This window comes from Kitasatospora arboriphila (assembly GCF_039528095.1).
Lineage (GTDB): Bacteria > Actinomycetota > Actinomycetes > Streptomycetales > Streptomycetaceae > Kitasatospora > Kitasatospora arboriphila.
This window is the reverse complement of record NZ_BAAALD010000057.1, coordinates 1-51,499: the sequence shown is the minus strand read 5'-3', so window position 1 is coordinate 51,499 and position 51,499 is coordinate 1. Positions and strand designations below refer to the sequence as shown.

General features: G+C 73.2%; 41 protein-coding genes and 1 pseudogene. 19 read left to right on the top strand and 23 right to left on the bottom strand.

What is annotated here, in order from left to right; all coding sequences use genetic code 11:
• The first annotated feature begins 152 nt into the window (after window positions 1-152).
• The 4 genes from ABD353_RS25855 to ABD353_RS25840 all read left to right on the top strand — a co-directional run bounded on the left by ABD353_RS25855 (window position 153) and on the right by ABD353_RS25840 (window position 2,433).
• Window positions 153-569, top strand: a complete 417-nt coding sequence (locus tag ABD353_RS25855) for an avidin/streptavidin family protein (protein ID WP_344626067.1) — start codon at window positions 153-155, stop codon at window positions 567-569.
• A gap of 81 nt (window positions 570-650) precedes the next feature.
• Entirely contained in the window at window positions 651-1,442 is a 792-nt protein-coding gene (locus tag ABD353_RS25850; protein ID WP_344626066.1) for an SGNH/GDSL hydrolase family protein, read from the top strand.
• Between the two features lie 76 nt (window positions 1,443-1,518).
• Window positions 1,519-2,061: a gamma carbonic anhydrase family protein gene (locus ABD353_RS25845; RefSeq protein WP_344626065.1), complete on the top strand. Its 543-nt coding sequence runs from the start codon at window positions 1,519-1,521 to the stop codon at window positions 2,059-2,061.
• Window positions 2,062-2,166: 105 nt separating this feature from the next.
• Window positions 2,167-2,433 carry a GlsB/YeaQ/YmgE family stress response membrane protein gene (locus ABD353_RS25840; RefSeq protein WP_344626064.1) on the top strand — a complete coding sequence of 89 codons (267 nt, stop codon included), beginning with the start codon at window positions 2,167-2,169 and terminating at the stop codon, window positions 2,431-2,433.
• Window positions 2,434-2,527: 94 nt separating this feature from the next.
• On the opposite strand, the gene ABD353_RS25835 is transcribed toward ABD353_RS25840, so the two are convergent.
• Window positions 2,528-3,268 (bottom strand): DUF4230 domain-containing protein, encoded by a 741-nt coding sequence (locus ABD353_RS25835; RefSeq protein WP_344626063.1) that lies wholly within the window; start codon window positions 3,266-3,268, stop codon window positions 2,528-2,530.
• A gap of 82 nt (window positions 3,269-3,350) precedes the next feature.
• Entirely contained in the window at window positions 3,351-3,725 is a 375-nt protein-coding gene (locus tag ABD353_RS25830; protein ID WP_344626062.1) for a cupin domain-containing protein, read from the bottom strand.
• Window positions 3,726-3,868: 143 nt separating this feature from the next.
• Between ABD353_RS25830 and ABD353_RS25825 the strand changes: the two genes are divergently transcribed.
• Window positions 3,869-4,315, top strand: coding sequence for a MarR family winged helix-turn-helix transcriptional regulator (locus tag ABD353_RS25825; RefSeq protein WP_344626061.1), 447 nt, complete (start codon window positions 3,869-3,871; stop codon window positions 4,313-4,315).
• A 33-nt stretch (window positions 4,316-4,348) separates the two neighbouring features.
• On the opposite strand, the gene ABD353_RS25820 is transcribed toward ABD353_RS25825, so the two are convergent.
• Complete coding sequence (locus ABD353_RS25820; protein WP_344626071.1) at window positions 4,349-5,662, bottom strand: glycosyltransferase 87 family protein; 1,314 nt, start codon at window positions 5,660-5,662, stop codon at window positions 4,349-4,351.
• A gap of 214 nt (window positions 5,663-5,876) precedes the next feature.
• Here ABD353_RS25820 and ABD353_RS25815 point away from each other — a divergent pair, with 214 nt between their 5' ends.
• The 3 genes from ABD353_RS25815 to ABD353_RS25805 all read left to right on the top strand — a co-directional run bounded on the left by ABD353_RS25815 (window position 5,877) and on the right by ABD353_RS25805 (window position 9,466).
• On the top strand, window positions 5,877-8,231 hold the full coding sequence (locus tag ABD353_RS25815; protein WP_344626070.1) for a Tex family protein: 2,355 nt from the start codon (window positions 5,877-5,879) through the stop codon (window positions 8,229-8,231).
• Window positions 8,232-8,390: 159 nt separating this feature from the next.
• Entirely contained in the window at window positions 8,391-8,963 is a 573-nt protein-coding gene (locus ABD353_RS25810; RefSeq protein WP_344626060.1) for a thioredoxin family protein, read from the top strand.
• On the top strand, window positions 8,960-9,466 hold the full coding sequence (locus tag ABD353_RS25805; protein ID WP_344626059.1) for a hypothetical protein: 507 nt from the start codon (window positions 8,960-8,962) through the stop codon (window positions 9,464-9,466). The genes ABD353_RS25810 and ABD353_RS25805 overlap by 4 nt, the downstream gene beginning before the upstream one ends.
• Before the next feature lie 64 nt (window positions 9,467-9,530).
• Here ABD353_RS25805 and ABD353_RS25800 read toward each other — a convergent pair whose 3' ends face one another.
• The 5 genes from ABD353_RS25800 to ABD353_RS25780 form a co-directional block, all read right to left on the bottom strand.
• A complete protein-coding gene (locus ABD353_RS25800) occupies window positions 9,531-10,100 on the bottom strand; it encodes an NUDIX hydrolase (RefSeq protein WP_344626058.1) in 570 nt (189 codons plus the stop codon).
• Window positions 10,101-10,282: 182 nt separating this feature from the next.
• Complete coding sequence (locus ABD353_RS25795; protein WP_344626057.1) at window positions 10,283-10,777, bottom strand: peptidylprolyl isomerase; 495 nt, start codon at window positions 10,775-10,777, stop codon at window positions 10,283-10,285.
• Window positions 10,778-10,878: 101 nt separating this feature from the next.
• The gene (locus ABD353_RS25790; protein WP_425555249.1) at window positions 10,879-12,276 is read right to left on the bottom strand and encodes an SDR family oxidoreductase; all 1,398 of its coding nucleotides are present in this window, start codon (window positions 12,274-12,276) and stop codon (window positions 10,879-10,881) included.
• Window positions 12,277-12,468: 192 nt separating this feature from the next.
• Window positions 12,469-13,347: an SCO6745 family protein gene (locus ABD353_RS25785; RefSeq protein WP_344626056.1), complete on the bottom strand. Its 879-nt coding sequence runs from the start codon at window positions 13,345-13,347 to the stop codon at window positions 12,469-12,471.
• A gap of 206 nt (window positions 13,348-13,553) precedes the next feature.
• Entirely contained in the window at window positions 13,554-15,077 is a 1,524-nt protein-coding gene (locus tag ABD353_RS25780) for a carbohydrate binding domain-containing protein (protein WP_344626055.1), read from the bottom strand.
• 286 nt (window positions 15,078-15,363) lie between these two features.
• Here ABD353_RS25780 and ABD353_RS25775 point away from each other — a divergent pair, with 286 nt between their 5' ends.
• Window positions 15,364-16,320, top strand: coding sequence for an aldo/keto reductase (locus tag ABD353_RS25775; RefSeq protein ID WP_344626054.1), 957 nt, complete (start codon window positions 15,364-15,366; stop codon window positions 16,318-16,320).
• A gap of 66 nt (window positions 16,321-16,386) precedes the next feature.
• Here the strand turns inward: ABD353_RS25775 and ABD353_RS25770 are convergent, their stop codons facing one another.
• From ABD353_RS25770 to ABD353_RS25745, 6 genes are all read right to left on the bottom strand, one after another.
• On the bottom strand, window positions 16,387-16,986 hold the full coding sequence (locus ABD353_RS25770) for a GNAT family N-acetyltransferase (protein ID WP_344626053.1): 600 nt from the start codon (window positions 16,984-16,986) through the stop codon (window positions 16,387-16,389).
• Between the two features lie 99 nt (window positions 16,987-17,085).
• Complete coding sequence (locus ABD353_RS25765) at window positions 17,086-17,763, bottom strand: nitroreductase family protein (RefSeq protein WP_344626052.1); 678 nt, start codon at window positions 17,761-17,763, stop codon at window positions 17,086-17,088.
• 63 nt (window positions 17,764-17,826) lie between these two features.
• Complete coding sequence (locus ABD353_RS25760; RefSeq protein ID WP_344626051.1) at window positions 17,827-19,464, bottom strand: ABC-F family ATP-binding cassette domain-containing protein; 1,638 nt, start codon at window positions 19,462-19,464, stop codon at window positions 17,827-17,829.
• A gap of 62 nt (window positions 19,465-19,526) precedes the next feature.
• Window positions 19,527-20,024 carry a DUF4232 domain-containing protein gene (locus tag ABD353_RS25755; RefSeq protein WP_344626050.1) on the bottom strand — a complete coding sequence of 166 codons (498 nt, stop codon included), beginning with the start codon at window positions 20,022-20,024 and terminating at the stop codon, window positions 19,527-19,529.
• Window positions 20,025-20,107: 83 nt separating this feature from the next.
• Complete coding sequence (locus ABD353_RS25750; protein ID WP_344626049.1) at window positions 20,108-21,343, bottom strand: MFS transporter; 1,236 nt, start codon at window positions 21,341-21,343, stop codon at window positions 20,108-20,110.
• The gene (locus tag ABD353_RS25745; RefSeq protein ID WP_344626048.1) at window positions 21,340-22,290 is read right to left on the bottom strand and encodes a MerR family transcriptional regulator; all 951 of its coding nucleotides are present in this window, start codon (window positions 22,288-22,290) and stop codon (window positions 21,340-21,342) included. The genes ABD353_RS25750 and ABD353_RS25745 overlap by 4 nt, the downstream gene beginning before the upstream one ends.
• 347 nt (window positions 22,291-22,637) lie before the next feature.
• Between ABD353_RS25745 and ABD353_RS25740 the strand changes: the two genes are divergently transcribed.
• On the top strand, window positions 22,638-24,260 hold the full coding sequence (locus tag ABD353_RS25740) for an ABC-F family ATP-binding cassette domain-containing protein (RefSeq protein WP_344626047.1): 1,623 nt from the start codon (window positions 22,638-22,640) through the stop codon (window positions 24,258-24,260).
• Window positions 24,261-24,366: 106 nt separating this feature from the next.
• Here the strand turns inward: ABD353_RS25740 and ABD353_RS25735 are convergent, their stop codons facing one another.
• The 3 genes from ABD353_RS25735 to ABD353_RS25725 all read right to left on the bottom strand — a co-directional run bounded on the left by ABD353_RS25735 (window position 24,367) and on the right by ABD353_RS25725 (window position 27,173).
• Complete coding sequence (locus tag ABD353_RS25735) at window positions 24,367-25,044, bottom strand: Pr6Pr family membrane protein (RefSeq protein ID WP_344626046.1); 678 nt, start codon at window positions 25,042-25,044, stop codon at window positions 24,367-24,369.
• Between the two features lie 200 nt (window positions 25,045-25,244).
• Entirely contained in the window at window positions 25,245-26,723 is a 1,479-nt protein-coding gene (locus ABD353_RS25730; RefSeq protein ID WP_344626045.1) for a glycoside hydrolase family 10 protein, read from the bottom strand.
• Between the two features lie 186 nt (window positions 26,724-26,909).
• A complete protein-coding gene (locus ABD353_RS25725) occupies window positions 26,910-27,173 on the bottom strand; it encodes a DUF1876 domain-containing protein (RefSeq protein ID WP_263106073.1) in 264 nt (87 codons plus the stop codon).
• A 174-nt stretch (window positions 27,174-27,347) separates the two neighbouring features.
• On the opposite strand from ABD353_RS25725, the gene ABD353_RS25720 reads away from it, so the two are divergent.
• The 4 genes from ABD353_RS25720 to ABD353_RS25705 are packed head-to-tail and all read left to right on the top strand — an operon-like array spanning window position 27,348 to window position 33,167.
• Window positions 27,348-28,562 (top strand): CaiB/BaiF CoA transferase family protein, encoded by a 1,215-nt coding sequence (locus tag ABD353_RS25720; protein ID WP_344626044.1) that lies wholly within the window; start codon window positions 27,348-27,350, stop codon window positions 28,560-28,562.
• A gap of 10 nt (window positions 28,563-28,572) precedes the next feature.
• Entirely contained in the window at window positions 28,573-29,715 is a 1,143-nt protein-coding gene (locus tag ABD353_RS25715; protein ID WP_344626043.1) for an acyl-CoA dehydrogenase family protein, read from the top strand.
• Between the two features lie 34 nt (window positions 29,716-29,749).
• Window positions 29,750-30,964 carry an acetyl-CoA C-acetyltransferase gene (locus ABD353_RS25710; RefSeq protein ID WP_344626042.1) on the top strand — a complete coding sequence of 405 codons (1,215 nt, stop codon included), beginning with the start codon at window positions 29,750-29,752 and terminating at the stop codon, window positions 30,962-30,964.
• A 37-nt stretch (window positions 30,965-31,001) separates the two neighbouring features.
• Complete coding sequence (locus ABD353_RS25705; RefSeq protein WP_344626041.1) at window positions 31,002-33,167, top strand: 3-hydroxyacyl-CoA dehydrogenase NAD-binding domain-containing protein; 2,166 nt, start codon at window positions 31,002-31,004, stop codon at window positions 33,165-33,167.
• Window positions 33,168-33,307: 140 nt separating this feature from the next.
• Here ABD353_RS25705 and ABD353_RS25700 read toward each other — a convergent pair whose 3' ends face one another.
• Window positions 33,308-37,216 carry a LamG-like jellyroll fold domain-containing protein gene (locus tag ABD353_RS25700; protein ID WP_344626040.1) on the bottom strand — a complete coding sequence of 1,303 codons (3,909 nt, stop codon included), beginning with the start codon at window positions 37,214-37,216 and terminating at the stop codon, window positions 33,308-33,310.
• Window positions 37,217-37,592: 376 nt separating this feature from the next.
• Here ABD353_RS25700 and ABD353_RS25695 point away from each other — a divergent pair, with 376 nt between their 5' ends.
• The 4 genes from ABD353_RS25695 to ABD353_RS25680 all read left to right on the top strand — a co-directional run bounded on the left by ABD353_RS25695 (window position 37,593) and on the right by ABD353_RS25680 (window position 47,065).
• Window positions 37,593-44,702 (top strand): RHS repeat-associated core domain-containing protein, encoded by a 7,110-nt coding sequence (locus ABD353_RS25695; RefSeq protein WP_344626039.1) that lies wholly within the window; start codon window positions 37,593-37,595, stop codon window positions 44,700-44,702.
• Window positions 44,692-45,105, top strand: a complete 414-nt coding sequence (locus ABD353_RS25690; RefSeq protein ID WP_344626038.1) for a hypothetical protein — start codon at window positions 44,692-44,694, stop codon at window positions 45,103-45,105. Before ABD353_RS25695 ends, ABD353_RS25690 begins: the two co-directional genes overlap by 11 nt.
• Before the next feature lie 261 nt (window positions 45,106-45,366).
• A complete protein-coding gene (locus ABD353_RS25685) occupies window positions 45,367-45,900 on the top strand; it encodes a GNAT family N-acetyltransferase (protein ID WP_344626068.1) in 534 nt (177 codons plus the stop codon).
• A 25-nt stretch (window positions 45,901-45,925) separates the two neighbouring features.
• Window positions 45,926-47,065, top strand: a complete 1,140-nt coding sequence (locus ABD353_RS25680; protein WP_344626037.1) for an ADP-ribosylglycohydrolase family protein — start codon at window positions 45,926-45,928, stop codon at window positions 47,063-47,065.
• An 86-nt stretch (window positions 47,066-47,151) separates the two neighbouring features.
• Here the strand turns inward: ABD353_RS25680 and ABD353_RS25675 are convergent, their stop codons facing one another.
• Both ABD353_RS25675 and ABD353_RS25670 read right to left on the bottom strand, forming a co-directional pair.
• Window positions 47,152-47,700, bottom strand: coding sequence for a GNAT family N-acetyltransferase (locus tag ABD353_RS25675; protein WP_344626036.1), 549 nt, complete (start codon window positions 47,698-47,700; stop codon window positions 47,152-47,154).
• 57 nt (window positions 47,701-47,757) lie between these two features.
• Complete coding sequence (locus tag ABD353_RS25670; protein ID WP_344626035.1) at window positions 47,758-48,474, bottom strand: MerR family transcriptional regulator; 717 nt, start codon at window positions 48,472-48,474, stop codon at window positions 47,758-47,760.
• A gap of 181 nt (window positions 48,475-48,655) precedes the next feature.
• On the opposite strand from ABD353_RS25670, the gene ABD353_RS25665 reads away from it, so the two are divergent.
• Window positions 48,656-49,126 (top strand): PPOX class F420-dependent oxidoreductase, encoded by a 471-nt coding sequence (locus ABD353_RS25665; protein ID WP_344626034.1) that lies wholly within the window; start codon window positions 48,656-48,658, stop codon window positions 49,124-49,126.
• 131 nt (window positions 49,127-49,257) lie between these two features.
• Here the strand turns inward: ABD353_RS25665 and ABD353_RS25660 are convergent, their stop codons facing one another.
• The 3 genes and pseudogenes from ABD353_RS25660 to ABD353_RS25650 all read right to left on the bottom strand — a co-directional run.
• Entirely contained in the window at window positions 49,258-50,466 is a 1,209-nt protein-coding gene (locus ABD353_RS25660; protein WP_344626033.1) for an ALF repeat-containing protein, read from the bottom strand.
• Between the two features lie 102 nt (window positions 50,467-50,568).
• The gene (locus ABD353_RS25655) at window positions 50,569-50,958 is read right to left on the bottom strand and encodes a GntR family transcriptional regulator (RefSeq protein ID WP_344626032.1); all 390 of its coding nucleotides are present in this window, start codon (window positions 50,956-50,958) and stop codon (window positions 50,569-50,571) included.
• A pseudogene (locus ABD353_RS25650) lies at window positions 50,943-51,499 on the bottom strand (DUF1648 domain-containing protein); the annotation flags it as partial. The gene ABD353_RS25655 and the pseudogene ABD353_RS25650, both read right to left, overlap by 16 nt.

Here is a 51,499-nt window from a genome sequence, read left to right as displayed (position 1 = left end):
CTCCGATCCTGTCCGGAGACCGCGGCGCCGGCGACCCGCGCACCGGCCCGGTCGCGGTGCGAAGCCCACCCCCCGGCCCGATCCTGGGAGAGCCACGCGGCCGCCCGACCGGGGTGCGGCCGCCGGAACGGGTCCGCCCAGGGAGAGCATCGATGACCATCGCCGGAGACTGGTACAACGAGTTCGGCTCGCACATGCGGCTCACCGACGACACGTCGGGCGGCCTCACCGGGACGTACGTGTCGGGCGCGGGCCACGCGGCCGGCCCGTACGAGCTCACCGGCCGCCACGACGCGCCGGCCGGGCCCGGCCAGGGCACCGCGGTCGGCTGGACGGTCGCCTGGCGCAACGAGCAGGGCGACGCCGGCTCGGTCACCAGCTGGAGCGGGCAGTACCTGGCGGGCGACGAGACCATCCTCGCCACCTGGCTGCTCACCCGCTCGGCCGCCGCCGCGGACGTCTGGGAGTCGACCGTGGTCGGCCAGGACGTCTTCACCCGGCAGGCCCCCGCCCCCGAGGACGTCGAACGCCACCTCCGCGGCCGCCGCCCCGCCTCCCACCCGAGCTGACCGCGCGCCACCAGGGGCGCCCCGGCTCCGGGGCGCCCCTTCGTACCGGCCGGTAGCCGGTGCGCGTACGATCGTCGGGCCATGGAGAACACAGCCACCTTCACCAGCTACGTCGCCGTCGGGGACTCCTTCACCGAGGGCATGTGCGACGACCTGCTGCCCGACGGCCACTACCGCGGCTGGGCCGACCGCGTCGCCGCCGCCCTGGCCGCCGAGCAGGACGGCGGCGGCTTCCGCTACGCCAACCTCGCCGTCCGCGGCAAGCTGATCGGCCAGATCTGCGACGAGCAGGTCGGCCCGGCCGCCGCGATGGGCACCGACCTGGTCACCCTCGCCGGCGGGCTCAACGACGTGCTGCGCCCCGGCTGCGACATCGCCCACGTCAGGGAGCGGTTCGGCGTCGCCGCCCGCACCCTGCTCGCCGGCGGCGCCACCGTGGTCATGTTCACCAGCACCGACCCCAGCCGCCGGATGCCCGGCGGCACCCGCCTGCTGCCGGCCGTCCTGGAGCTCAAGGCCTTCGTCGAGGGCATCGCCCGCGACTCCGGCGGCAGGGCGGTCGTGGTCGACCTCTTCAGCGCCCCCTGCTTCGACGACCCGCGGATGTGGGCCGAGGACCGGCTCCACCTCTCCGCCGAGGGCCACCGCCGGGTCGCCGTCGCCGTCCTCGAGGCACTCGGCCGCCCCGCCGCCCAGGACTGGCGCATCCCGCTGCCCCCCGCCGCCCCGCAGAGCCGCACCGCGAAGCTCGGCGCCGACCTGCGCTGGCTGCGCAGCCACCTCGGCCCGTGGATCGGCCGCCGCCTCACCGGCCGCTCCTCCGGCGACGGCCGCCCGCCCAAGCGCGCCGAGCTGCTCCCGTACGAGGGCTGACCCCGCGGGCCGACCCCGGGAGCCGACCCTGCCGTACCCGCCGTTCCCGCACCGTTCGAGACCAGGAGTACCGACCATGGCCGAGCCGCTGATCGCCGCCGTCGCGGGCAGGGTGCCCGCCGTCGACCCCTCGGCGTTCGTCGCCCCCAACGCGGTCGTCGTCGGCGCGGTCACCGTCGCCGCCCGCGCGGGCATCTGGTACGGCGCGGTGCTGCGCGGCGACGCCGAGACGATCGCCGTCGGCGCCGACACCAACATCCAGGACAACTGCACCCTGCACGCCGACCCCGGCTTCCCGCTGGTGCTCGGCGAGCGGATCTCGGTCGGCCACAACGCGGTGCTGCACGGCTGCACGGTCGAGGACGACGTGCTGGTCGGCATGGGTGCCACGGTGCTCAACGGGGCCCGGATCGGCTCGGGCTCGCTGATCGCCGCCGGTGCGGTGGTCACCCAGGGCACCGAGGTGCCGCCCGGCTCCCTGGTCGCCGGCGTCCCGGCCAAGGTCCGCCGCCCGCTCACCGACGAGGAGCGCGCCGGGATCCGCACCAACGCCGAGGGCTACCTGCTGCTCGCCGAGGCCCACCGCGGCGTCGGCGCCCCGGGGGTCCGGCCGCTCTGAGCCGCCCTCCGACGTGCTGAGCGGCCCGCCAGGACGCAAGCTGGTGATCACCCACAACCAGCGGCGATGCCGGGACGGGCGGAGGCCCGGCGGAGCGGAGGAGCCGTGTTCCAACTGCTGTGGATCCTGCTGATCGGATTCGTCCTCGGCGTCCTGGCCAAGCTGATCCTGCGCGGCCCGCAGGCGATCCCGTGGTGGCTGACCATGCTGCTCGGCGCGGCCGGCGCACTGCTCGGCAACGGCGTCGCCGGCTGGCTCGGCGTCGCGCACACCGGCGGCATCGACTGGACCCGCCACCTGCTGCAGATCGGCTTCGCGGTCGCCCTGGTCGCGGTCGTCGCCCCGATGTGGGAACGCCGGAAGGTCCGCTAGGAGCCGGGGTGGTCGGTCCAAGCGCGCGGGTACCCCCACGCGCCCCTGGACCGACCGCCCCAGCGCTCTGGCCGGCCCGTCCGTCCGGGCCGGGTCAGCCGGTGGTGGTGACGGTGACGGTGGTGAAGCCGAGCGAGCGGAGCAGTCCCTGGAGCATGGCGGTGGTGTTGGTCTCGGCGGTGGCGGTCAGCGCGGTGTCGCGGGCGGCGGTCTGGATCTTCTCGGTCGCCAGGACCTCCAGCCGCTGCTGGTCGCCGGGGTTCCCGGAGAAGAAGTCGCCGATCCGGTCGAACAGCCCGCGCTGCTGCGAGAACACGTAGGAGCGGCGGACGTCCAGGGCGGCGTCGGCCAGCTCGGCGTGCGGCAGGGCGATGGCGGCCGTCCGGCGGTCCGCGGAGACGGTCACCGCGCCCTGCGGCAGCGCCCCGAGGTCGACGTAGGCGCCGACGCTGCCGGTGGCGACGTACAGGGTGCGCTTGCCGAGCAGCTGCGAGGGCAGGAACTTGGCGTCCTGGTCGAGGTCGACGATGACCTGGAAGTTGCCGGTGGCCGCGGTGTAGCGGCTCATGTTCTGGATGGACTTGAGGACGGCGGGTCCGCTGCGGTCGACCTCCCGTTCGGCGAACGGGTTCGGCAGGCCGGGCAGCAGGTCGAGCCCGGCCGCCGCCAGCAGCAGGACGAGGACGGCGGCCAGCGCGACCGGCAGCCCGAAGTACCAGGGCAGCCTGCCGCGTCCGCCGCCGCCCCGGGCGGGCCGCCCGCCCGGGGGTCTGCCGCCCGCCTCGGACTCGTCGTCGTGCTCGGGCGTGCGCTCTGGTGCGGACCGGCGGGCCATTGCGGAACCTCCCTGGGGCGTCGGCGGCGGGCTCGGGTGTCCGGCCCGGCCCGCGGATCCTTCCCCCGATCCGGAGTTCGATTCAGACGGCCCAGGGCGGGTTGACGACCGAGCCGTCGGGGAGGATCGCCCGCAGCCCGGCCGTGGTGGTGACCCAGGCGGCGGCGGGCCCCGGCCCGGGGTTGTCCACCTTCAGCCGGCTGCCGGCCGGGACGACGACGGTGTCGCCCGGCGCGAGGACGGTGGCCTCGCCGTCGAGGGTCACGGTCGGCGCGCCGTCGAGCAGGTGCAGCACCTCCTCGCCGCTGACGGTGTGCTCCACGCCGGTGGTGCCGGCGGGGACGTCGAGCCGCCAGCTGCGGAGCAGGTCGGCGCCGGTGGCGGCGGAGGCGTACGAGGTGAAACGGGCACCATGCAGGTCGAACACGGTGGCGTGGTCGGGTCGGACGACTGGCACAGCTGTCTCCTTGGCATGCGGAAGGTCAGTTCGCTTGACTATATGATCAATCAGCTTGACGATTTCGTCAAGCGACTGGACTTCTTTGGGAGGTCGATGTGCCCTCGGTACCGACGAACCGTCAAGCACCTAGACTGACCGCCATGGACGAGCCCGCCGCCCGCGCCCTGCCGCCCCTGGTCCTCGGCCTGGCCGCCGACCTGGTCCGCAGCATCGACGACGGCGTCCGGGCCCGCGGCTTCGACGACCTGCGGCCCGCGCACGGCTTCGCCTTCGTCCGGCTCGCCCCCGACGGCGCCACCGTCGGCGAACTCGCCGAGCACCTCGGCGTGACCAAGCAGGCGGCCAGCCAGATGGTCGAGGAACTCGTCCGCAAGGGGTACGTCGAACGGCACCCGCACCCCGCCGACGCCCGTGCCCGGCTGGTCGTCCTCACCGAGCGCGGCTGGGCCTGCACCCGCGCCGCCGACGAGGCCGCCGCCGACGCCGTCCGCCCCTGGCGGGAGGCGCTCGGCGAGCAGCGCCTGCACCGGCTCACCGCCGACCTCGCCGCCCTCGGCCCCAGCGGCCGCATCCGGCCGGTGTGGTGACGGCGGCCGTCCGCGGCGGCGCGCCCCCGGCCGTCAGGCCACGCGGATCGGGCCCCGGCTGACGCGGGGGGCCTCCTGGAGGGCGGCCACCGGGGAGACCGAGGCGCGCCACAGCCGGGCCGCCGACCAGAGCGAGGCGACCAGCAGCAGTCCGTTCCGGGCGACGATCACCAGGGTCGGCTGCCAGCCGCCCTTGATCATCGCGTCGAAGAAGAGCGGGTAGTCGACGGTGGTGACCCCGACGGCGAGCAGGATAACCACCGCCACCGGGCGCTGCGAGGACCCCCGCACCGTCAGGCAGACCGCGGCCAGCCCGATCAGCCAGATCAGGTACTGCGGGCTGATCACCCGGCTGGTCACGGTGAACAGCAGCACCGCGGTCAGCGCCGCGTCGTACGGCAACGCCGGGTTCCACCGCCTGGCCCGGAAGCGCCACAGCAGCAGCCAGCCGAAGGCCAGCGCCGTCAGCACCAGCGACACCCGGGCCACCAGGTCGACGTGCGGGCCGAGGAACTCCAGCGAGCCGTAGTGCATCTCCACCTCGCCCGGCCAGCCCAGCTCCCGGGCCACGTGCAGCACGCTGCCGCCGAGCGACTCGATCTCCACGCCCCGGCCGCGCTGCGCGGTCAGGAAGTCCATCGCGCCGTCGAACAGGGTGGCCATCACCAGCAGCAGCGCCGCCGCCGACAGGCACATCCCCGTCCACGCCTGCCGGGTCCCCTTGCCGCGCGGCGCGCCCAGCACCACCAGGGCCGGCCACACCTTCACCATCGCGCCGATCCCGGCCAGCGCCCCGCCCGCCCGCGGCCGGCTCGGCATCAGCAGCAGGGCGGCCATCGCCAGTGCCGTCACCGGCAGGTCGTAGCGGCCGTACGGCAGGCCGAGCAGCAGCGGCAGGGAGAGCGCCCACATCCAGGCGCCCGCCGTCGACCGCCCCCGGTGCACCCCGCCGTTGCGGCGCAGCGAGACCCGGACCAGCGCGGCCTGGGTGACCGCGTCGGTGAGCAGCATCAGCAGCGCGAAGGCCTGCAGGTAGGTGAGGAAGGGCAGCAGCCCGGGGGCCAGCATGGCGAGCGCCGCGCCGGGCGGGTACTGCCAGGTCACGTCGCCGACCGGGAAGTGGCCGTCGCTGAGGACCAGGAACCAGTGGTAGTAGGTGCGGTGCACCTCGATCGCCTGCTCGGCCTTGCCGGAGCGGAGCATGCCGATCATGACGAGGCGGGAGGCGATCCAGTACCCGGCCAGGGCGAGCGCCTCGCGGGGCCAGGTCGTGGGCCGCGTCCAGCGGAACGGCCCGCCCAGGGGCATTCCCCACTGGGTGACCGGGGTCGGGGCCTGAGCCACCATCGCCTCCACGGAGAAAGCTTCGAGTGCCTGTGATCTATCTCATACCAGACAAATCGAGTCGGGTAATCACGGTGAAACCGTGTGTCACCGACCGTCAGCACAACGCGCCACGCCGCCCCCAGGACACGGCCCGACCCGATCCGGCAGGCCGTACCTGCCAGAATGCAGGGCGTACCAGGAGGAACCCCGGGAGAAGGTGGCAGGCCCCGTGACCATGCCGGTCGAACGCAAGATCGCCGAAGAGCTGGGCGTCCGCGAAGGGCAGGTGAAGGCGGCCGTCGACCTGCTCGACGGCGGCGCGACCGTTCCCTTCGTCGCCCGCTACCGCAAGGAGGCCACCGGCGCACTCGACGACGCCCAGCTGCGCACCCTCGAGGAACGGCTGCGCTACCTGCGCGAACTGGAGGAGCGGCGCACCGCCGTCCTGGAGTCCGTCGAGGCCCAGGGCAAGCTGGACGACGCGCTGCGCGCCCAGATCCTCGCCGCCGACTCCAAGGCCCGCCTGGAGGACATCTACCTGCCCTTCAAGCCCAAGCGGCGCACCAAGGCCCAGATCGCCCGCGAGGCCGGCCTGGAGCCGCTCGCCGACACCCTGCTCGCCGACCCCTCGCAGGACCCGGCCGCGCTCGCCGCCGGGTACCTGGGCGAGGCCGTCGCCGACACCGCGGCCGCCCTGGACGGCGCCCGCGCGATCCTGGTCGAGCGCTTCGGCGAGGACGCCGACCTGGTCGGCTCGCTCCGCGAGCGGATGTGGACCAGGGGCCGCCTGGTCGCCGCCGTCCGCGAGGGCAAGGAGCAGGACGGCGCCAAGTTCGCCGACTACTTCGACTTCGCCGAGCCGTTCACCAAGCTGCCCTCGCACCGCATCCTCGCCATGCTGCGCGGCGAGAAGGAGGAGGTCCTCGACCTCGACCTCTCCCCCTACGACGGCGAGGACGGCGACCTGCCCGGCGAGAACGACTACGAGCAGCGGATCGCCGCCCGCTTCGCCATCGCCGACCGCGGCCGCCCCGCCGACAAGTGGCTCACCGACACCGTCCGCTGGGCCTGGCGCACCCGCATCCTCGTCCGGCTCGGCATCGACCTGCGCACCCGGCTGCGCCAGGAGGCCGAGGACGAGGCCGTCCGGGTCTTCGCCGCCAACCTGCGCGACCTGCTGCTCGCCGCCCCCGCCGGCACCCGCGCCACCATGGGCCTCGACCCGGGCTTCCGCACCGGCGTCAAGGTCGCCGTCGTCGACGCCACCGGCAAGGTCGTCGCCCACGACACGATCTACCCGCACCAGCCCGCCAACAAGTGGGACGCCGCGCTCGCCACCCTCGCCGCCCTCGCGAAGAAGCACGCCGTCGACCTGGTCGCGATCGGCAACGGCACGGCCTCGCGGGAGACCGACAAGCTCGCCGAGGACCTGATCAAGCGCCACCCCGACCTCGGCCTCACCAAGGTCATGGTCTCCGAGGCCGGCGCCTCCGTGTACTCCGCCTCGGCCTTCGCCTCGCAGGAACTGCCCGGCCTGGACGTCTCCATCCGCGGCGCCGTCTCCATCGCCCGCCGACTCCAGGACCCGCTCGCCGAGCTCGTCAAGATCGACCCCAAGTCGATCGGCGTCGGCCAGTACCAGCACGACCTCAGCGAGGTGAAGCTCTCCCGCTCGCTGGACGCCGTCGTCGAGGACTGCGTCAACGCCGTCGGCGTCGACGTCAACACCGCCTCCGCGCCGCTGCTCACCCGGGTCTCCGGCGTCACCGGCACCCTCGCCGACAACATCGTCGCCCACCGCGACGCCAACGGCCCCTTCCGCACCCGGCGCGCCCTCAAGGACGTCGCCCGGCTCGGCCCCAAGGCCTTCGAACAGTGCGCCGGCTTCCTGCGGATCCCCGGCGGAGACGACCCGCTGGACGCCTCCGCCGTGCACCCCGAGGCCTACCCCGTCGTCCGCCGCATCCTCGCCGCCACCGGCGGCGACCTGCCCGCACTGATCGGCAACGGCTCCGTGCTGCGCTCGCTGCGCCCGGCGGACTTCGCCGACGACACCTTCGGCGTCCCGACCGTCACCGACATCCTCGGCGAGCTCGACAAGCCCGGCCGCGACCCCCGCCCCGCCTTCAAGACCGCCACCTTCAAGGAGGGCGTCGACAAGATCGGGGACCTCGAGGTCGGCATGGTGCTGGAGGGCGTCGTCACCAACGTCGCCGCCTTCGGCGCCTTCGTGGACGTCGGCGTCCACCAGGACGGCCTGGTGCACGTCTCCGCGCTGTCCAAGACCTTCGTCAAGGACCCGCGGGACGTCGTCAAGCCCGGCGACATCGTCCGCGTCAAGGTCACCTCGGTCGACGTGCCGCGCAAGCGCATCGGCCTGACGCTGCGCCTCGACGACGACACCGCACCCCGCTCCGGCGGCGGCGGCGACCGCGCGGAGCGCGGCGACCGCGGCGACCAGCGCGGTGGCGGCGACCGCGGGGGCTCCCGCCCGCCCCGCCAGGACCGCCGCGGCGGCAGCCGCGAGCAGCCGCCGGTGGTCAACTCCGCGATGGCCGACGCCCTCCGCCGGGCGGGCCTGACCCGGTAGGGCGCGTCCTCGAAGGGCAGCCGGGTGGTTGATCCAGGGGCGCGGACGCCTGTGGGGGTGCGGGGGCAACCCCGCACCCCCGGCGGGCACCCGTGTCGGGGCGCGTGCGGCCGCCCGCTATCCTCCCCAGGTCATCCATGATCGCCGGGGAGGAAACCCATGGGCCGCCGCCGCGCCCTGCTCACCGCTCTTGCCGTCGCAGCCGCCGTCACCACGGGCTGCGCATCGAAGGCCGAACCGTCCGCCGCGCCCGTCGCGGTGGCTCCGGCCGCCGCCACGCCGGGCTCCGCCGCCCCCGCCACCCCGTCCCCCGCCGCTGCCCCGGCCGACACCGAGATCCCCGACGGCTACGACGGGACCCGCGACGCCGCCGCCGACATCAAGGCCGCGCTCGCCCTCTCCGCGACCGACCACCGCCAGGTGCTGCTCGACTTCGGAGCGGACTGGTGCCCGGACTGCCACGTCCTCGACAAGCTGTTCCGCGCCGGCCAGGTCGCACCGCTGCTCCACGGCGACTACCGGGTGGTCGCCGTCGACGTCGGCCAGTTCGACCACAACCTCGACCTCGCCGCCCGCTACGTCGACCTGCAGCGGAGCGGCATCCCCGCCCTGGTCGTGCTCGCCCCCGACGGCACCGTCCGCACCGCCACCAACGACGGCTCCTTCTCCAACGCCCGCTCGATGGACGCCGCCGGGGTCGCCGCCTTCCTCAAGCGCTGGTCCGCGAAGTGACGCTCCGCGTCCGGTCCGCCGCCGTCCTCGGCGCGGCGCTCCTGCTGCCGCTCGGCTGCGCCGGGCCGGGCCGGACGGAGGCCGCGCCGTCGGGCCGCTACACCGGCGGCGGCGTCACGGTCGAACTCCGGCTGGACGCCGCCGGCGCGTCGCCCCGGCTCCTGCGGGCCACCTTCACCCCGCAAGAGCCGGGCTTCCACCTCTACAGCGTCGACCTGCCCGACGGGGGAGTCTCCGGGCTCGGCATCCCCACCAGGCTCGGGCTCAACGGCTCGCTCGCCGCGGCCGGCGCGCCGACGGCCGACCGGCCGCTGCTGACCGTCAGCCCGTCCGGCCTCGGCGTCGCCCTGCCGGTCTACCCGGACGGGCCGGTGACCCTCACCGTGCCGGTCCGCGGCACCGGCACGGGCCCGGCCGGAGCCGTGATCAGCTACGGCGCCTGCAGCGCGCAGCGCTGCCTCGTTCCCGTCGTGCGGCAGGTCGTCCCGCTCGACCCGTCCTGAGGCCGGGGCGGCCCGAGGCACCGGGGCGGCCCCGGGCCGGGGTGCGGCCGGGAGCGGGGCGCGGTCAGCCGCGGGCCGCGCGGGACTCCACCGCGAGGGCCACCAGTTCGCCCCACCAGGCCTCCCGGCCGCGCACCAGCAGGCGCTGGGCCTCCTCGGCGGGCATCGCCCGTACCTCGACGACCTGTTCGCCGTCGTCGGGGTTGGTCGGCAGGGAGTCCACCACCACCTCGGCCCAGCCCCACAGCCAGGCCTTCTCGGGGTGGGGCTGCCACGGCCGGTACGGCTCCGGGGCGTCGGTGACGGCGTGGTGGTGGCCGATCCAGACCGGCGGGGAGAGCAGCCGCGCCCCCGCCTCCTCGCGCAACTCCCGCTCCAGGCAGGATTCCACCGTCTCGGCCGCCTCACGGGTGCCGCCCGGCAGGAACCAGTGCCCGCGGGCGTCCCTGCAGAGCACCACCCCGCCTTCGGTGAAGCCCACCAGATGGATGTTGGTGATCAGTTCGTCCGGCGGGAGCTCCGTCGAGAACTGCGCGTCGATACCGCCCCACGCCCACCGCTGCGGGGCGTGCAGGTGCGGGAACCGGGCCGCCAGGGCCGCGAGTTCCCCTGCTCTGTCCGTGGTGTCCGTCATTGATCGATCCTAGTCCGCCGACCGCCCCGCCGATGCGCGTTCGGGCACGCGTCTACCGGAAGGGTGAGCCGTCGTTCAAGGACCGTGCGCGGGCGCACGGGCCCGGACGTGCGAAGGCCCGCCGGACGCCCGCGCCGAGGCGGCGGGGGCGAACGGCGGGCCGGAGCGGGGCCCGGTGGGCCTTACTCGACGATGCCGGACTTGGCGATGGTGATCTTGGCCGAGGTGCGGCCGCTGTCCGAGCCCTTGGACTCGATGAGCTTGACGATGTCCAGGCCCTCGACGACCTCGCCGAAGACGACGTGCTTGCCGTCCAGCCAGCTGGTGACGACGGTGGTGATGAAGAACTGCGAGCCGTTGGTGTTGCGGCCGGCGTTCGCCATCGAGAGCAGGCCCGGGCGGTCGTGCTTCAGCTTGAAGTTCTCGTCCTCGAACTTCGCGCCGTAGATGCTCTTGCCACCGGTGCCGTTGTGGTTGGTGAAGTCACCACCCTGCAGCATGAAGTTCGGGATGACGCGGTGGAAGCCGGAGCCCTCGTAACCGAAGCCGTTCTGGCCGGTGGCGAGCTCGCGGAAGTTCTGAGCGGTCTTGGGGACGACATCGTCGTACAGCTTGAAGACGATGCGACCGGCCGGCTCATCGTTGATCGTGATGTCGAAGAAAACGTTCGAAGCCATGGGGGAATCATGGCACGGACCGGGGCCGGAGGCCGACAGCACCCGGTGTCGGCGCCCGCATCCGCCGGTCGGCGCCCCGTTCCGGCCCCTGCCCGGGCGTGTCACCAGGCGGCCTCCCGGTAGTCCTTGAGGAACACGCCCGACACCGGTGCGCCGGACTCGCCGCGGACGATCGGGTCGTAGATCCGGGCGGCGCCGTCGACGATGTCCAGCGGGGTGCGGAAGCCCGCGGCCGCCTTGCGGGCCTTGACCGGTGCGGGCGTCTCGTCGGTGATCCAGCCGGTGTCGACGGCGCACAGGTGGACGCCCTGCTTGGCGAGTTCCGCCGCACTGGTGCGGGTCAGCATGTTGAGCGCGGCCTTGGCCATGTTGGTGTGCGGATGGTCGGGCGTCTTGTTGCGGACGGCGAACCGGCCCTCCACGGCGGTGACGTTGACGATGTAGCGGTTGCGGTGCGGCGAGGCGAGCAGCAGCGGCAGCAGCCGGTCGCAGAGCAGCGCCGGGGCGACCGCGTTGACCAGCTGGACCTCCAGCAGCTCCGCCGGGTCCAGCGAACCGAGCTTCGCCGACCAGGAGTTGTGATCCGAGGTGTCCGGCAGCAGCCCGGCCTCGTCGGCCCGCTGCGCCGGGATCGCCGGGAGCGGGCCCGGGCGGGCGGGTCCGCCGGCGGACTCCAGCTCGGCGGTGGGCCAGGCCGGGGCGAGCGCGGGCATCGGGCTGAAGCCCGGGGCGTGCAGCACGCGGGCCCCCTCCGGCAGCGCGGCCTGCTCGCCGGCGGTGAGCAGCGCGTACGCCTCCGGGGGCCGCCGTATGGTCTGCGCGGCGTTGTTGACCAGGATGTCCAGCGGCCGGCCCTCGGCGTGGAGCTGCTCGCAGAGGCCGAGGACCTGGCGCGGGTCGCGCAGGTCGATGCCGACCACCCGCAGCCGGTCGAACCAGTCGGCGCTGTCGGCGGCGGCGCGGAAGCGGCGCAGGGTGTCGCCGGGGAAGCGGCTGGTGACGGTGAGGTCGGCGCCGTCGCGGAGCATCATCAGGGCGAGCTGGAAGCCGATCTTCACCCGGCCGCCGGTGAGCAGGACGCGGCGCCCGCGCAGGTCGGTGCCCAGGGCGCGGCGGGCGGTGTTGTCGGCGGCGCAGCCCGGGCAGAGCCGGTGGTAGAACGCATCCATTTGTCGATACGAAGACTTGCAGACGTAGCAGTGGTGGGAGCGGGCCAGGTCGCCGATCGGCCCGGTGCGCTCCGGCAGGGCCAGCGGGGCGTCCTCGCGGCGGTCGGGGGCGCCGGTGGCGGTGCGGGCGACCAGCGCGCTGTCGGAGAGCCGGGCGGCGTCCAGGGCGTGCTGGCGGCGCCGGCGGCGGCCCTCGCGGATCATCTCGCTGGCGGTCTTCTCGGCCCGGACCCGGACGGGGTGGTCCGCGGGCAGCCGGCGCAGCCGCGTCACGGTGTGTTCCCAGGCCGCGAGATCATCCTCGGAAAGCTCGGTGGTCAGCGTTGGCACGGCCCCTCCGTTCGGGCTAGGTCGGCGGCCCGGCGGCGGTCGCGGGGCTCGCGGGAACACCGCCCGGGCCGCCGGCACTCCGGCCGCCCCGGCGGTGCTCGGAGCCTAGCGAGCACCTCTGTCAGCCCGGAATCGAATAACCGGCGGCGGAGGCCCGCGCACGGGCGGCCCGGCCCGGCGCCCCGCGCTCCGTCACCAGGTGGGCGCGGGAACGGTCATGATGCCGAGCGTGCCGCCGGCCGGGAAGAGCCCGGCCCGGACGACGGTGAGGAACAACGGGCCGAGCAGGCCGAGCAGCCGCTCGGTGCGCTCGGCACCGAGGGCCTCCCACGGGGCGGCGGCGAGTTCGTCCGTGAGCCGTTCCACCTCGTTGCGGCCGGCCAGCCCCGCCTCCGTGGCACGGCCCCCGGCGTCCACCCAGCCGCGGGTGGCCAGCCGTTCGGCGGCGGCCGCCCACTCCTCGCCCGTCCAGCCGCGGCCGGCGAAGTCCGGTACGGCGACCGCCCCGGTGGCGGCGAGCGAGACCAGGGACTCGCACGGGTCCAGGCCCGCCGCCTGCAGGGCCGTGAGGTGGCCGTCGCCGCGGTGCTCGCGGAGCACGGTGGCGGCGTGCCAGATCGCCAGGTGCGGCTCCTCGGGCCAGCGGAGCGCGGCGTTGGCGGCGGCCAGCGGGCGGCCCGCCGTGACGGCGGACTCGGCGGCGGCGCGGGCGAGTTCGGCGGCCTCGCCGAGGTCGGGCAGGCCCGCTCCGTGGAGCAGGCCGCGGTAGAAGGCGTCCACCCCGCGCAGCCGGGCGGCGAGCACCTCCTCGGGCGTGGCCACCGACCAGGCTGCGGGCACGTGCTCGGCCACCGCGGCGGGGCTGAAGCTGTAGCAGACCGCGGTGGCGAGTTCGGCACTGGCGGCGCCGAACGGGGCCGCCCGCCAGGCGAAGTAGCTGGGCCAGCGGGTGGCGGTGTCGTACCCGAGCGCCGCGGCCTCGGCGAACGCCTCGGGGGCGTAGTAGAGGACGGCGTGCAGCGGTTCGAGGTGGTGCCAGGCACGGCGCGGAAGGGCGCGGTCGAGCGGCATGCGCGAGGGTCTCCCTGGGTCGTGGTGCGGCCGGTGATCGAAAAGCGCAGCCCATGATGCACCAGGGATGTGAGGTGGCGTCAGGTGTCGGACGGCCGTGGAACGCGGGGGGGGCGGGGGGGGGGGGGGGGGGTGGGGGGGGGGGGGGGGGCGTGGAGGCTCCGCCGGGGCCGCCGGGCCCGGGAGGGGGGTGGGGAGGGCCGGACTCAGCCCCGGTACTGCGCGAAGATCTTGGAGAACTCGTAGGGGCTCTGGCTGATGTTGGTGCACTTGTAGAGCGCGCCGGTGCACGCGTTGGCGTCCCGGCCCGTCTCCCAGAAGGACAGCATGCCGAGGTGGTGCTGCTGGGCGAAGGCCACCAACTGCCGTGCGTCGTCCTGGTTGTAGATGCCGTGGTCGTCGTTCTCGCCGAGCATCGGGGTGACGCCGGTCATCGCCCACAGCTGGGCGTCCGTCTTGGCCGGGTACAGGCCGGCGAGCTGGTCGCGGGTGGACTGGGCGGCCTGCACGGCGTCGGTGCCGTAGTCGGTGGCGGGCCGGTTGTAGTCCATCGCCATGACGTTCACCAGGTCGACGGCCACCCCGGCGTCGCGGGCCGCGCGGACCACGGAGACGCCCTCGGCGGTGAGGCCCTCGGGCAGCACCGGCAGGGTGAAGGAGACCTTCAGGCCCGGGTGCGCCTGCTGCAGCTTGGCGAGGGCGGCGCCGCGGCGGGCGTTGGCGGCGGTGTCGGGCACGGCCGCGCCCTCGATGTCGAAGTCGACGTAGGTGAGGCCGTAGGCCTTGACCACGGCGTCGTACTCGGCGAAGAGCGAGTCCACCGTCGAGCAGGCCTGGGCGAGTTCGGTGCCGGAGGCGCCGCCGAAGGAGACCTTGACGTCGCCGCCGGCCGCGCGGATCGCGTCGATCTGGTCCTTGCCCCAGCCGGTGCGCGGGTCGTAGGCGTTGAACCAGCTGGCCTTGCAGCCGACCGAGGTCACGAAGGCCAGGGTGAAGGACTTCAGGTTGCCGGCGCTCGCCATCGCGGTCAGCGACGGGGTCGGCCAGGCGCCCATGTCGACGTACGGGGCGACCGGGACGGCCACCGCGGGGCCGGTCGGCGTCGAGGTCGGGGTGGACGTCGGCGTCGGGGTGGGCGTCGGGGTGGGCGTGGCGGTGGGCGTCGGCGTGGTGGTGCCGGTCGGCGTCGGCGTCGGGGTGCCGCCGGGGCCGGAGAGGACGACGTCGTCGGCGAGGTAGGCGCCCTGGCCGTACCAGCCGTGCAGGTAGACCGTGACGCTGGTGGTGGCGGCGCCGGTGGTGAACGAGGTGCTCAGCTGCTGCCAGTTGCTGCCGCCGGGCGTCCAGGTGGCCGGGTCGGTGACGCCGTTGCCGGTGGCGCCGAGGTAGACGTACTGGCCCTGCACCCAGGCGGAGAGGCTGTAGGTGGTGTTCGGCTGCACGGAGACCGTCTGGGTGCACTGGGCGGTGTCGCTGTTGGAGGCCGCCCCGCGCAGCGCGTAGGTGCCGCTGTGCGCACCGGTGTTGACCACCGAGCCGGTACCGGCGGAGCAGGTCCAGGGGCTCGCCGAACCGCTCTCCAGGCCGGGGTTGGCGAGCAGGTTGGCGGCGGCCGCGTCGGCGCCGGAGGCGAGGACGGTCAGGCCGCCGGCGGCGAGGGCGGCCGCGCAGGCGGCGGCGGCGATGCGGCTCGTGCGGCGGGCGGCGTGGCGGTGGAGCGCGCGTGGCATGGGGGAGGGCCTTTCGGGACGTGGCCCGCCGCCCGCGCGGATCGTGGGGGAGCGCGGGGCGGGGGCCGGGGGTCGAGGGGCGGCGCCGCTCACAAAATGGACTAGACCATCTGGGCGCGTCAACCCTCCCGGCGGCGCCCGGACAAGGTTTACGGCACGCTTAAGGTCCGCCGGAGCCGTCGTGGCTGACGGCCCGTCGGGTGTCGGCTTGACCTCGAGTGCACTCCAACCGGCAGGCTTGCACCGCGACCGGATCACCACCGAACCACCACCGCAGGAGGAACAGATGCGTACCACCGTGCTCGGCACCGGCGGCCCCGAGGTCGGCGTGGTCGGCCTGGGCTGCATGGGCATGACCTGGGCCTACGACCCCAGCGGCCGTGACGACGAGACCTCCGTCGAGGTCGTCCGCGGCGCGCTGGACCTCGGGGTCACCCTGATCGACACCGCCGACATCTACGGCCCGTACGACAACGAGGAACTGGTCGGCCGCGCACTCGCCGGCCCGTACCGGGAGCGCGCCGTGCTGGCCACCAAGGTCGGCCTGGTGCCCGGCACCGGCGGCGCGCGGGTCGGCAACGACGGACGCCCCGAGCACGTGCGGAAGGCGATCGACGACAGCCTCCGCCGGCTCGGCACCCACCACGTCGACCTCTACCAGCTGCACCGCGTCGACCCGCAGGTGCCGATCGAGGAGACCTGGGGCGCGCTCGCCGAGGCCGTCGCGGCCGGTAAGGTGCGGCAGATCGGCCTGTCCGAGGTCACCGTCGAACAGATCCGGCGGGCCCAGGCCGTCCACCCGGTGGCGTCCGTGCAGTCCGAGCTCTCGCTCTGGACGCGCGACGCCCTCGCCGAGGTGCTGCCCTACACCGAGGCCAACGGCATCTCCTTCCTGCCGTTCTCGCCGCTCGGCCGCGGCTTCCTCGCCGGCCGGTTCTCCTCCGCGGGCGACCTGCCGGCGGACGACTGGCGGGCCACCCTGCCGCGGTTCCAGGCCGAGGCGCTGGAGGCCAACCTGGCGCTGGTCGCGAAGGTCAAGGAGATCGCCGGGCGGACGGGCGCCACGACCGCCCAGGTGGCGCTCGCCTGGGTGCTCGCCCAGGGCCGGCTGGTCATCCCGATCCCCGGCACCAAGACGCCGAAGTACCTGGCGGACAACGCCGCTTCGGCCGAGGTCCGGCTCACCGTCGAGGACCTCGCCGAACTCGACGCCCTGCCCGCCCCGGTCGGCGACCGCTACTGAGGATCGGGCCTGAGGCACCTCAGGGGCGCCGGGAGGCGCCCCCACGCGCCCCTTGCGGTGTGCCCTTCAGGCGGTGTGCTCCATCACCCAGATCAGCTTGCGGCCGGTCTCGGAGGGGGCGGTGACCAGGGCCTCGTCCACGCGGTCGAGCCGGAAGCCGAGCTTGCGCGGGACGGCCGCGCTGGCGGTGTTCGCCTCGTCGCAGTGGATCTCCACCCGCTCGACGCCCGGCAGCGCCAGTGCGGCCTCGGCGAGCGCCCGTGCGCCCTCCGTGGCCAGGCCGCGGCCGGTGTGCCCGACGCCCACCCAGTAGCCGATCTCCAGGGCGCCCGGCCCGATCCGCCCGTGCAGGCCGAACGCGCCGATCACCTCGCCCGGATCGGCGTCCGGCGCGAGCACGTACATGAAGTCGGTGCCCGCGTCCCAGACCTCCTCGCCGGCGCGGGACATCTCGATGCTGTGCTCCATGCTGGGCGCCGCCTTCGCCCACGGCATCCACGGGCGCAGGTGTTCCAGGTTGGCGCGGACGGCCTCGTTGAGCGCGGCCGCGTCCGCGACCCGGCGGCGGCGGAGCGACGCGCCGAGCGGCAGCGGCAGGAGCTCCGGCGGGCGGGCGGCGGACACCGGACGCGGGCCGGTGTCAGGAACGTCGGCAGTGTGGTTCATGACAAGGATTATCGGCGCAGGCCAGCGGCGCCTTCAACGGCTTTCCCGGCGCGCCGGACCCGGCGGGCGCCGGTTTCCGGCCGACGCCCGCCACTGGCGTCACATCCGCACCAAGACCTCCTCCAGCCCCTTGCGTCGCAGGTCCGGGACCCGCGCGCCCTCCGCCGGGTAGCCGACCGGGATCACGTACGCCGCCCGCTCCTCGGCGGGCCGCTCGCACACCTCGTTCAGGAAGCGCATCGGGCTCGGCGTGTGCGTCAGCGTCGCCAGCCCGGCCTGGTGCAGTGCCGCGAGCAGCAGCCCGACCGCGATCCCCACCGACTCCTTGGTGTAGTACGGCCGCGGCGTGTCCGGGCCCTTGTGGACCTCGAAGACCACGATCACCGCCGGCGCGTCCTCCAGGAACGGCTTGCGCCAGTCGGTGCCCAGCGGGGCCAGCGCCGCCAGCCATTCCGGCGAGGCCCGGCGGGCGTAGAACTCGCGCTCCTCCGCCTCCGCGGCCTCCCGCAGCCGCCGCTTGCGCGCCGGATCGGTGACCACCACGAAGCGCCACGGCTGGACGTGCGCCCCGCTCGGCGCCGTCGACGCGGTGCGCACCGCCCACTCCACCACCCCGTCCGGCAGCGGACGGGCGGCGAAGTCCCGGACGGTGCGCCGCTGCGCCATCACGTCGTGGAACGACCTGCAGCGGTCCGCGGCCTCGTGGGCCGGTACCGCCATCGGGACCAGCGGCACGGTCGGGTGGACCGCGCCCGGTGCTGATGATTCGTCAACCATGCCTGCCAGCAGAGCACACGGCCGCCCGGTGGTACAGACCTCCTGCCGGCGCGGCCCGTGCCGTCAGAGCTCGCGGACCCGGCCGCCCTCGACCACCAGCCGCCGGTTCACCGTGACCGCCTCCAGCATCCGGCGGTCGTGCGTCACCAGCAGCAGCGTCCCGGTGTACGAGGCCAGTGCCGATTCCAACTGCTCGATCGCCGGCAGGTCCAGGTGGTTGGTCGGCTCGTCCAGCACCAGCAGGTTCACCCCGCGGGCCTGCAGCAGCGCCAGCGCCGCCCTGGTCCGCTCGCCCGGCGACAGGGTGCCCGCCGGACGCAGCACGTGCACCGCCTTCAGCCCGAACTTGGCCAGCAGCGTGCGCACCTCCTCGTCGGTGAGCTCCGGCACCGCCGCCGCGAACGCGTCCGACAGCGGCTCGTCCCCGAGGAACAGCCCACGGGCCTGGTCGACCTCGCCGACCACCACGCCCGAACCCAGCGCGGCACTGCCGCCGTCCAGGTCGAGCCGGCCCAGCAGGGCGGCCAGCAGCGTGGACTTGCCCGCGCCGTTCGCCCCGGTGATCGCCACCCGGTCCGCCCAGTCGATCTGCAGGTCCACCGGCCCGAAGGAGAAGTCGCCGCGCCGCGCGGTCGCACCGCGCAGGGTGGCCACCACGGCGCCGGAGCGCGGCGCGGTGGCGATCTCCATCCGCAGCTCCCACTCCTTGCGCGGCTCCTCGACCACGTCCAGCCGCTCGATCATGCGCTGCGTCTGCCGGGCCTTCGAGGCCTGCTTCTCCGTCGACTCCGCGCGGGTCGCCCGCGCCTTCTTGTCGTTGTCGCCGCCCTTGCGGCGGGCGTTGCGGACACCGTGCTCCATCCAGTTGCGCTGCATCTGCGCGCGGGCCTCCAGCGAGGCCTTGGTGTCCGCGTAGTCCTCGTACTGCTCGCGGGCGTGCCGGCGGGCCACCGCCCGCTCCTCCAGGTACGCCTCGTAGCCGCCGCCGTACAGGTTGACCTGCTGCTGGTGCAGGTCCAGCTCCAGCACCCGGGTCACCGTCCGGGCCAGGAACTCGCGGTCGTGGCTGATCAGCACCGTGCCCGCGCGCAGCCCCTTCACGAAGGACTCCAGCCGCTCCAGGCCGTCCAGGTCGAGGTCGTTGGTCGGCTCGTCCAGCAGGAAGACGTCGTAGCGCGACAGCAGCAGCGAGGCCAGGCCGGCCCGGGCCGCCTGGCCGCCGGAGAGCGCCGTCATCGGCAGGTCCAGCGAGACCTTCAGGCCGAGCTGGTCGGCGACCTCCTCGGCGCGCTCCTCCAGGTCCGCGCCGCCGAGGTCCAGCCAGCGGTCCAGGGCCACCGCGTACTCGTCGTCCGCGCCGGGACGGCTCTCCACCAGGCCCTCGGTGGCCTCGTCCAGGGCGGCCTGCGCGGCCGCCACACCCGTCCGCCGGGCCAGGAAGTCCCGGACCGACTCGCCGGGGCGGCGCTCCGGCTCCTGCGGCAGGTGCCCGACGTTCGCGGTCGGCGGGCTCAGCCGCAGCGCACCGCCCTCCGGGGTGTCCAGGCCGGCCAGCAGGCGCAGCAGCGTCGACTTGCCCGCCCCGTTCACCCCGACCAGGCCGATCACGTCGCCGGGCGCGACGACCAGGTCGAGCCCGGCGAAGAGGGTGCGCTCGCCGTGGCCGGCAGCGAGGTCCTTGACTACGAGAGTGGCGCTCATGATGCGCCGATTCTAGGCCGCCCGGGCCGTGGCCCCGGCCCGGGCGGCGGTGACCGCCGCGGTCAGGAGCTCTGCACCGGGCTGATCTCGAAGAGCCCGCACACCCGCAGGTGGTACGGGACCAGCATCTGCTGGGTGCTGGCCGGCGGGTACACCCCGAGGTAGGTCGAGGTCGTCCGGCAGCTCGGGACGACACCCGGGTCGTTGGTGCGGATCGTCGCCACCGCGGTGCGGGCCGGCGCGAGCACCACCGTGCTCACCGGGACACCGTTGTGGGTGGCCGGCGCACCGATCATGGCGTGGCCGGTCGTGAGCACGCTGACACCGGGGTAACCGCGCAGCGCACAGGAGTGGGTGGAGGTGTTGGTGAACTCCACCGGGTAGAGGAAGGACCCCGCGGCGCCCTGCGGGCTGCCGACGGCCAGGTACAGGTCGCCGGCCTGACAGGTCGGGGTCGCGGGTGCGGCCTGGACGCTCTGCGCGGCGGCGACCGCCCCGCCCGCGGCGAGCAGGGCGGCGGCGGAACCGAGGGCCAGGGTGCGCTTGCCGAATCGAATCATGACGTCCCCCGTCCGGGACCGGGCAGGCACTGTCTGCAGACCTGCCCACACCCCAGGAGACGCAGAACCGTACGGAAACGGTTCTACCGGCAGGGGTGTGTCCGGACCCGCCGGCCGGCCACAGCAGCCGTCGCGGCCACCACGGGGACGAGCACGAGTGCCGTCCGGCTTCCTTCCGCATCGGCGAGGTGCGCGAACACGGCTGCCCCTGCGGCACCGCCGGCCAGGTCGACGGTACTGAGCCAGGACATGGTCTCGGTGACCTGCCCGGCCGGGGCCAGATCACCTCCGGTGGTGCGCAGAAGGGCGAAGAGCGACCCGATGACCAGGCCGGCGACCGGGCACACCAGGAGGACCGCCGTCGGGGAGAGCCCTGCGGCCACGGCCAGAGCGGCGCATCCGAGGGCGAACACGCCGAGCAGGACGGGCAGCGCCAGGCCGGGCGACAGCCGGTTCGTCGCCGTACCCAGGGCGAAGCTCCCCACGACGCTGCCGACCGCAAGGCCGCCCAGGTACAGGCCGGCCAGCCCGGCCGCGTTCTCCTGGCGGGCGTGGATCGGCAGCACCACGTCCAGGGCCGTCACCGCCGTCACGAACAGGGCTTCGGCGGCCAGCAGGCGGCGCAACGCCGGCGACGCCCAGAGGCCCCGCAGGTGCCCGGCCGCGGCCGGAGGCACGACCACGGCAGAGGAGTTGACCACCACCAGGATGACGCCGGTGACCGTCAACGTCGTGATGGCCGCGTACGGCAGGAGGGGCGACAGCGACAGGCCGAGCCAGCCGGCGAGCACCGGGCCGATGATCAGCGCGGCACCCGTCATGGAGGCGTCGAGCGCCATCGCCGTCCTCAGGGTCGTGCCGGTGGTGACGCTGTGCCAGACGGAACGCATCATGACCGCGACGGGTGGGGCACTCGCGCCGACGGCTGCGGCCAGTGAACAGACCAGCACGGTGCCGGCGGCGTTCCGCACCGCCAGGATCACGGCGATGGTGGCGGCGAGATGGGCCGCAAGGCAGCCGAGGAGGACCGGGCGGATCGGAAGGCGGTCGACGAGGCGTCCGCGCAACGGTGCGCTCAGCCCCTGACCGAGGGCGGAGCAGCTCACCGCCAGTCCGGCGGTCCCGTACGAACGGGGGCCGCTGACCAGGAGCAGCAGGCTCAGGCCCGTCATGCTTGCGGCGAGCTTCGACGTCATGCCGATGACGGCCATGCGCCAGAAGCCGGGTACGTCGAGCAGGCTCCGGTAGTCGGCAAGGAACCGATACGGGGTCGGGTGCTCCGGTCGTGCGGCGTCGGGCGTGGCAGGTGATCGGCTCATCGCTGCGGTACCCGGGTGCGGAACGCCGCAGTGGACCAGGTGAGCACGGGCGCCAGGCTCCCGGGTGCCGGCCAGCCGTTGACGACGGCCAGCAACGACAGGTAGTGGTCCCGGCGCGGGTCGTTCATCTGCTCCAGCCGGGCGGCGAGGCGCCGGTAGAGGGTGCGGGGATCGTGCGAGGCCGAGCAGCCGAGGATGCGCGCGTAGTGGGCCGCGAGTGCGGCCACGATCGGCTCCGCAGCAGGCGAGTCCGGCTCGACCCCGGCCTCGAGAGCCGGTGCCACCTGAACCCGGACGGCATCGGCGAGGATCCGGGGCAGTCCTGCGGCGTCGTCCGGGGCCCGGTCGGCCGCCAGGTCCTGGGCCATGCCGTGCAGCGTGGTGCGGAAATCGTGGTCCTGGAGCAGTTCGGCCAGCTCCACCCACGCCTCGATCTGCTCGGGCTCGGGGTCGCCGGGCAGTTCGGGTGTCAATGAGCGCGCGACCGCCGCGAACGCGGGGTGATCACGCAAGCCGTCGAACACGGAACCGAGGAAGTCGTCGATCAGACCATGCCGTTCGGCTTCCGACAGGCGTGCCAGCTTGTGCATGAGGTCCGTCTCCCGGGGCGTCGAGCCGCGCCTGGCCACCGCGGTCAGCACGGCGCGGCGCTGCCGCAGGACGCGGATCTGCACGTCCAGTGCCTCGGCGTGCGTCGCCGCGACGTCCTTCAGCGAGACCTCCCGGTCCATGACCTTGCGAATGGTTGCCAGGTCGATTCCCAACTCGCGCAGAGTGCGTACGAGTTCGAGGCGTGCGACGGCATCGGCACCGTACTGGCGGTACCCGGCCGGAGTGCGGTCGGTCGGTGGCACGATCCCGGTGTCCGCGTAGAACCGGATGGCTTTCACCGTCAGACCCGTCCTCCGAGCCAGATCACCGATCGAATAGAGCGTCTCGCCGTTCATGCCCCTACCTTCACGTCTCCCCCTACCGGAGACTCAAGCCCCACGGTCACCGGGCCGGCCACCGGTTAAATCCGTTGCTCCGCGGGGGAGCGGTCCGTACGGTGGTGGGTGTTCGCACGACAGCCCCGCATGTCTGGAGAAGGCCCTTGCTCTTCTGAGGTCACGAGACACCGCTCGACAGCTCCCGCCCGACCGATCGTCGGCGGTGGAGCGCGTGAGCGTGCGACCTCGGACGAGAGCCGGCCCCTGCGTGGTGCCCGTGCCGCTCCCCTGTGCCGTCCTGCCGCTCCCGCGGTGTCTCCCGTGTTGCTCCCTCTCTCATCCGTAGCAACCGCAGGAGGCCATCCATGGCTCAACCCACCACGTCCGTCCTCTGCTCGGACCTGTCCTTCGAGTGGCCCGACGGTGCCCCCGTCCTGGAGGGCTTCCACCTCGCCGTCGGCCCGGGCCGCACCGGTCTGATCGGCCTCAACGGCGCCGGCAAGTCCACTCTTCTCCGGCTGATCGCCGGGGAGTTGACGCCGACCTCGGGCACCGTCCGGGTCGGCGGCGAGCTCGGCTACCTGCCGCAGGGCCTCACCCTGCGGCAGGACGAGCGGGTCGACGAGGCGCTCGGCATCCGGGCGGCCCGCGAGGCCCTGCACGCCATCGAGTCCGGCGACACCGACGAGCGGCACTTCACCGCGGTCGGCGACGACTGGGACGTCGAGGAGCGCGCCCGGGAGACCCTGGGCCGGCTGGGCCTCGGCCGGCTCGACCTGGACCGCACCACCGGTGAACTCTCCGGCGGCGAGGGCGTGCTGCTGCACCTCGCGGCGCTGCTGCTGCGCCGCCCGGACGTCCTGCTGCTGGACGAGCCCACCAACAACCTCGACCGGTCCGCCCGTGCGCGGCTGTACGAGGCGGTGGCCGCCTGGCGCGGGGTCATGGTGATCGTCAGCCACGACCGCGAACTGCTGCAGCACGTCGACCAGATCGCCGACCTCAGGGACGGCTCGGTGACCTGGTACGGCGGCAACTTCGCGGACTACGAGCGGACGCTGGCCGCCGAGCAGGAGACCGCGGAGCGGCTGGTGCGCAATGCCGCGGCCGACGTGCAGCGGCAGAAGCGCGACCTGATCGAGGCCCGTGCCCGGCTGGAGCGCAGTGCCGCGTACGGGAAGGCGAAGTCCATCCAGCGCAACGACCCGAAGATCCTCGCGGGGGCGTTCAAGCGCCGGGCGGAGGAGACCTCCGGGCGGCTGCGCGGCATGCACGCCGAGCGGCTGGCCGATGCGAAGGAGCGGCTGACCGCGGCGGAGGAGGCCGTCCGCGACGACGCGGAGATCCGGATCGACCTGCCGCACACGGCCGTCCCGGCGGGCCGGACGGTGCTCCTGCTCGACCGGGTGCGTCCGGCGCACGGGCCGGTCGGTGCCGCACCGATCGACCTGGAGCTGCGCGGCCCGGAGCGGGTGGCCCTGGTCGGGCGGAACGGCTCCGGCAAGACCACCCTGCTGCGCACCGTCGCGGGCGAACTCGCCCCGGCGGCGGGCGAGGTGGGCACGCCGGTGCCGATGCGGTACCTCCCGCAGCGGCTCGACCTGCTGGACGACGAGCTGAGCGTGGTCGGCAACGTGCGGCAGTTCGCCCCTTCGGCGGGGAACAACGCGATCCGGGCGCGGCTGGCCCGGTTCCTGTTCCGCGGCGAGCGGGCCGACCGGCCGGCCGGCACGCTGTCCGGCGGGGAGCGGTTCCGGGCGACGCTGGCCGCGCTGCTGCTCTCCGAGCCGCCGCCGCAGCTGCTGCTGCTGGACGAGCCGACCAACAACCTGGACCTGGCGAGCGTCCGCCAGCTCACCCAGGCGCTGTCCGGCTACCGGGGTGCGCTGGTGGTGGTCAGCCACGACGTGCCGTTCCTGCGGTCGATCGGCATCACCCGCTGGCTGGAGCTGGACGGCGGCAGCCTGCGCACGGTCGATCCGCTGTAGGCCGTCCCGGGCCGGAAAAGGCGCCGGGGAGGGCCGACCCCCTGCGGTCGTCCCTCCCCGGCGGGCTCTCGGTGGCCGGCGGCGCTGCCGGGCCGGCCCTCGGCGGTCAGCCCTCGGCGGGCGCCCCGGCCGCCTCGGCCGTCGGGGCGGGGGCGCGGCCGCCGACGAGCTTGGTGCCGAGCCGGTCGAGGCCGACCACGACGACCGCGAGGACGACGAACTCGACGGTCAGCTGGCCGATCTGGCCGGCCACCCAGCCGTAGCCGTCGGTGGTGGGGTCGAGGAAGAAGTAGGGGTACTTCAGCGGGAAGGACGGGAAGAGGATCGCCCGGGCCTCGGTGACCAGCGCGTAGCCGAGCGGGAAGGCCAGCCAGAGCGGGATGTCCTTCCAGCGGGAGGCGTTGCGGGGCTTCAGCAGCAGCCAGTCGGCGACGACCATCAGCGGCGTCGTGTAGTGCAGGAAGAAGCTGGACCAGTGCTGCAGCCGGTCGGGGCCGGAGACCAGGCCGGGCAGCGGGCTCTCGCCGTGCTGGAGCAGGATGTGCGAGACCAGGCCGGTGATCACGATGTACAGCGTGGCGGCGCCGCGCAGCCGGGGCGCGGGCGCGTCGACGGTGTTGCGCTTGACCATCCAGTACACGGCGGAGATGAAGTAGCCGAGCACGATGACGTTGCTCTCGAGGGTGAAGTACACCAGCGAGCTGTTGCTGAGGACCAGCCCCAGGCCGGCCGAGAGCACGATGGCCAGCCGCCACCAGAGGGCGGGCTTGGTCCGGACTGTCATGGGTTCACCAGTTCTCGTCGGAGTGCGGACGCGGCCCGACGCCGGACGGATGGGTCGGAGGCGGGCCGGTCGCCGCACTCTACCCGCCGGTAGGGAAGCTGTGGAAGCTGCCTGCCGGCGTCCCCGCACGGCGGTTGTCCTGCGGAGATGCGGAGCGGGCCGGCGCCCGAGGGGGAGCCGGCCCGCCGTTCGTGCGGGGATCAGGCGGTGGTGCAGACCGTCCCGTTCAGGGTGAACGAGGCGGGCACCGGGTTGCTCGTGCCCCAACTGCCGTTGAAGCCGAACCCGTAGGACGCGCCGGGGGCGAGGCTGGTCGCCCAGGACGGGTTGGCCGCGGTCACGGCCGATCCGGACTGGGTGAACACCGCGCTCCAGCCCTGGGTGACCTGCTGGCCGGCACCGAACTGCCAGCCGACCTGCCACGGGCCGATCGCCGAGGTGCCCTTGTTGGTCACGGTGACGTCGGCGGTGAAGCCGCCCGTCCACTGGTTGGCGATCCGGTACGCGACGGTGCAGCCGCCCGGCAGCGGCGAGGAGCTCGGCGAGGAGCTGGGCGGGGCGGACGGCGAGGGCGAGGCCGACGAGGACGGGGAGCCGGAGCCGGAACCGGACGGCGACGGGCTGGCCGTGGAGCCGCCGAAGGCCGCGGCCACCGCCGCCCAGGCGGGCTTGGCCTGCAGGTTCTCGTCGTACAGGGTGGCCGCGCCGTAGCCGGAGAAGACGCCCGGCACCCAGGAGTCGGCGTCGTCCAGGCCCCAGACGGTCACGCCGACGCAGCGGGCGACGGCCCGGCAGGCGGTGATCACCTTGCGGTAGTCCTCGGCCTGCGAGGCGAGGGTGGTGGCGTTGGACGGCGTCTGCATCCGGACGTCCAGCTCGGTGATCGCGACGTCCACGCCCAGGTCGGCGAAGCGCTGCAGGTTGGCCTTGAGGTCGGACGGCACCTGGCCGAGGACCAGGTGCGCCTGGAAGCCGATGCCGTCGATCGGAACGCCCTGCTGCTTCAGCGACTTGACGAGGTCGTAGAGCGCGGTGCTCTTCGCGTTGACGCCCTCGATGCTGTAGTCGTTGATGTACAGCTTGGCGGCCGGGTCGGCCTGGTGGGCCCAGGTCAGCGAGTCGGCGATCCAGCCGTCGCCGAGGTTGTCCTGCCAGATGCTGCTGCGGCGGGTGCCGTTGTCGTTGAAGGCCTCGTTGACGACGTCCCAGGCGTAGACCTTCCCGGCGTAGCGGCCGGCCTCGGTGGCGATGTGCTGCTGCAGCAGGGTGCGCAACTGGGCGGCACCGAAGCCGCCGTTGGTGATCCAGCCGGGTACCTGGCTGTGCCAGGCGAGGGTGTGGCCGCGGACGACCTGGCCGTTCGCCCGGGCGAAGGCGACCAGCCGGTCGGCGGCGGCCCAGTTGAGGTTGCCCTGGCTCGGTTCGACGGCGTCCCACTTCATCGCGTTCTCGGCCGTGACGGAGTTGAACTGCCCCGACACGAGCGAGCTGTAGGCGGTGGAGCCGGTGAGGCGGTTGTCCGCGACGGCGACGCCGATCTGGCGGCCGTCCGCCGATGCGAGGGTCCGCAACGGGGTGTCGGCGCCGTGGGCGCTGAGCGTGGACAACGGGAGGAGCACGGCGGCCAGCAGGGCGGCGAGGATCGCGACCAGGCTGCTGCGGCGCGGAGTGGAGGCCACGGGGGCGTCCCTTCTGCGTGAAGTGTGTACCCGGGGTACTGCGACACGCAGAGTGCCCGGAGGGGTCGGTGGTGCCTCCGAGGGTTGGTGCCGACGCTACGGGTGGGGCGCGGGCACGTCAACGGGTCCGGCGCGGTTGCGCCGGACCCGTGGGGTGGCCGCCGGCCTCCGGAGCCGGCGAGCGGGTCAGAAGGTCAGCCGGGTGGACTCGTGGGTGCGGGTCTCGATGCCGGCGGCGGCCTTGTCGATGAGCTGGTGCGCGAGGTTGGAGCAGGCGCGCGCCGCGGCGAGCTCCTCGCCGATCGTGGAGTCGGGGGAGTCGTCGGGGTTGCGGCGGGCGATGCCGATGCCGCGCACGCCGGGCGCGCTGAACCCGCTGAGCGAGGCGGTGCAGCTCGTCCGGCTCTCGTCCTCCTCGAAGTTCAGGTCGACGATCCAGTGGTTGTGCATGCGGATCACCTTCTCGGACGGCGGTCGTCAGCCCCAGAATCCGCCTGCCGGGCGAGCCGTGCAAGCGTGGCGCGGGCGCAGCGGGCCGGGTGGGGGCGGACCCTTGTTACCGGCGGGTCACATGTCTATCATCGCGACTGTGACAGCTGAACTGTCAAACAAGGGAGAACGGCCGTGACCGAACCCGTCGGCCCCGCCGCCCACGGCCCGCTGGCCGGCGTCCGCGTGGTCGAACTCGCCGGCCTCGGGCCCGGCCCGTTCGCCGCCATGCTGCTCGCCGACCTCGGCGCCGACGTGGTGCGCGTCGACCGCCCCGGCCCGCCTCCGCTCGGCCCCGCGCCCGCCCTCGACCTCACCAACCGCAACAAGCGCTCCGTCCTGGTCGACCTCAAGGCACCGGACGGCCCCGCCGCCGTGCTCGACCTCGTCGCCCGCGCCGACCTGCTGATCGAGGGCTACCGCCCCGGCGTCGCCGAACGCCTCGGCGTCGGCCCCGCCCGCTGCCTCGCCCGCAACCCCGCCCTCGTCTACGGCCGGATGACCGGCTGGGGCCAGGACGGCCCGCTCGCCGACCGGGCCGGCCACGACATCGGCTACATCGCCACCGCCGGCGTGCTCGGCCTGGTCGCCGGCGAACCCGGCGGGCCGCCCGGCGTCCCCGCCAACCTGCTCGGCGACTACGCCGGCGGCTCGCTCTACCTGGCCGTCGGCCTGCTCGCCGCCCTGCACCACGCCCGCACCACCGGCACCGGCCAGGTCGTCGACGCCGCCATCGTCGACGGCTCCGCCCACCTCACCAGCATGCTCTGGGGCCTCAAGGCGGCCGGTCACTGGCACGACACCCGCGGCGCCAACCTGCTCGACGGCGGCGCCCCCTACTACGCGCTCTACCGCACCGCCGACGGCGGGCACATGGCCGTCGGCGCGCTGGAGCCGCAGTTCTACGCCGAGTTCGCCCGGCTGCTCGGCCTCGGCGCGGACGCCCCCGGGCAGCACGACCTCGCCCGCTGGCCCGAACTGCGCACCCTGATCGCGGACCGCTTCGCCACCCGCACCCGGGCCGACTGGACGGCCGTCTTCGAGGGCACCGACGCCTGCACCGCCCCCGTCCTCACCCTCGACGAGGCCGCCGACCACCCCCAGCTCAAGGCCCGCGGCACCTACGCCGAGCAGGACGGCGTCGTCCAGCCGGCCCCGGCCCCCCGGTTCTCCGCCACCCCCGGCGCGCTGCGCCGCCCGCCCGCCCTGCCGGGCGCGCACACCGCGGAGGTCGCCCGCGACTGGGACGTCCCCGCCCTCGCCGGCCGCCCGGACGGGCAGCCGCAGGAACGACCGCAGCAGCGGCCCCCGCAGCCGCCGCAGTCCCGCACCGACCGTCCACACCACTGAGGAGCAGCAGGTGCAGCGCGAGATCTACACCGAGGAGCACGAGGCCTTCCGGGAGACCGTCCGGGCGTTCCTCGCCAAGGAGGTGCTGCCGCACCAGGAGCGCTGGGAGCAGGCCGGCATCGTCGACCGGGAGGCCTGGCTCGCCGCCGGCCGGCACGGGCTGCTCGGCCTCGCCGTCCCCGAGGAGTACGGCGGCGGCGGCACCCCCGACTTCCGCTTCCCGGCCGTCCTCGCCGAGGAGTTCACCCGGGCCGGGGTGAGCGGGCTGGCGCTCGGCCTGCACAACGACATCATCGGCCCGTACCTGACCTCGCTGGCGACCGAGGAGCAGAAGGGCCGCTGGCTGCCCGGCTTCTGCAGCGGCGACATCGTCACCGCGATCGCGATGACCGAGCCCGGTGCCGGCTCCGACCTGCAGGGCATCCGCACCACCGCCGTCGACCGGGGCGACCACTACCTCCTCAACGGCAGCAAGACCTTCATCTCCAACGGGATCATCTCCGACCTGGTGATCGTGGTGGCCCGCACCACCCCCGAGGGCGGCGCGCACGGACTGAGCCTGCTGGTCGTCGAGCGCGGCATGCCGGGCTTCCGGCGCGGCCGCAACCTCGACAAGATCGGCCAGAAGTCCCAGGACACCGCCGAGCTGTTCTTCGACGACGTCCGCGTCCCCAAGGAGAACCTGCTCGGCGAGCTCAACGGGGGCTTCGTCCACCTGATGCAGAACCTCGCACAGGAGCGCCTGACCATCGCGGTCTCCGCGATCGCCGGCGCCGAGCACCTGCTGGAGCTGACCACCCGCTACGTCCAGCAGCGGACCGCCTTCGGCAAGCCGCTCGCCAAGCTGCAGCACGTCCGCTTCGAGGTCGCCGAACTCGCCACCGAGTGCGCCGTCACCCGGACCTTCGTCGACCGCTGCATCACCGAGCACAACCGGTACGCGCTCACCCCGGTCGACGCCTCGATGGCGAAGTGGTGGGCCACCGAACTGCAGAAGCGCACCGCCGACCGCTGCCTGCAACTGCACGGCGGCTACGGCTACATGACGGAATACCCGGTGGCGAAGGCGTTCACCGACGGCCGCATCCAGACGATCTACGGCGGCACCACCGAGATCATGAAAGAGATCATCGGCCGCTCCCTCCTCGGCTGACCGCCCGGTCACCTACCCCCGAAAGGCACTCACCGTGACCACTGAAGCGTTCGTCTACGACGCGATCCGCACCCCGCGCGGGCGCGGCAAGGCCAACGGCTCCCTGCACGGCACCAAGCCGATCGACCTGGTGGTCGGCCTGATCCACGAGCTCCAGGCCCGCTTCCCGACCCTGGACCCGGCCGCGATCGACGACATCGTGCTCGGCGTGGTCAGCCCGATCGGCGACCAGGGCTCCGACATCGCCCGGATCGCCGCCATCGCGGCCGGCCTGCCCGACACCGTCGCCGGAGTCCAGGAGAACCGCTTCTGCGCCTCCGGCCTGGAGGCCGTCAACCTGGCCGCCGCCAAGGTCCGTTCGGGCTGGGAGGACCTCATCCTGGCAGGCGGCGTCGAGTCGATGTCCCGGGTCAAGATGGGCTCCGACGGCGGCGCCTGGGCGATGGACCCGATGACCGCGTACGAGACGGGCTTCGTCCCGCAGGGCATCGGCGCCGACCTGATCGCCACCGTCGAGGGCCTCAGCCGCACCGACGTGGACGCCTTCGCCGCCGAGTCGCAGGCCCGTGCCGCCAAGGCCCAGGCCGACGGCCACTTCGACCGCTCGGTGGTGCCCGTCCGCGACCGCAACGGCCTGATCGTGCTGGACCGCGACGAGTTCATCCGCCCCGGCACCACCGTCGAGACGCTGGCCGGCCTCAAGCCCTCCTTCGCCGGCATCGGCGAGGCCGGCGGATTCGACGCCGTCGCCCTGCAGAAGTACCACTGGGTGGAGAAGATCGACCACGTCCACCACGCCGGCAACTCCTCCGGCATCGTCGACGGCGCCGCCCTGGTCGCGATCGGCTCCCGCGAGATCGGCGAGCGCTACGGACTCACCCCGCGCGCCCGGATCGTCTCCGCCGCCGTCTCCGGCTCCGAGCCCACCATCATGCTCACCGGCCCCGCCCCCGCCACCCGCAAGGCCCTCGCCAAGGCCGGGCTCACCGCGGACGACATCGACCTGGTCGAGATCAACGAGGCCTTCGCCGCCGTCGCCCTGCGCTTCATGCGCGAACTCGGCTTCGGCCACGAGAAGGTCAACGTCAACGGCGGCGCCATCGCCCTCGGCCACCCGCTCGGAGCCACCGGCGCCATGCTCATCGGCACCCTCGTCGACGAACTGGAGCGCCGCGACCTCCGCTACGGCCTGGCCACCCTCTGCGTGGGCGGCGGCATGGGTGTCGCCACCGTGATCGAGCGCATCTGACCACCCCCTCCCCGCCACTCCCTGGAGAGACTTCCCCATGACTGCAGCATCCGCCATCCGCTGGGAGCAGGACCAGGACGGCGTGGTCACCCTCGTCCTCGACGACCCCGCCCAGTCCGTCAACACCATGAACGCCGCCTTCACCGAGGCGCTCGACGAGACCGTCGCCCGGCTCAAGGCCGCCGACGACGTGCGCGGCGTCATCGTCACCTCCGCCAAGAAGACCTTCTTCGCCGGCGGCGACCTCCACCTGCTCTCCTCCGTCGGGCCCGACCAGGCCGCCGAGACCTTCGAGCACGGCATGCGGATCAAGCGCGCCCTGCGCGCCCTGGAGACCCTCGGCAAGCCCGTCGTCGCCGCGATCAACGGCGCCGCCCTCGGCGGCGGCCTGGAGATCGCCCTCGCCTGCCACCACCGCATCGCCCTGGACACCCCGGCCACCAAGATCGGCCTGCCCGAGGTCACCCTCGGCCTGCTGCCAGGCGGCGGCGGAGTCGTCCGCACCGTGCGGCTGCTCGGCATCACCGACGCCCTGCTCAAGGTCCTGCTGCAGGGCCAGCAGTACCGCCCGGCGCAGGCCCTGCAGCACGGCCTGGTCGACGAACTCGCCGCCACCCCCGAAGAGATGCTCGCCAAGGCCCGCGCCTTCGTCGACGCCCACCCGGAGTCCGTGCAGCGCTTCGACGTCAAGGGCTACCGGACCCCCGGCGGCACCCCGGCCAGCCCCGCGCTCGCCGCCAACCTGCCCGCCTTCCCGGCCAACCTGCGCAAGCAGCTGGCCGGCGCGCCCTACCCGGCGCCGCGCAACATCCTCGCCGCGGCCGTGGAGAGCGCCCAGGTCGACGTCGACACCGCGATGGCCATCGAGGCCCGGTACTTCACCGAGCTGGTCTGCGGCCAGACCGCCAAGAACATGATCCAGGCCTTCTTCTTCGACATGCAGGCCGTCAACTCCGGTGCCGGCCGCCCCAAGGGCGTCCCCGCCCGGAAGGTCGAGAAGGTCGCCGTGCTCGGCGCCGGCATGATGGGCGCCGGCATCGCGTACTCCTGCGCCAAGGCCGGCATCGAGGTCCTCCTCAAGGACGTCACCGTCGAGGCCGCCGAACGCGGCAAGGCCTACTCCGCCGCGCTGCTCGACAAGGCGGTCGCCCGCGGCCGCAGCACCGAGGCCGAGCGCGCCGAGTTCCTCGCCCGTATCACCCCGACCGCCGAGGCCGCCGACCTGGCCGGCTGCGACGCCGTCATCGAGGCCGTGTTCGAGAACCCCGAGCTCAAGCACAAGGTCTTCCAGGAGGTCCAGGACGTCGTCGCCCCCGACGCCCTGCTCTGCTCCAACACCTCCACCCTGCCGATCGGGCTGCTCGCCGAAGGCGTCGACCGCACCGCCGACTTCATCGGCCTGCACTTCTTCTCGCCGGTCGACAAGATGCCGCTGGTCGAGATCATCCGCGGCCCGCAGACCGGCGACGAGGCGCTCGCCCGCGCCTTCGACCTCGTCCGGCAGATCCGCAAGACGCCGATCGTGGTCAACGACTCCCGCGGGTTCTTCACCTCCCGGGTGATCGGACAGTTCATCAACGAGGGCGTGGCGATGGTCGGCGAGGGCCTCGACCCGGTCTCCGTCGAGCAGGCCGCCGCCCAGGCCGGCTACCCGGCCAAGGTGCTCTCCCTGATGGACGAGCTCACCCTGACCCTGCCCCGCAAGATCCGCAACGAGTCCCGGCGGGCCGTCGAGGAGGCCGGCGGCAGCTGGCAGCCGCACCCCGCCGACACCGTCATCGACCGCATGGTCGACGAGTTCGGCCGCGAGGGCCGCAGCGGCGGCGCCGGCTTCTACGAGTACGAGAACGGGCAGCGCGCCCGGATCTGGCCCGGCCTGCGCGAGCACTTCACGCAGCCCGGCAAGGAGATCCCGTTCGAGGACATGAAGGAGCGGATGCTCTTCGCCGAGGCCCTGGACTCCGTCCGCTGCCTGGAGGAGTCCGTCCTCACCTCGGTCGCCGACGCCAACATCGGCTCCATCCTCGGCATCGGCTTCCCCGCCTGGACGGGCGGCGTCCTCCAGTACATCAACGGCTACCCCGGCGGCCTCGCCGGATTCGCCGCCCGCGCCCGCGAGTTGGCCGCCGCCTACGGCGACCGCTTCACCCCGCCCGCCCTCCTGGACGCGATGGCCGCCGACGGCCGAACCTTCCGGGACTGACACCCGCGACACCTGCGACACCCGCGCCGCCCCCGCCCACCCCGGGCGGGGGCGGCGCCCGTGCGACTGCGGTGCGCCCCGGCCGAAAAGCCCGGAGGGCCTGCGGACCGCTCCGCAGGCCCTCCGGTGACGAGGTCGGATCAGCCGGTGTAGAGGGTGTTCACCTGCTCTGCGGTCAGGGCGTACGGGTAGACGCGGACGTCACTGACCGCACCGCGGACCGGGCAGTCGATCGGGTACTTCGACGTGCCGGTCGCGCCGACGGTCAGCGAGTTGGCGGCGTTCCACGGAGTCGGGTTCGTGCCGGAGCCGGCGTACTTGCCGTCCACGTAGAGCGTCATGGCGTGGGTCGACACGTCGAAGGTGCCGACGAGGTGGGTCCACCTGCCGACCACCGGAGCGGCCGACGCGCTCGCCGCGTAGTACGTGCCCGTCCAGTAGTAGTCCGTCGCCGGGGCGACGAAGGCCCAGCTGTGGAAGGCCGGGGAGTACTGGAGGTAGTACGCGCCGCGCTCGCTGCCGTTCTGGGTCACGACGGTCTCGTAGTCGTTGACGTCGTTGACCTTCACCCAGGCGGACACCGAGTAGCTCTGGCTGGTGTCGACGGCCGGCTGCGCCTTGAGGTAGCTGGCGCCGGTGAGGACGGTGGCGCCGTTGGCGGTGCCGTTGTGGTCGCCCGTGAAGGTGGCCGTGGCCGGGCAGGTGGTGGCGCTGCCGCTGAAGGTGCAGATGGTGGCCGGGTTGAGACCGGTGCTGTCGGTGGCGGTGCCGTTGTTGGTGCTCGCCCCGTTCAGCTTCCACTGCACCGGGCCGACGGACGTGCTCAGCACGGCCTCGGGGCCGGTCTTCCACGTGTACCCGGGGGCGGCGGCGGTACCGGTCGGATTGCCGGTCCAGATCTGGATGCTCCCGGCGGGGGTGATGCCCCACAGGGTGGAATGGCCGTTACCGGTGAGGTCGCCGTCGGAGCCGACGAGCGGCCAGCTGGTGGACGTGACCCCGCCGCCGATCAGGTTGTTGGTGGCCAGAGCCTTGACGGTGGGGTAGTCGACGGTGCCGAGCCCCAGAGGGTCGCTGACCGAGATGGTGCCCGTGGTGAAGGTGTAGGCGCGCAGGTCGCCGTTTCCGTGGTTGCGAGCCCACAGCCCGGGGCGGCCCTGTCCGAACCAGTCGCCAGGGCTGATCAGCTCCCAGCCCTTCCAGCCGGTGGCGGTGATCTTGGTGGGGGAACCGAAGGTGGAGTCGCCGACGGTCGGGTAGAACCAGAGGGCGCCGTCGCCGTCGGGGCTGTTCTCGATGGTGAACAGACCCGTGCGGTTGAGGAACTTCTTCCCGGCGTCGAGGTCGGTGGTGCTGGGGTCGCCGCTGGCGGCGATCTGCAGGACGGTTGACCAGTCGGTGGCGTTGTAGCCGTCGCAGTCGGTCAGCGCCGGGTCGCAGGCCGGCTTGCCGAGCGGGTCGGCGGAGTCGAACACCCCGGGGACCCCGGTGTTGCCGGGATTCTTGTAGAGGTAGAGGTTCGGGCTGCCGTCCTTGTGGACGATCAGGTCGTCGACGTTCATGCCGCCGCGCAGGCTGCCGCGGTGGGTGATGCGGTAGTTCGCCCAGGAGTCCTTGTCCGGGGAGTTCGCCTTCCTGGCCGCGATGACGGTCGACGGCGCCTTCGCCAGCGGGTTGCCGGGGACTGTGTGGGCGCGGAGGTTGCCCGAGGCGTCGGCGGTCAGGATGTCCGGGGCGCTGTCACCGGTGACGTCGCCGAAGACCGGAGCCGGACCGTTGGGGTTCCAGGGCGCGTAGAACGCGTACTGCGCGATCGGCGAGGCGTTGCCCGCGTTGTCCTCGGCCTGCACGTACAGGATGTTGGTGCCCCAGTGCGGGGCGACGATGCCGGGGATCTGGCCGCCGGTCGGCATGGCGCCGCCGCACTGCCAGGCGGCGCCGGACAGCTGCGGGTCCCAGCCCCAGCGCAGGCAGACCGCACCGGCGGTGTAGCCGCCGCTCGGGTTCGGGTCGGTGACGGTCAGCGGGACGGCGCCGCTCTGGCCGGCGTAGATCTGCGGGGCCTGGCCGTTGCCGGAGGGCGGGAACTGCTTGGTGGTGTCGCCGACGGTCGCCGGGAAGCTGACGGTCGGCGGGGTCAGGTCGACCTTGAAGTAGCAGGTCGGGGTCGCCCCGGACCACGGCACGCCGGGCAGCTGGTCACTGGCCATGATGCTGTAGCCGTACGCGTGGCCGTCCTTGATCACGCTGCCGGGCACGCCGAACGACGTGGTGCCGCCGTTGTTGACGGACGGCGAGTAGCCGGAAGCGACGTCGGGCACGCCCGGGAGGTTGTAGTCCCAGATGTGGTCCCAGGAGTAGAGCTGGCCCTGGGTCGGGCTGGAGACGGTGGCGTTGAGCCAGACCGCGCCGTCCTGGTTGCTGCCCGCGCCGAGCCAGCCCCAGTTGTTGCCGTTGCCGTCACCGCAGGACTGCGTGGTCGCGGACGGGCTGACCGTTTTGGGGGCGGGCCACACGGCGGGGTTCGTCGGGGTGTTCGGCGCGCGGTCGTACTCGATGTACAGCGAAGGCTGGTACGTGAAGCGCTTGAAGGCGTACTGGTTGCTCTCGTCGCCGTAGAGGCCGAACGTCAGCTGGCCGTTGTTGGTGTACTGCTGCAGCGTGCCGGTGATGTTGTAGCTGAACGGCACGTTGCCGTAGCAGCTGCCGTGGCCCGAGCCGCCGGGGGACTGGCGGCCGAGTGAGCCGCCGACCTGCCGGGGCTGCTCGTTCCAGGTGGTGCCGCTGCTGATGGCACTGGTGAGGTAGAGGTCCAGCGGATAGGTGTTGGTGCACGACCAGTCCGCCGAGACGTACTCCTCGAGGTTCATGGTCGCGTAGTGGACGACCGCGCCCGAGAGCGGATTGATGTCGAACTGGTAGAAGGACCGGTACTTGTCGGCCGGGCTGCAACTACCGCCGTTGGGATAGTACGCGCAGACGCCTGCGCCGGGGTGGTCGGCGTCGTTGCTGCCCGTGCGCTTCCAGTTGGACGTGCCGGGATGCGCCGACTGGACCCAGGTCCAGGCGTTGGCGGACGGAGACCACGGCACCCACGCGGGGTCGATGTAATAGGGCGCGGTGCCGTGCGCGAGGAGGTCCTGGTCCGGCGTCAGGTCGATGCCCTTGTCGTTCGCCTTCACCGGCATCGCCGCGACCTTGGCGGAACGGCCGGGGCCGGCCGCGTCGCTGTGCTCGCGCATCCGGTCCGGGTCCGTTCCGCCTTCCTTGGCCGCCGCCGCGCGCGGCTGGGCCGCCTTGGGGGCGGGAGCGGTGCTGCTGTCCCACATGTGCGGGGTGGCGGCGGTCCAGCGCGCCTTGCCGTCGGTGGCCTTGGCGGTGAGGTTGCCGCCCTGGTCCCCCTCGACGGTCACGCCGTCGACGACCGTGTCGAAGTGCAGGATCTTCAGGGCCGGAGCGGCCGCCGCCGCCTGGGTCCTGAGGACGAGCACGGTGGTCACGCCACCGTCCTTGGTCGCGGTGACCTTCAGGTCCGTGTCGGGAGCCACCGAGGCGTACAGCAGGCTGTCTGCGCTGACCGTGGGGGCAGGCAGCGCGAACGGGGCCTTCAGTGCCAGCTTCTTGCCGTCCGAGCTGGTCATCGTCGCCAGCGGCCCGTTGCCGCCCTTGGACAGGACGAGGCGGCTCGCCGAGGTCCTCGGAGAGAAGGTGCCGTCCGTGTTCGCGGCCAGGCTGGCGTCCAGCACCGCCCAGGAGCCGTTCTTCCTGATCCGCTGCTGCTCGGTGTGGCCGGTGAGGGCCAGGTGGCCCTCGGGCGTGGCGGCGGTCTCGCTGAACTCGGTGGTCAGTGAGTCGATCGGGACCGCCCGGTGGGTGGCCTTCGCCTGCGCGATCGCCCGGTCGACGTCGTCGTTCGGCGGCCGCTCCGCGGCACGTTCCGCAGTGGCTGCGGCGATCGCGTCGGGCGACGGGAGCGTGGCTGCGGAGGCTGCGAACGCGGTCGGGGTGGTCAGGCTCGCCGCGAGGGCGATGGCCGCGGCTGCGGTCACGGTTCTGGGTGAAGAGCCGTCACGCCGGCGTCTGTGCACGTGGATTCCCTAGGAGCTGTGAAGGAGCCTCGACGCTCCGGGCGCAGAGGTCGACGACACGCTGACGGATCCCGGTCAGGCAGGCAAACGGTCGGCCCCGCCCCGCGTCCGAATTGGGACGAGGGGATCCGATATGCGAACACCGTGAGATGTGTCACGCAGTCAAGTTCTCTTAAAGGCCATTGACCTGCAGTTCTAACGGTCCGTTAAGATCCGCCGGTTTCATGTCAAGATCACAAATCGGATGCGTGCGTCCGATTCGGGAGGGGATCTTTCCGTGTCCTTCAAGGGCAGAGCGGGCGCTCCAAGAGGCGCTTTGCGGTTGGTGAGGCGAAGGTTGGCGACGGTCACCGTCGCGGCCGTGCTCGGTTCGCTGCTGGCGCCGGTGTCGGTCGCCGCGGCGGCCGGGCCGGACTATTCGCGGAAGTGGTCGCCGGCCAACACGGCGTTGCCGAAGACCGCCTCGGTGAAGGGCGCCCGGGTCGCCCCGGCGCGCGCGGTGATGCCGGCGCACCCGGTGCCGTCGGTGTGGGAGCCGCCGGTCATGCGCCGGATGAAGCCGCACGGCCGGGCGAGTGTCAAGCTGGGGGCCGCGCCCGGGGGGACGGCGAAGGCCGCGGGCCGGGCGTCGGGCGAGGAGCGCCCTGCGACAGGTCTGCCGCTGACGCTGGCACCGCTGGCGGGTTCGTCGGCGGCCGGCCAGACCGTCCAGGTCGACGTGGCGGACGCCAGGTCGACGGAGGCGGCGGGTGTTCCCGGCCTGGCGGTGACGCTGTCCCGGGACGGCAAGGGCGCGGCCGCGCCCGTCCGCCTAGGCGTCGACATGTCCGCCGTCCAGGCGTCGTTCGGTGCCGACTGGGCCTCGCGAGCCCGCCTCGTGCTGCTGCCGGACTGTTCGCTGACGGCACCTCAGGTGTCAGGGTGTCTGAAGCAGACTCCCCTGGAGTCGCACTACGACGCGGCCGCCGGGAAGTTGGTCGCGGACGTCACGCTGCCGGCCAAGAACGGTTCGGCCGGCACCGACATCCAGGCACTCGGTGCGGCCGGTGCCTCGGGGTCCGCGACGGTCGCCGTGGTGTCGGGATCGTCCAGTGGTGCCGGAACGTACTCGGCGACCTCGCTGAACCCGTCGCAGGCATGGGCTGCGGGTGGAGCCTCGGGCGCCTTCTCGTACTCGTACCCGTTCCAGGCGCCGCCGGCACTGGGCGGGTCCGCTCCCTCGGTGGCGCTGGCGTACGACTCCTCCTCGGTGGACGGCAGGACGTCCTCCACGAACGCCCAGGCGTCGTGGATCGGTGACGGCTGGGACTACAACCCGGGGTTCGTCGAGCGGTCGTTCAAGCCGTGCTCGAAGGCCGGAATCACCAACTCCGGTGACCAGTGCTGGGCGGGCGCGAACATGAGCCTGTCCCTGGCGGGCCACTCCGGCGAACTGGTGCCGGACGACGCCTCCTGCCAGTCGGGTGCCCCGGCAGCCATGGAGCAGTCGAGCTGCACCTGGCGGCTGAAGGATGACGACGCGACCAAGGTCCAGTTCCTCACCGGCGCGACCAACGGGACGTGGAACGGCTCCTACATCAAGGTCACCGACACCGGCGGCACGGTGTACTGGTTCGGCCTGAACCACCTGCCCGACGCCAACGGGAACCCCACCACGAAGGGTGCCGACTCGGGCTCGGCGTGGACGGTCCCGGTGTACTCGCCCAACAGCGGCGACCCGTGCTACGACCCCGCCAAGGGGAAGGCGTCGTGGTGCCAGACTGGCTGGCGGTGGAACCTCGACTACGTCGTCGACCCGCACGGCAACCTCACCACCTACACCTACGCGCCCGAGGCCAACTACTACGCCCGCGGCGGCGGCCAGAACAACGGCACCGGCACCAACAGCGTCTACACCCGAGCGGGCGTGCTCACCTCGATCGGCTACGGGCAGTTGCTGAGCGACCAGCTCAACGCGAACGGCGCGTACAACCCGGCGGCGAAGGTCGTCTTCACCACCGGTGAGCGGTGCGTGACCTCCGCCGGCGCCTGCGACCCGGCCAACCGGACCGCCGCGCACGCCGCCGACTGGCCGGACGTGCCGATGGACCAGCAGTGCGCCTCCACGGGCACCTGCACCAACTACGGCCCGACGTTCTGGACCACCAAGTGGCTGACCGGAGTGACCACCCAGGTCCGCGTCAACGGCAGCTACCAGAACGTGGATTCGTACGCACTGAACCACGTGTTCGTCAACGTGCAGAACTCCAGTGAGAACACCCAGGTGCCCTGGCTCGCCTCGGTCCAGCGCACCGGACAGGACACCCAGGCGTCCGCGACCGCGATCACGCTGCCCCCGGTGACGTTCACCGCGATGCTGCTGCCCAACCGGGTCGACGGCACGAACCTCGTCCCGTCCCGCCCCGCGTTCAACCGGCCGCGGATCCAGCTGATCACCACCGAGACCGGCAGCACCATCGGCATCGACTACAGGCCCGCCGACTGCTCTCGCGTCGAGAACCGGATGCCGGGTTCGGCCGACAGCGACACCCGCTCGTGCTTCAACGTCAAGTGGCACCCGCCGACCGAGCAGCCGAATGCCCAGCCGATCGACGACTGGTTCCTGCGCTACCCCGTCAACACCGTCACCGCCAACCCGAACACCCCGGGTGCCGTGCCGGTCGTCACCCAGTACTCCTACGGGAACGCGGCCTGGCACCGCAACGACTCGCCGCTGACCCAGGACATGGACCGCACCTGGGACCAGTTCCGCGGATACGCGAGCGTCACCGCGGTGACCGGCAGCGGCAACGACGGCGCCAAGTCGCAGAAGTCCACCACCTACTACCAGGGCATGGACGGCGACAGACTGAGCAGCGGCGCGACCCGCAGCTCCGTCGTGGCCGGTCCGATGAGCGGACAGGTCACCGACTCCGACTGGCTGTCCGGCCAGGCCCTGGAGGCGGACACCTACACCCAGGCCGGCGGTTCCGTCGTCGCCTACACGCTGAACACCGCGAGCGGGCCGGTCACCACCGCGACCCACGACCGCGGCAGCATGCCCGCCCTGACCGCCCGCTACACGGCGACGACTTCGACCACCACGTCGAAGTCGATGAAGGCGGACGGCGGCTGGCGTTCCTCCAGCAGGACCTCGACCACCGACCCGGCGCACGGCAACCGGATCGCCACCTCGCTGGACAGCGCGGACGGGCTGCCGGACATCTGCACCCGTACCGGCTACGCGGCCGGCGGCGACCCGCAGGTCCTCGGCCTGCCGTCCGAGGTCATCACGGTCAGCGGGTCGGACGCCTGCACCGCGACCCCGGACGTGACCAACACCGTGTCCTGGGGCCGCACGTCCTACGACGGCCTGCCCTTCGGCCAGCTCGGCGTCAAGCACGACGCCACTGCCACACTGACCGTCGACCATTTCGACGGTACGACACCGCAGTTCAGCACCACCACCGCGGCCTTCGACGCCTACGGCCGGCCGACCGGTGCGACCGACCCCAACGTCACCGACAGCGCCCACACGGGCGGCGCCACCGTGACGACGTCGTACACGGCGGCGCAGACCGGCGAACTGCCCAGCAGCACCACCGTCACGACCCCGGCCCCGGCCGGGGCGGCGGACCTCGCCACCGGCCGGACGACGACCACGGTGCTGAACACCGCACGCGGTCTGGCCAAGTCGGCGACCGACCAGAACGGTCGCACCACCAGCTCCGCCTACGACGCGCTCGGCCGCCTCACCGCGGTGTGGCTGCCCGGACGGGCCACCACGGCGAGCGCCAGCCAGACGTTCGCCTACACCGTCCCCGGCATCGTCGACGGCAACGCGGTGCCCGCCACGGTCACCACCTCCAACCTGCGGGCCAACGGCTCGTACGGTGTCACGATCCAGATCATGGACGGCATGGGCCGGGCGATCCAGACCCAGACGTCCCCGGCGCTCTCGGCGTACACCGGCCGCCTGATCTCGGACGTGGTCTACGACTCGCACGGCCGGGTGATCCGGTCCAACGCGAGCTGGTACAACAACGACTCCGCGCCGAGCACGACCCTCTACCGGACCACGAACCAGCAGGTCCCCGCGCAGTCCCACACCGTCTACGACGGCCTCGGGCGCCCGGTGACCACCGAGTTCGTCGCCTACGGTGTGGTGCAGACCGGCACCACCACCTCCTACCCGGGGGCGGACCGCACGGACGTGACCCCGCCCACCGGGGGCACGCCGTCGTCCACGGTGGTGGACGCGCGCGGCCGCACCGCCGAGCTGTGGCAGTACAGGACGCCCACCGCGACCGGGAACCCGGCTGACGCGGACGTCACGCACTACACCTACACGGCCGACGGCAAGCCGGCTTCGCACCGGGACGCCGCCGGCAACACCTGGACGATCGGCTACGACGTCCGGGGCCGGGAGACCACGTCCAGCGACCCGGACACGGGAACCGCCTCCAAGGCGTACGACGCCGCCGGACGCCTGGCCTCCACCACCGACGGGCGCGGGCAGACCATCGCCCACACCTACGACCTGCTAGGCCGTCCGACCGGCTCGTACGCGGGTTCGGTGAGCCCGGCCAACCAGCTGACCGGATTCACCTACGACACCGTCCTCAAGGGGCAGCCCAGCACCTCCACCCGCTACGTCGGCGGCGCCACCGGCTCCGCGTACACCAGCGCCGTCCTCGCCTACGACACCGCATACCACCCCACCAAGACCACCCTGACCCTCCCGGGCAGCGAGGTGGGCCAGAGCTCCGCGTTCACCTACACGTACCAGGCGTCCTACGACGCGATCACCGGTGCGCTGAAGGCCGACAACCGCTCCGCGGTCGGCGACGTCGCGGGCGAGACCGTTACCTACACGTACGACGTCAACGGCCCGCTCAGCACCTTCGGCGCGTTCGGCGGCTCCACGTACGACCTGTCCTCGGACTACGACGCGTACGGGCGCAACATCCGCTCCACCATGAACCCGTGGGGCACCCAGATCGTCGTCACCAACACCTACGACGAGTCCACCGGACGCCCGCTGCAGCAGTTCGTCGACAAGCAGACCGCCGCCACCGGAGCCGTCCAGCAGACCACCTACGCCTACAACCCGGCCGGGCAGCTCACCGCGGTCCGCGGCATCCCCGACAACAATCCGTCGGCGGCCGACCTGCAGTGCTTCACGTACGACCACCTCGGCCGGCTCACCACCGCGTGGACCGACACCGGCGCGCTCGCCCAGAGCGCCCAGCCCACCGTCGGCGGTCAGGGCAGGTGCACCAACACCACCCCGACCGGCGGTGCCGTGGCACCGCAGCGCACCACGGTCGGCGGCCCCGCCGCGTACTGGCAGAGCTACGCCTACGACCTGACCGGCAACCGCACCCAACTCGTCCAGCACGACCCGTCCGGTGACCCCGCCAAGGACACGACGGTCACCCAGACCTTCCCGGCCGCGGGCACCGTCAACACCAGGACCGGCGACCCCAGGACAGGCGGCGGCACGGGAGGCCCGCACGCCCTGCTCGGCTCCACCACCACCGCGCCCTCGGGCACGCTGGGCTCCACCGCCCAGTACGACGCCATGGGCAACACCACCTCGGTCACCGACACCTCCGGAACGGCGACCCTGACCTGGGACGGCGAGGACAAGCTCACCTCCTACAACAAGACCGGCAGTGCCGGACCGACCACGTACCTGTACGACGCGGCCGGCAACCAGCTCGTCCGCCGGGACCCGGGCCGGACCACCATCACGCTCGGTGGCGACGAACTGGTCTACGACACCGGGGCCAAGACCCTGACCGGTGTCCGCTACTACCCGATCCCCGGCGGTACGACCCTGGTTCGCCAGGGCGGCAAGTCCACGTACCAGATCAGCGATCCCCACGGCACGGGCTCGCTCGCCCTGGACGGCACCACGCTCGCCGAGACCCGCCGCCTCACCGATCCGTTCGGCAACCCGCGCGGCACCCAGCCCACCGGCTGGGCCGGTGACCGCGGTTTCGTCGGCGGCACCAAGGACGACGCCACGGGCCTCACCAACCTCGGCGCCCGCGAGTACCAGCCGACCACCGGCCGGTTCCTCAACCCCGACCCGATCATCGGCCTCAGCAATCCGCAGCAGTGGAACGCCTACGCCTACAGCAACAACGACCCCGTCAACTCCAGCGACCCGAGCGGCCTCTACACCTGCCGCAACGGCCACGAGGGCTGCGACGTCCACGGCAACGCCTGCGGCTCCGACTGCAGCGCCGACGCCACCATGTCCGGCGACTGCGTCGAGTCCGAGTGCGGCCACAGCCAGATCAACCAGAACCCCGAGCACACCATCGCGGAGCAGAAGCAGGCCCGCGTCAAGAAGATCCTCAAGGAGCTCGACGACTACCAGCACGTCAAGAAGTGCAACTACAACACCAAGGAACGCCAGTGCTGGACCCAACAGCAGTGGGACGAAGGCGACGCGGCGTTCAAGAAGTTCATGAGCGGCGTGGGCGACATGACCTTCATCGTCCCGTGGGCGCGCTGCACCTTCACACATGACCAGCACGAGTGCGACGTCGCCGGCGCAGCAGCGTCGAGCATGGACGTCGGCGGCATCGTCATCGGCGCGGAGGAGGCCGGCGCGGCGTACTTCAGCACGCTGCTGGGCCGGGCGATGTCGGCCGATCTTCCACCTGCGCTCCGCAGGATCTTCCAGAAGCTGGCGGCGCTCTGCGAGCGGAACAGCTTCCCGGGGGAGACCGAGGTCCAGCTCGCAGACGGGCGGGCCAAGCGGATCGAGGACGTCCAGGTGGGCGACACCGTCCGCGCCACCGACCCGGCCACCGGCCGGACCAGTGACGAGAAGGTCACCGGAGTCATCAGGACGCCGAGCGACCTCGATTTCACCGACCTGACCGTTCACACGGCCGACGGGGACCGGACGATCACCTCGACCCAGCACCACCCGTACTGGGACGCCAGCACTCAGCGCTGGACGAACGCCTCCGACCTCCATGCCGGTGACAGCCTGCGCCAGGAGGACGGCACCCTCGTGCGGATCGCCGAGGTCCGCGACTACACGCAGTCCGTCGTCACCTACAACCTCACCGTCGGCCGAGTCCACACGTACTACGTGCTGGCCGGGACCACGCCGCTGCTGGTCCACAACGCCGGCTGGTGCGGGCCCGAGCTCTCCATCGACTCGGGGCAGTTCGGCAAGAAGTCCGGCTACCACATGAAGGACTACGGTCTCGACGTCGGAAAGGCCGAGGACCGTGCTCAATACCGGAAGATGCTCGAGGACACCTGGGCGAACCCCGACGAGGTGCGCCAGGGGAAGTACAGCAAGTGGCCCGACTACCTCTACGTCCGCAAGGGTGACATGATCGTCCTGACGAAGGCGGACGGGACCTGGGTCTCGACCTTGAGCCAGAAGATCGGCAACGATCAGTGGAACGAAGCTTCGGTGATCTATGTTCGATGAAATCCCCGTGAACGTCGGGTTGTCCCGGATGAGGAGAATCTTCTTCGTCCGCGGCGCCCGGATCGATGCGACAGAGGGGCCTCTCGAGCTGACTTTCGAGAACGGGGAGGTGCGGCTCTTCGGGGTCGGATCCAACGGTGAAACGTTGGTGATCGATCGCGAGCCCTGGGCCGACCCGTTCTCCGGCCGGGTCTCGGCGGAGAACGAGGAGTTCATCGTCGAGTCCGGCAAGTGGGAGGCGTTCGACCTGGGCGGGCTCTGGAGCTACGGGAGGTTCATCGGGAGGTGCCTGACATCGGTCGAGCGAACCGGTGACAATTCCCTCCGGCTGGCCTTCGGTGAGCTCCTCCTGGATGTCGAGTCGGCCTACGACGAGCTCAAGGTGGAATTTCCGCCGGTCTAGCCGAACGCCTCGACCCGTACGACAGACATGCGAAGGGCCGTGCACCGACCTCGGTCGGTGCACGCCCCGCGGCGTTCCGGCCGGCCGTCCCCCGCAACTCCGGGAGCTGTGGCTCGTCGTGCGGCGGGCGGGCGGGTGCGGTCGGTGCCGTGCAGGCATGGTGCGTAGGCTTCCTCCGTGAACGACTTCGTACCCGGCCTGTGGACACCCGGCCTGCGGATCAGGCCCGGCGGGCCGGGCGACGCGCCGGCCGTCCTCGGGATGCTGGACTCGGCCGTGCGCTGGATGAACGAACGCGGCAACACCGGGCAGTGGGGCACCGTCCCGTACTCGCAGCGGCCCGGCGGGCCGGACCGCGTCGAGCGGTACACCACCGAGAACGAGCCCTACATCGCCGAGTACGACGGCACGCCCGTCGGCGCCCTCGTCCTGGACTCCGGCCCCAGCCCGCAGCTGCCGATCGCCCCGGCCGGCGAACCCGAGCGCTACGTCCGGCTGTTGGTCTCCGACCGCCGGCACGCCGGTCTCGGCATCGGCGCGGCGCTGCTGGCCCACGCCGCCGAGGAGACCCGGCGGGCCGGCGCCGCGCTGCTGCGGGTCGACTGCTGGGCGGGCGGCGGCGGTGCACTGGTCGCCTTCTACGAGCGCAACGGATTCACCCCCACCGATCGCTTCCTGGACGGGACCTGGCCCGGACAGGTGCTCGCCCGCCGGCTCGGCCGGGCGGCCCCGACCGGCGCCTCGGAGGACCCGTTGCCCCCGGCGTCGGTGGGCACGGCTAGCCTGGACCGGTAGTGATCATCCGGACGAGGGGGACGGAATGGGTCGGCTGACCTGGCAGGAAACGGCGGCGTACCGGGCGAGGCTCCGTGGCTGCCTGCTCGGCGGCGCGATCGGCGACGCCCTCGGCAACCCGATCGAGATGAAGTCCATGGTCACCGTCGAGGCGGAGCACGGACCGACCGGCATCACCGGACTCGTCCCGGACCGCGAGGGCGTGATCGGCCGGATCACCGACGACACCCAGATGACCCTCTTCTCCGCCGAGGGCTGGATGCAGGGCTACCGCCGCATCCAGACCAAGGGCCTCGGCGGCGCCGAGACCGCCATGGTCAAGGACGCCTACCTGCGCTGGCAGGAGACCCAGCGGCACCCCGGCCCGCTGCCCCACGAGGGACTCCGGCACCGCTGGGGCAACCTGCGCGAGCAGCAGTGGCTGTACGCCCGCCGCGCCCCCGGCCGCGCCTGCGAGTTCGGCCTCCAGGAGGACCACACCCCCGACGCGCACGCCCCGGTCGACGGCAGCCCGGGCCCGGTGAACCCGGACTCCAAGGGCTGCGGCTCCGTCATGCGCTCCGCCCCCTTCGGCTTCACCGGCGCGGGCATCGGCGGCGACGGCGACCGGTGGGCCTTCGAACTCGCCGCCCGCTGCTCCCGGATCACCCACGGCCACCCGACCGCCCAGCTCGCCTCCGGCGCCTTCGCCGCCATGATCAGCCGCCTGGTCGACGGGGTGTCACTGCCGGACGCCGTCCAGAACGCCATGGAGCTGCTCACCCGCTACCCCAACCACGAGGAGACGCACGCCGCACTGCAGCGGGCCGTCGCCCTCGCCGAGGCCGGCCCGGCCACCCCGCGCGCGGTGGAGAGCCTCGGCGGCGGCTGGACGGCCGAGGAGGCGCTCGCCATCGGCGTGTACGCCGCCCTCGCCCGCACCGAGTTCTGGAAGGACCGCACCCCGATCGAGTCGGCCCTGCTGCTGGCGGTCAACCACTCCGGCGACAGCGACTCCACCGGCTCGATCTGCGGCAACCTGCTCGGCGCCCACCACGGCGACGCCATGCTGCCGCCGGACTGGCTCGCCCGGATCGAGGGCCGCGCGGCGATCGCCGTCGTCGCCGACGACTTCGCCGCGGTCGTCCACCCGGGCGAGAAGCGCCCCTGGGTCTACTCGGCCTGAAGGGCGGCGTTTCCGCGGCACGAGGGCATCCACAAGGTGCCCCCGTGCCCCCATGGGCTGCCCGTACGCCTGTTAGAAGACCCGCGCTAGCGCGGGCCTTCGGCGGGCCGGGAGAGGCGGTAGACGACGCTCGGGCGGAGCGGGCTGCCTTCGGGGGCGTACGGGTCGTCGAAGTCCTCGGAGGGGTCACGGACCATGCCGAGGCGCTGCATCACCGCCTGCGAGCGGTGGTTGGCGGCGGTGGTGACGGCGAGGACCTCGGGCAGGCCGAGGGTGTCGAAGGCGAAGTCGAGGCAGGCCCGGCCGGCCTCGGTGGCGTAGCCGTGGCCCCAGGCGCCGCGGGCGAGCCGCCAGCCGACCTCGACCCCGGTGAAGGGCATGTCCTCGTCCACGTCGTCGAGCCCGGCGAAGCCGAGGAACTCGCCGGTGGCGGTCGACTCCACCGCCCACCAGCCGTAGCCGCGCCGCGCCAGGTCGGCGCGGAAGGCGGCCACTCCGGCGTCGCACTGCTCGCGGGTGAGCAGCTCCCCGAGGTGTTCGCGCACCGCGGGGTCGGCGTTCATCGCCGCCCAGGGGGCGAGGTCGGACTCCCGCCAGGGGCGCAGGGTCAGGCGTGCGGTGTGCAGTTCGGTCATGGCCCGAGCCAACCCCGGGCGGCCCGCCGTGTCGACCGGGTTTCCCGGGGCCGGACGCTAGTCGGGGCTGCCGGTCAGCTCCTCGGCGAGCGAGCGCTGGAAGGCGGTGACGATCGCCTGCACCACCAGGGGCTGGATGCGGTCGGTGAGGCTCTTCATCCGGTCCAGGTCGGCCGGGGCGGGGGCGCTCTCCCGGTAGGGCTTCCACACGGTGTCGCGGAAGAGCCGGTGCAGGTCGTGTGCGGTGGCCTGGCTGTGCAGCCGGACGACGGCGCGGGCCGCCAGCAGGGTCTCCAGCGGGATCGGCACGTCCAGGATCCGCACGCCGAGCGGCAGCAGCCCGGGGTCGGTCTTGAAGACGTCGGGGTCCTCGGTGCGGTGCAGGGCGCCCATGGCGGCGAGCCGGTCCAGGTCGGCGTCGGAGGGGTCGCGGCCGATCCGCCGGGCGAGGTGCTCGCGGTCGGTCTCCTCGGCGGCCTCGGGCGTCCAGGAGGCGACCAGGGCGCGGTGGATGGCGAGGTCCAGCGAGCCGATGTCCTCGGGGAGTTGGGCGAGGTAGCGTTCGATCGCGGCCAGTGTGAGGCCCTGCCGCTGGAGTTCCTCGATGAGTTCCAGCCGGCCGAGGTGCTCCGGCCCGTACAGGCCGACCCGGCGCGGGCCGAGCTCGGGCGGCGGGAGCAGGCCCTTGGCGGCGTAGAAGCGCAGCGTGCGGACGGTCACCCCGGCCCGGGCCGCCAGTTCGTCGACGGTGAGCTGCGGTGTGCCTGCTGTCATCCGGTGCAACCTCTTCCGCCCGTTCGCCCCGCCGGGTGCGGCAGTCCTGCTGTGACAGCACCAGTGTGACAGTGCCGCGACCTGCCGGTCCACCGCGTCCGCCCGGCCGGGGGCCGTCCCGTTCCGCGCGCTTCGATGCGGCACCCGCACGCATCGGCCGGCACGGCCTAGGCTGGCGGTCATGAGCCCTTCGATCGCCACCAACACCCGGGTGGAGCTGGCCGAGTTGCTGGACTTCGTCCGTCCGCGCCACCGGGCGCTGCTGCTCACCCGCCGTGCCGACGGCACCCCGCAGGCCTCCCCGCTGACCTGCGGGGTGGACGACTCCGGCCGGATCGTGATCTCCACGTACCCCGAGCGGGCGAAGACCCGCAACGCCCGGCGGGACTCCGCGGTCAGCGTGGTGGTGCTCTCCGACGAGTGGGACGGCCCCTGGGTGCAGGTGGACGGCGAGGCCGAGGTGCTGGACGGTCCGGAGGCCGTGGAGCCGCTGGTGGAGTACTACCGGAACATCGCCGGTGAGCACCCGGACTGGGACGAGTACCGGGAGGCGATGCGCCGGCAGGGCAAGTCGCTGATCCGGATCACCCCGCGGCGCTGGGGCCCGGTCGCCACCGGCGGCTTCCCGGCCCGCCTGGTGCAGGACCGGTAGGAGACCGTCCGGACTGCCGGAGAGCCGGAGAGCCGGAGAGCCGGAGAGCCGGAGAGCCGGAGAGCCCGAGGGGTCGGTGCCGGGACGTTCCTCGGCACCGGCCCCTCGGGCCGACGGGTGTACCCCTGCGGTCAGGCCTGCGAGCGGCGGCGGGCCGCGACCAGGGCGGCGGCACCGAGCGCGACGGCCGTGCCACCGGCCGCGGCGATGCCGGCGAGCGGCGCGTCGGTGCCGGTGGAGGCCAGCCGGTCGGCGCCGGTGGTCGCCCCGGTGGTGGTCGTCCAGGCGGCGGTCGTGCCGGTGGTGGCCGTGGTGGTCCCGGTGGTGGCGGAGGCCGGGGTGACGGTGCTGCCGCCCTTGCCCTGCGTGCCGGTGCCGCCCTGGCCCGTGGTGCCCTGACCGGTGGTGGTCCGGCCGGCCGCGGCCTTGTCCTTGGCCTCCGCCTCGGGCAGACCGGTGGTCAGGAAGGCCCTGAGGGCCTCCGGGGTGTTGGCGGCCAGCGCGGCGAGGGCGGCCTTCCGCACCTCGGGGCCGCCGGTCTCGGCGAGCTGGGAGACCCTGAGCCGGTCGTCGGCGGCCCGGATCGAGGGCAGGTCGGCGAGGAACTTCAGCACGTCCGCGTCGGTGCCGTGCATCGCCTTCTCGGCGGCCTCGCGGAGGATCCGGCCGATGCCCTTCTCGCCGAGGATCCGGGCCACCTTGATCCGGTTGTCGTCGGCGATGATCTTCTTCAGCTCGACGGTGAGGAAGTGCTCGATCTCGGCGTCGGTGCCGCTCATCGCCTTCTGGGCGGCCTCGCGCAGGTACTGGCTGTTGTTCTGGTCGGCGATCAGCTGGACCAGCCGGACCCGGTTGTCCTGCGCCCGCAGCCGCGGGTAGTCGACGGTGAGGAAGTGCTCGACGTCGGCGTCGGTGCCGCTCATCGCCTTCTGGGCGGCCTCGCGCACGCCGCGTCCGGTGGTCGGGTCGGCGATCAGCTGCATCACCCGGACCCGGTTGTCCTGCGCCCGCAGCCGCGGGTAGTCGACGGTGAGGAAGTGCCGGCGGTCCTGCGGCGTTCCGGCGAGCGCCTTGGTGGCGGCCTCGCGGACGCCGCGGCCGGTCCGCGGGTCGGCCACGATGCGCTCGATCTCGGCGCGGTCGGCCGCGTCCTGCTTGGCCGCGTCGTCGGAGGCGGGGTCGCCGGCCGGTGCGGGAGCCTGGTCCGAGGCCGGCGGCGCGTCCGACTGGGACCGGCCGGCCGGCAGTTCCTCGGCCGACGCGGGTGCGGCGGCGAGGGCGACAGGTGCGGAGACCGCTGCCACGAGCGCGGCAGCGGCCAGCGAACGACGGATGTTCACGAATTCCCCCGGAATGATGATCAGACGTCACACCGTCTTCGCGGATCTTCACGCGCGACAGCGGATGTGATCGTACATCAATCATCTTGTATGTCGGCGAACTTACCCGTCCGGAGCCCCTCGGACGGGCCGCGGAGGCGGACCGAGGGCGGCCCGCACGAGGTCCAGCACCTCCTGGTCGGTCAGGCCCGACGCCCGCGCCTCGGCGACCAGGGCGCCGGCGGCCGCGCCGAGACGGGCCCGGCCCGGTGACGCGGCGTCGGTGATCTGCGCCCCGCGGCCGCGGCGCAGGTCGACCAGCCCCTCCTCGCGGAGGATCTGGTAACCGCGCAGCACGGTGTGCATGTTGACGTCGAGCGAGCCGGCGAGGGTGCGTGCGGGCGGCAGCCGGGCGCCGGGCCCCGCGGAGCCCTCGGCGACGGCGCGGCGGACGCAGGCGGCGATCTGCTCGGCCAGCGGCTGCGGGGAGGCCGGATTCACGCGGAAGAGCACGGGCGGTCCTCCCGGGAGCGCCGGACGAGGGCGTCGAGCAGCCCGGCGGCCGTGCCGGCGTCGGGGACGGAGACGGTGAACTCCCGTCCGTCGGTGAGCCGTACGGCGACGGCCTCGCCGGGTCGCAGCACCAGGCCGCTGCGCCCGGGCCCGGAGCGGTACCCCTCGTCGCCGAAGACCCCCGACCACCGGACCTCGCGGCGGTCGGCGGCGGCGATCCGCTCCAGCGGCAGCTGCACCCAGGGCCGGCGGACCAGCGGCAGCCGGACGGTCAGGCCGTTCCGGTCGACGGTGACCCGGACCCGGCCGGCGGCCGTGGTGAGCGCGCCGATCAGGGCGGTGGGCAGGGCCCCGGCGCCGGCCCCGGCGAGCAGCAGGACGGCGGCGAGCCCCAGCAGGGCGGGGCCGAGGGTGCCCAGCAGCGGCGAGCCGACCGTACGGGACCAGGAGGCGGACTCCCCGGCGGCGAGCTCGATCGGGGCGGGCGGCGGGGGACCGGCCGCGCCGGCCGGTGCCGAGGGGGCGACCGCGCCGCTCAGCA

Excerpts from the sequence above, each read along its gene's own strand:
- ABD353_RS25855 (WP_344626067.1), top strand. The coding sequence starts at position 153 with ATGACCATCGCCGGAGACTGGTACAACGAGTTCGGCTCGCACATGCGG.
- ABD353_RS25850 (WP_344626066.1), top strand. The coding sequence starts at position 651 with ATGGAGAACACAGCCACCTTCACCAGCTACGTCGCCGTCGGGGACTCC.
- ABD353_RS25845 (WP_344626065.1), top strand. The coding sequence starts at position 1,519 with ATGGCCGAGCCGCTGATCGCCGCCGTCGCGGGCAGGGTGCCCGCCGTC.
- ABD353_RS25835 (WP_344626063.1), bottom strand. The coding sequence starts at position 3,268 with ATGGCCCGCCGGTCCGCACCAGAGCGCACGCCCGAGCACGACGACGAG.
- ABD353_RS25825 (WP_344626061.1), top strand. The coding sequence starts at position 3,869 with ATGGACGAGCCCGCCGCCCGCGCCCTGCCGCCCCTGGTCCTCGGCCTG.
- ABD353_RS25820 (WP_344626071.1), bottom strand. The coding sequence starts at position 5,662 with ATGGTGGCTCAGGCCCCGACCCCGGTCACCCAGTGGGGAATGCCCCTG.
- ABD353_RS25815 (WP_344626070.1), top strand. The coding sequence starts at position 5,877 with ATGCCGGTCGAACGCAAGATCGCCGAAGAGCTGGGCGTCCGCGAAGGG.
- ABD353_RS25810 (WP_344626060.1), top strand. The coding sequence starts at position 8,391 with ATGGGCCGCCGCCGCGCCCTGCTCACCGCTCTTGCCGTCGCAGCCGCC.
- ABD353_RS25800 (WP_344626058.1), bottom strand. The coding sequence starts at position 10,100 with ATGACGGACACCACGGACAGAGCAGGGGAACTCGCGGCCCTGGCGGCC.
- ABD353_RS25795 (WP_344626057.1), bottom strand. The coding sequence starts at position 10,777 with ATGGCTTCGAACGTTTTCTTCGACATCACGATCAACGATGAGCCGGCC.
- ABD353_RS25785 (WP_344626056.1), bottom strand. The coding sequence starts at position 13,347 with ATGCCGCTCGACCGCGCCCTTCCGCGCCGTGCCTGGCACCACCTCGAA.
- ABD353_RS25780 (WP_344626055.1), bottom strand. The coding sequence starts at position 15,077 with ATGCCACGCGCGCTCCACCGCCACGCCGCCCGCCGCACGAGCCGCATC.
- ABD353_RS25775 (WP_344626054.1), top strand. The coding sequence starts at position 15,364 with ATGCGTACCACCGTGCTCGGCACCGGCGGCCCCGAGGTCGGCGTGGTC.
- ABD353_RS25770 (WP_344626053.1), bottom strand. The coding sequence starts at position 16,986 with ATGAACCACACTGCCGACGTTCCTGACACCGGCCCGCGTCCGGTGTCC.
- ABD353_RS25765 (WP_344626052.1), bottom strand. The coding sequence starts at position 17,763 with ATGGTTGACGAATCATCAGCACCGGGCGCGGTCCACCCGACCGTGCCG.
- ABD353_RS25760 (WP_344626051.1), bottom strand. The coding sequence starts at position 19,464 with ATGAGCGCCACTCTCGTAGTCAAGGACCTCGCTGCCGGCCACGGCGAG.
- ABD353_RS25755 (WP_344626050.1), bottom strand. The coding sequence starts at position 20,024 with ATGATTCGATTCGGCAAGCGCACCCTGGCCCTCGGTTCCGCCGCCGCC.
- ABD353_RS25750 (WP_344626049.1), bottom strand. The coding sequence starts at position 21,343 with ATGAGCCGATCACCTGCCACGCCCGACGCCGCACGACCGGAGCACCCG.
- ABD353_RS25745 (WP_344626048.1), bottom strand. The coding sequence starts at position 22,290 with ATGAACGGCGAGACGCTCTATTCGATCGGTGATCTGGCTCGGAGGACG.
- ABD353_RS25740 (WP_344626047.1), top strand. The coding sequence starts at position 22,638 with ATGGCTCAACCCACCACGTCCGTCCTCTGCTCGGACCTGTCCTTCGAG.
- ABD353_RS25735 (WP_344626046.1), bottom strand. The coding sequence starts at position 25,044 with ATGACAGTCCGGACCAAGCCCGCCCTCTGGTGGCGGCTGGCCATCGTG.
- ABD353_RS25725 (WP_263106073.1), bottom strand. The coding sequence starts at position 27,173 with ATGCACAACCACTGGATCGTCGACCTGAACTTCGAGGAGGACGAGAGC.
- ABD353_RS25705 (WP_344626041.1), top strand. The coding sequence starts at position 31,002 with ATGACTGCAGCATCCGCCATCCGCTGGGAGCAGGACCAGGACGGCGTG.
- ABD353_RS25690 (WP_344626038.1), top strand. The coding sequence starts at position 44,692 with ATGTTCGATGAAATCCCCGTGAACGTCGGGTTGTCCCGGATGAGGAGA.
- ABD353_RS25685 (WP_344626068.1), top strand. The coding sequence starts at position 45,367 with ATGCTGGACTCGGCCGTGCGCTGGATGAACGAACGCGGCAACACCGGG.
- ABD353_RS25680 (WP_344626037.1), top strand. The coding sequence starts at position 45,926 with ATGGGTCGGCTGACCTGGCAGGAAACGGCGGCGTACCGGGCGAGGCTC.
- ABD353_RS25675 (WP_344626036.1), bottom strand. The coding sequence starts at position 47,700 with ATGACCGAACTGCACACCGCACGCCTGACCCTGCGCCCCTGGCGGGAG.
- ABD353_RS25670 (WP_344626035.1), bottom strand. The coding sequence starts at position 48,474 with ATGACAGCAGGCACACCGCAGCTCACCGTCGACGAACTGGCGGCCCGG.
- ABD353_RS25665 (WP_344626034.1), top strand. The coding sequence starts at position 48,656 with ATGAGCCCTTCGATCGCCACCAACACCCGGGTGGAGCTGGCCGAGTTG.